This is a genomic window from Orientia tsutsugamushi str. Boryong, assembly GCF_000063545.1.
In the GTDB taxonomy this organism is placed as follows: domain Bacteria; phylum Pseudomonadota; class Alphaproteobacteria; order Rickettsiales; family Rickettsiaceae; genus Orientia; species Orientia tsutsugamushi_C.
Genome location: NC_009488.1, coordinates 1,614,803 through 1,672,473 on the forward strand (window position 1 = coordinate 1,614,803; position 57,671 = coordinate 1,672,473).

Sequence of the window (57,671 nt, forward strand, 5' to 3'; positions counted from 1 at the left end):
ATAATACGTTGCAGGACTCAATGAGTAAGTTAAGATACAACTGGAGTCTAAGCAAGTTTAAGCTACATGAAAAATTGGTAATTACAGTACGTAATAAAGAGGTAGACATTCTTAATTCAAGTATTAGATCTTTGTTAAAAGCTAATGGCACGCTACAAGGCACAGAATATAGGCGTTCAATAGCTGGAAGGAAAGAGTCCTACATGGCTGGAGATCGAATTGTATTTCAAAAAAGCGATAAGGATTTACAAATACAAAATAGTGAATTTGCAACTTTAACTTCGGTTAATAAAAATGAATTTGTAGCTAAGACAGATGCAGGACAAGATGTGAGTTTTGACCCAAGCAAAATACAATTTAAACATGGTTATGCAAGTACTGTTTATAAGGCCCAGGGAGCTTCTATAAAAGATGTATACGTTTTACATAATGGAGTAAGTAATATAAGCAGCTCATACGTAGCTATGACAAGGCATATAGAGAAATTACAGCTATATTGCAATAAGGAAGCAACTAGAAGCATTAACAGCTTAATAAATCAGCTTAGCAGACCAAATGATAAATCAGCTAGCATAACTCTGAAAACTGCTCATGATTTGGAGAAAGCACGGACAAAGACAACTGTTTTTAGTAAAATCGAAAACTGGTTTAAGTCTATAATCAATGATATCAATGATAGATCTCATGTGAATGAAGAATATTATCACTTTACTGCTAAACCAGAGCAAGAAGCTAAAGTAGAAAGAGTCCAGCAAGAGAATTGCATAAAGCAATGTACCACCAAAGATATTTCTACTCCATTGTTTATGCAAATCAAAGAACAAAGACAGTACAATTATGATGTAACCATTTTGTCTGCAGAAGGAAAAACGATATCAAGTTTTCAGGAAGCTGGCATTGATAGCAGAATGGTATATAGCTCAAATGTTAATAATTTGAAGTACTATCAACCATTTCAAGGAGAAAAGATTCTTATAGCTGCAAATAATGATAAACAGAATAAAGAATATGTAAGCACTATAAACGATGCTGCAAAAGTACTGAAAAGTAAAGGAGCAATCACTAGCATCGTAGTTCCTTCAGAAGGTGAAGATTTTAACGAAATGCTAAAAAATAAAGGAGCCACAGCTGTTAAGGAGCTTGTGATACCTGAAATCATGAAATTAGTTAATAATCAGAACGTAAAAACAGACCCTGAACAAATTGTAAAAACTGATATATCTCCAAAAATTGGAGTTAGACGGTAGTACTGAAGATAGAAATTACACACATGCCTACGTAAAAATAGTAAATAAACAAATAAAGCTCTAATTTAGTGTCAAATAGTTGAGAAATTTAGACTCCAAAGATTATTATTGAAAAATCTAATCTTACTATGTATTATTAAACTAACTTAGATTTGTAGTGATTAAGTATAGTATACATAATAATTGATGCAACTATAATAAAACTAATATACTCTTCTGTCGCACTATGGCAATAATACTGACCATGGCGTCTTAATCTTGTGTTTAATCTTATAATTGCATCAATTATTGTGTATATCTACGTCTTATTTTTATATCGCAGCTTTAACCAATAAATACTTAATCTAGAATTATACCGTCAGTATATCTTAATACTCCAATTATTGCTACTTCTTTTATTAACTATTCAAGTTAAAGTAATAGATATAAAACATCTCACAGTATAATCTATGTAATTCGCATTATGCCACGCTAAGAGAATACTGAAAGCATTTGAACTTTTGCAAGCTCTACATTTAACAGGAAAACTATCTCAATAATCACTTAGCAATAAAATTATAATTCAAACGGTAAAAATAGCAAATGTTTATACCGCAAAACAATTTAGTGACGCGAAGGTGAGGTTTTATATGACTGACAAAATCAATGATTCAAATAATTTCAATAACATTCATAATTCAAAAACAGAGATAGAAAATTCTAAGGCTAACAGCTGGAACCACAACGTGGCTGTAAAGTTGATAAATGGTGATATTGCTGATGGTATAGTGCTGCTTAGTGATCATAATAGCTTAAAGGCTAATAACACTCTGAAAGAATCAATAAACCAATTAATCAATGATTGGAAAAATAGTAAAGTTGAGCCGCATGACCGCTTGATAATTGCTGGTCATAAGGAAGCTGAAAATATTAATCAACACATCAGAAATTATATGAAGGAAAATGGTGATCTAAAAGGCCCAGAATACAGCATTTTAATTTCAGGAGCTGAATCAAAAAAATATGCTAACTACATGGCTGGAGACAGAATTATTTTTCAAACAAACGATAAGGATTTACAAATACAAAACAGTGAATTTGCAACTCTAGTATCAATTGATGAAAATAAGTTTGTAGCTAAGACAGATACAGGAAACGAGGTAAGCTTTGATTTGAATAAAATAAGCTTTAAACATGGATATGCTACGACAATTTGTAACCCACAAACGGCTTTCAAAAAAGATGTATATGTTCTTCATAATAATGGTGTAGGCATAGAAAGTTCTAACATAAGCATGATAGGGAATGCAGAGCAAGTACGGCTGTACTACAACGTGCAAGCTACGAAAAAATGTTGCTAATCTAATAGAGCAGCTTAGCACAGCTAAGACAGAGTCTATGAATTCAAAAGATGAGAATAATAATGTTCAAGCAAATGAAGTAAGGCAATATCAATCTGCTCAAAACTATAGACAAAACGATTATTATTCAAATAGCCAGGAAGAACTACAAAAATTGAGGGATGCAATAGCTTATAGAGCTGACACTATAGCTCGTGATGTTCTTGGAGATCCAAATAAGCGCCTATCTAGACATGGAAGAATACGTTGGGGAGACACTGGCAAAATACAAGTAACCACCGAGGGCAAATACGCTGGAAAATGGTATGACTTTAGTACAGGACAAAAGGGTGATTTATTATCCCTGGTTCAAAGAGAAAAAGGATACAGCTTTTTTGAGGCAAAGGAATATTTGAAAACTATAGTTGGAATGTCTAATATTAGCCAACGGTATCATAGACAGCTTAGGACTGACGATTCTCAACAATATACTCAACAACCTGAAAGTGTTAAAATCGCAAAAGTTCAAAACTTGTATGAACTATCAAGCAGAATACATGGTTATGATATAGATAAGAATCCACATGCAGAAGTAGTAAACAAGTATCTTGAAAATCGTGATATTACTTTTGACAAAAGCACTGCAAGTTCAGACTTAAAAGCAAGTATACTGTTTGATACTCAAACGAGAGAAAATTATCCAGCATTTACAGCATTTGCAAGAAATTCAAAAGGAGAAATTACCGGAGTACAGGCTGTATATCTAAATTTGGCAGGAGATAAGGCGAATATTTCAATTAACAGAAGATCTTTCGGTAAAATCAGTGGATCGTTCATAACAATAGCAAAACGAAATGCGAATGACCCTAATATAACAATTATAGCAGAAGGCGCCGAAACAGCATTGAGCTTGCAGCAATCAGGCATTAAAGGTAATATCATTGCTAGTGCAGGAATTTCGAATTTGACAAATTATTCACCATTTCCTGGTGAAAAAATCATCATTGCAGCAGATAATGATAGCAAAAATTCTATAACTAATAATACTGTAATTAAAGCTGCAAAAACGTTAGAAATGAAGGGAGCGATAACTTGTATAGTCAAACCACCAGAAAATGGTGATTTTAATAATCTTCTGCAAACTTGTGGAGACCAGTCAATTAGAGACATTATAGAACCTGAAATTACTAAACTGACTAAGGCAGTTGAAACAACCAAACTTACTCAAACAGAAAATAATAGTATAGCAAAACAAAATGATATTACGAATGTTGCAGTTCATTAAGCATATTAGTTTTACCAGTACCTGTTGTTCCAGTAATAAGAATGTGTAACCTTTCACTATTCTTTACTAATGGCAAGCCTCTAAAACAGATTTTTGAGGCCTTTTTAGCGTTTTTTAGTATTTTAGATAGGCATTGGGATACTCTACAAAATCAGCGCCTCTAATTTTGGCCTTAATAATCGTTTTTTTACCTTGAGCCTTAAAGAAAACAATTGAGATTATTACACCAATAGCAAAAACAATTAATCCTTCTAACAATGCTGAATTGATTAAGAATTCCCATAATTGCTGTATTTTAAATCCATGTTGACCTGTATAAAATTCATGTAGAAAGTCCTGAGCATTGAGGTGTATCCATTTTTTAAACCTTAAACTATAAAATACGATTCCTATTTGATCGATATCATAAAAATGTTCACCAATTGTTAGCTTAAGCTGTACATATCGCTCAATTGCAAAATAATACAAACTGCTCAGAAAAACTTTTTGATATAATCGACATATAATCCAGAATATCGATAATCCTAACCCAATTGTAAAAACATTGGCACTACCTTGCCCAAACATTCTTAACTTATGAGCAAATAACTGCGATCCCCTTGTGAAATTGCCTTGATTCTGAAAATTCATCAAGAGTATTTTTTCAAAATCTGTAGTTTTTGCTCATACTCTTTTACTCCAGTAAAATTCTCTAATTCTGTTAACTTTTTAAACATTGCTTCGTATTCTGCAATGATATTAGGATTATATTTAATAGCTAAGTTAAAATTCTCCTTAGCTTTTGAGTACTGTCCTAAACTTACTAATGAAATTCCTTTTTCAAGATAGTTTTCAGCAAAATTAGGTTTGTACTTAATAGCGATAGCAATGTCAAAATTTTCTATCGCTTTTTGGTGTTTACCTAATTTCTCAAAAATCATTCCTCTACGGTAGTAAGCCTCTGCACAATTTGGATTGTATTTAATTGCTAGATTGCAGCTTTCTATTGCTTCAGAATACCTTTTTAACATACTTAGCACATAACCTTTATTACAGTATGCTGTTGCATCATTAGGATCGTATTTAATAGCTAAATCAAAATGTTCTATTGCTTTCTGAAATTGTCCTAAAAATGCTAAAGTTAATCCTTTATTATGATATGCTTCTGAATAATTTGGTCTGTATCTAATAGCTGTATCATAGTTTTCAATAGCTTCTTGAATGTAGCCTAAATACATTAACGCTATACCTTTGTTATAATAAGCTTCTGGATTATCTGATCTGTACTTAATAGCAATATCAAAATTTTCCAGCGCATCTTCATACTTTCCTAATATAGCCAAAGAAACTCCTTTATTATTATAAGCTTCTGCAAAATGAGGTTTATACTTAATTGCAAGATTACAAAGTGTTATAGCCTCTTTATCTTTTTCTAACTTCCCATAAGATGCTCCTTTGTTATTATAAGCTTCTGCAAAATCAGGTTTGTTCTTAATAGCTAAATTATAATTTTCTATAGCTTCTTTCTGCTCTGATTTTTCTTGATATAGCTTTCTATGTAAGCTATTAGCAGGCTCATTAGCATTAATCAGTTGGTAATCAAGTAGAGTAGCTAGTTGCCACATAGTAGCAAACTTATGAGCCTTCTCCATGATTTGCTTCTGCAATCTTTGAGCTGTAATCACATTTTCGAGCGTTGGATTATCCAGCGCTATACGCTAAGCTCGATTAAATCGCTCCTTTAATTCCTCGATTCTCTGGTCATGAGGCCTACTCATCAACTTAGAATTAGCAGCAGAGTCATCAAGCTCATGACCATGTTTATCATTGTACCATAAAAATCTTGTTGGTGAAGCATCAACAGTGGATAAATGACTAATTAATATCATAAACATTAATAATCTGCTCATTTAGACTAAGTTTGTTGCATACGATGAACTTTATCTTTGATTCCTGCAATAATGTCTTTGTTCATGCTGTTTTGAGCCTTAGTGAGTATATCTCCAAATAGTTCATCCATATTGATTTTAGTGAAATCAACTTTTTGTAACTCTTCAACAGTAAGGCCTCTACACTTTGGACATTCAGGTGTACCGAAGTCTATTTTTAGCTGCTTTCTTGCTTCTTCCTGAAAAATTCTTGCAAGTTTTGACTGAAAGCAGCAATAAGTAGACTTTCTAGCTAGGCAAATACCCAATATCGGAATTCTTGAAGAACAATAGGTTCCAATGTAATAGCAGTAACCTTTTTTTCTATATAGAGCTAATTCTTGTTCCTTAGATTTGCATTGCGATAAGCCTATATCACGCCCCCAGCCAGTCATTGAAGAGCAGCAATTCAAAAAACTAAATACATCTTTTTTGCATTTTCGATGTTTACCTGAAAATACAGAAACGGGATTTGTTTTAATGTCCTTGCTCATCTGATTTAGCATCGCTAGATGAGCTACCTTAGCTATATCTCTGTTTGGTATAATAGTCGGAGTGTTGCAATTACCTCCTAAACAAAAAATTGAGTTATTACGCAATGATGAGTGTAGCATTGTTTGCTCATCAGTTGAACAGCTATAGTCATGCTGCCATAGTAAACAAATATTTGCTACTGATTTTTGGCAAGTGCTGTTTTTAATTCACAATTTTGAATTTTAAGGTGTTTGCAACCATCTTTTGGATCGCTAGTACAAGAAAAAACAATCTTTTGTTTCCAATATGAACGATTGACTCTAAACTTGTCAAAAAATACTCTATCACCACTCTCATAGTTGAGTCTATTCACCTCATAGCATTCATTACTTTCTATTAATTGTTCAAGTTCAGGCTTTACAACTTGCCAATATTCTGCTACTTCCCTTAGTTCTTGAGTCTTATCTCTGTAGTCATAGCGAAGTATACATATTTTACCTCTTTTTGATATAATATAAACTTTGTTCCAATATGCTCTATAGATACGCCAAGCCTATCAGCAACAGCACTCCTCATTCGTCTTGCAGCCATTTGGCTATCACCTGCTAACTTGTATATTTTTTCATTATTTTTATCTACGTCATGGAAATCTGCACGACCATTAAGCCAATTACTATGATTCTCTACTATTTCTTCTGTTGCAAATTCCATTTGCCGGTTTTGCCAAGAAAGCCATACATTCTCTAATCTGCACTCAACATTTAATTCTCGAATAAGTTCAATGTTAAAATTACTACCTTCATTACAACTTTGAATAATTTCAGTATTAGTTTTACTTGTCTGAGTTACGAAGTTACTGCTATCAAGGGCACTTAAAGGATCAGATTCAATTCTCATTGAATTAGCTATCATATAATTTTGATCGTTGATATTATGTTGAGTTAAGGCATTGTTTTTACTGTTTTCAGCTTGAAATAACATTGCCCCACTTTCTGTACCAAGCTGATTACGGCCATGGTAGGTTAAATCCTCATCATTGTTAGGATAATTGACATTACTACCTTGATGAAATAATTCTTGTGTATTTGAAGAATTTCCAAGATTTACATTATAGTTGCTAGCTTCATTATAACTGCTTTGCATTGAAGCTAAACAACAGCTAATATTGAGCACTATCAAAAAGTTAATATAGATAATAATCTCATTGAGTATTCTCATTCATAATTTCTAATGCTATTGCTAAAGGAATATGGCCAGTTAATTTCTTGGTTAATCCTCTTTTTTCATCATCTATTACTATCACAGGAACAACATCAATTTTATATTGTTCAAACAAGCTAGGATCTATATCGAAGCTAATACCAAGCTCCATAGTTTTATTCTTTGTTTGTGTAAATGAGTTATTAATTAACCCACGCATAATCAATTGAGCTCCAGCCTTTTGAGATTCAGCAAAATAGCTTTTTAAAGCCTCATCACTCATTGAAAATGAGACAAAAATAAAAGTTTTTTGCTGGCCCAAAAAAAAGCATTAGCATTATTAACAAATAATAAAACCATCAACATCATTACTCGTATAACCATATTCCTCTCTAACCCTTATCAAAGCAAACAACAATCTCTTTTTCGCCAAATCAAGTAACCAAAATCTTCACCATTAACTGGAAATTCTCTTCCAGCCTGCCATGTAGCTTCTGTTTGGCCTATGCTCTTGCAGGATCTGGTTTCTGGAATCGGATAAGTCATTTGTAGTCGATACTGACTTTTCTTCATAATAGGCATGGGATACTTGCCACATAAGCCTTTATAACCATAATATCCCCATAACATCAGTTGCCTATGCATTCTAGCCATAAACTTACTTACCATTAATACAGATGTTCCAACTCCACCATTATGCGCCGCAGCTGTTCCAGTAAAAGGGTAAAGCATTCCTTGACATTCAGCACACCAAAAAGCATAATCACTTGCTAATAAACCAGCGCCACAACTCATGCAATCAGCTATACATGCTTGATAAGCAGCTACATTTTGAAACAACAGCGTTTCTGGATTTAAAATCGCAGATTTAGCGTCATCACTCCATAATGGATCAAACTCTGTTAAATATGCTATATCGACTGCAGCCATTTCCAGACAAATAAAATCAAGCAAAATTTCCAGCCAATAAATCACAGGATAGACATACCAATGAATGTGATAAAAAGCACTTCCTTCAGCATCATCTTTCATGCCTTTTTGAGTAGCACTTCCAAATGACAAACCTCCAAGACTTACCATACACATTGGCGACTTTGTAACATCTACAAGGCGTACTGGCTCCCAAAATCCTACCGGAATATACCAGGTACAGGTATTGGAATCCCTGGCTTAGGACAAAGACATATAAGTCTACCAGAAGCATTAGTATCTGGCATTGAAGTGTTTGTAAAGTACAGAGATATAGTAATTTAACCTATATTATCACATAAATCATTTTTAAGTTGCAATATCACTCATTTTTGGTTTTTTAGGTGAAGTGTTAACAACAGCTACACCTTGAACTGCTTTAGATCGCTTACAGTATAGAACACAACGCCTTTTTGATTTAATTTTTGATGTTTCAACTTTCTCAACATTATCAGGGTCAAAAACTCCTTGAGCAGCCATTTTCTTTATTTCATATAAAGACTTACATTTTTGCCCTTTAGGAATTTTACAATCAAAATTACTTTCGAAAAAGAAGCTTGTTAGGCTCATACAGCCCAATAGCAATAATAAAAACTTCATTATAAATGCTCCTCTAACTTTTGTGATTGGTCGAATTTATTATGCAAATTAACTTTTTCATTGTTAGTTGATTGTGAATAAGTTAAATTATGTGGCTTCTTCTTGTGCTCACGTAAGTCAAAACCTTTTTTAAATACAACATCGATGACTCTACCTGACGCAATAAGAACGACTGGGCTCATAGAATCAGCTTGTTTTATAGCAAAATCAGCTAGCTTATCAAAAGCATTACTAGCTCCAGAGTAAGCTCCAGACTGAAGCGCATCTCCAATCTGAAACTCTTGTTGTTGATGACCTCCAGCTACTAGGTTTAAAGTTGGTAGCATATCAGGTTTAATAGCCTTAGCTTGTAGAAACTTAGCAATATTGCTAAATACTCCATTTAATGCAGCCATGCTTGCTATGTTAGACGATTTATCTACCACGATTCCTTTAATTCCAGAACGTCCATCTTCACCTATCAACCAGCCTTCCGCCTTGTTTTCAATAATATCTCCATAATGAAATTTTACTTTGAAGCAGTTTTAATATGCTTGATGCTGAGCTTAACAAGCTTTAAAGTAAAAACTAGCATTTTAAGCTAATTTTATTTTTCCTTTTGAATTATCCTTTTCAGCTTCTTCTGTAGCAGCATTAATAAGCGTTACATGGCTTGGAGTTTTTGGAGTAAAAGTTAACATTAAATCTTGAATTGTTTTGTGTTCTCCTATTACTGTTAAATAAAGCTTCTTTTCTTCTTCTCGTGGAGCAATAAACAAACATCCAGACTCATGAACTACAACTTCGGCTGCATTTTGAGGATACATAAAAATATCATTGATTTTTTCATCTTTAAGATTAATTCTTGTTGGCCCACTATCAGAAATCTCAAGCTTCAGCAAATTATCAACTTCTAACTCATATTCTACCGCATATACATCACTAAACTTGACTAAAGCAATAAACCCTATCATAAACCTCAAAATTCTAATACTCATTTTTTTATTCCATTCTCTTTAACGCCAGTTAACAACAAAAGGTAATTAGGACTTCGCTTGTAAGTCAAAAGGTAAGTCTTATCGACAGCTATATGTTTACTATCGCTAAACCAATAACGAAGCGTTCCACTAATTAATACTCCATCCTTTATCACTTCAACCTTCTTCGGAAAAAAGACTGAAGACACATTTGAGCCTTTAACAAATTGCAAGTGATCATGAAAAAATTTATTTAAAGATTCAGTATTACTAGATGCAACTTTCATGTCTGCTATTTGTCTTTCTACCTCATTTGGAGAAGTAGTAAATAAGAGTTTCGTTACATAAATTGCCCATTCCTTTAAATAGGTTTCATGGTAATTTTTTGATGAAACCATCATTTTACGATCAGGCTCCATTGCTGGAATTAATAACCACTTTTCTTCTTTGGTAATTGCAGCCATTATCGCAATTATATTAGCTGCAGCTAGCAATATAGTTACTGAAAGTAAGCATTTATTATATTTAACCAGCTCTTGTATAGCATTTTGCTTAAAGAGATGATTCATTACTTGCCAACTTTTTTGCCCAAAAGCCTTGGATATCCTAATGGAGCTGGCAATAAACCTTTAGCTACTAAAAAACTTTTTAGCAAAAAATTCTCAGATACCTTCTTAATTTTCTTAAAGCAATAACATAGAGCAATTCCTCCAACCATAAAGGCTAGGCCTAATTTAGCATGCCTGCTGTTTAGTAGTACAATTCCTGGAGCTACTCCAGCTAGCACTACTCCCCATTCGTCAATGCTCAAACCCATATACTTCAACGGCCTCGATAATGCCCAACATAATTTTTGATTTTGTATAATCACCTTCAGCCTCAATTGTAGCATGAGATTTCTCATTCTGCTACTATAATGTTTAAATTAGCTAAATATCTTCAAACACAGATTTTACCTGCAATAATTAGTGTTCATATATGCATGTGCGACATGAAATCGCACTATTCTTACCACAACGTTTATATCAGTCAGATAGTATTATAAATATTATAACTTCTAGCACATTCACTAATTATTTGTATAGCCTTAGACATATACTCTCGTACTAACTCCATACAAGCTATAGTATAAGGTATTGTTGAGTTTGGATTAATATGATTCAATGCTATACTAATTGTCCTCTGACTTTCGCCTGCATCCCCCATACAACTTGCAAACGTCCTTCTTAGATCGTGTATTCTGAAATTTTTTATGCTTGCCTTTTCACAAATTATCTTCCATGCGGTATTTGGATGCGATAAGTGTCCGCTTTCGCTAGTAGAACTTGGTAGTACCCATTTACTTGTAGATATTAATTTCCTTGCTTGCAATATTTCCATTGCCTCATCTGTTAATGGTATATTTTGCGCCTTTCCGTTCTTAGTTTTTGGTATATGCCATATTTTTCTTTCAAAATCTATATTGTCCCATTCCATCTCTAACACATTACTTTTTCTAGCTCCAGTATATAACGCTAGTAATGCAAAATCTCTTATCAATGGACTTGCTTCTCCGCATAATACTTGTAAAAATCTACCCATTTCATCGTAACTTAGACGTCTCTCTCTTGCTTGCAGTTTATGCTGCTCTATCCCTAGAGTAGGATTGTTTTCTATTAATCCCCATTTTATTGCCTTATTAAATATAGTGCGTAAGGTTGCTAGCAATGCATTTGCTGTGGCATATTTTCCCTCTTTGCTGATATCATTGAATATTGGTTCAATATCACTCATTCGAATCTTGCTTATCTTTTTTTCATATAATGCTTGTGCATAAGTATGTACTCTGTCAGCATTCTCTTTCCAGTTTATAGTATATATTTTGGCATACTCTTCAATATACTTCTTTCGAAACTATACAATGATGTAAAATGGTGTTATAAAAATCTGATTTGAAGTAATAATGAAATTAGATCAGATTAAAGAGTTAAAGGATGAAAAATTTCGTCGATTAACAGTAGTAAGGAAGGGAACATTCTCAAAGATGGTGGATATTTTGAGGAAAGCTGATGGTGTTAAGAAATCAAAAGGAGGGCGTAAAAATAAGCTCAATTTGGAGGAACAGTTATTGATGGCCTTAGAATACCTTAGAGAATACCGTACTTATTTTCATATAGGTCAGAACTATGGGATTAGTGAAAGTTCAGCATATAAAGCTGTAAAATGGGTAGAAGACACCTTAGTTAAACACCCAAACTTTGCTCTTCCAGGTCGTAAAGCTCTAATGAATAGCGATATGAATTATGAAGTAGTCTTGATTGATGCTACTGAGAGTCCAATAGAAAGACCCAAAAAAACAAAAATTCTATTATTCAGGAAAGAAGAAAAGGCATACACTAAAGACTCAAATAGTGGTAGACAAGAAAACACACCAAGTAATATGTACAGATTTTTCTAACGGTAAAAAACATGACTTTAGATTATTTAAGGAATCCAAAATTCTTATCCATCCTAAGATTAAAGCGATTACTGATATAGGATATCAAGGTATACAAAAAATTCACAATAATTCTGCATTACCAAAGAAAAAAAGCAAGAAAAATCCTTTAACTAAAAATGATAAAAAGAATAATCGTAGGTTAGCAGGAAAAAGAGTTGTCAATGAAAACGTTATTGCTATGCTAAAACGGTTCAAAATTATTGCTGACAAATATCGAAATAGACGTAAAAGATTCGGTCTTAGATTTAATTTGATCTCTTGCATTTATAATTTTGAACTACCTTAACCAGTTTCGAAAGAGGTCTAATATCGAATTTGGTAATCATTATATAATTCCACCTTTTCATATAACTTTCTTCTACACAACCTTTTCCAGCAGAAGCCTTTCAATCCACTTGATTGCATTAGATGAGGTCTTACTATCTTATCAAACCAGTCCATTACATATCTAAACCAACTACTAGAGTTACCAATCCTAAAGTAATTTATCCAGCCTTGTAATATCTGGTTGATAAGATATATTACTCTATCAATTGGTTACAATATAAACTTGCAAAATATTTCTTTTAGTATTTTTAGCAGAGAAGTTTGTGCTCTCGTTCTAGACATTTTTCTGAATTTTAATTTTAGATTGATCAGTTTTCACTAGCCTAAAATTAAAACTCAGAAAGTCAAATGTTTTACTATTAGATATAAATATTGTATTAAGCAATTAACTCCTACAATTCTTTTTTCTGAGGTTTCAGTCACTTTTCTAACTGCAATTACATTACTGTCAAAAGAATTGGCAATTAAATGTTGCAAAGCTTTCACTTTATCATATTTATTTACCTGTATTACCTTTACGATATGCCAAAGTATATAAAATATCTGCAAAAAATAATCAATTTTAGATTGAATTATTACTTATTTAATGTATAATATCTTTGTTAAAGATATTCATATAATTTAGGAACTAATAATGTATAATACTGATTTACATGATGCTGCAAAACAGGGCGATATAAACAAGGTAAAGCACCTCATTTTGGAAGAGAATAGAGATGTTAATTTTCAAGATGAGGATAAAAATACTCCTTTATATTGTGCAGCAAAGGAAGGGCATACGGATGTTGTAAAATTTCTGTTAACTCATGGAGCTGATAGTAGTTTACAATGTCAGTGCACTAATACTGCTTTGCACATAGCTACACAAAACAAGCATGTAGATGTTGTAAAGATTCTGGCAGCTCACGCAGCTCAAACAACTAATGTAGTTCACACAGATAATAATATTGATTTACCAGGTAATATGAATCAAACAGCTCTACATATGGCTGTTCGAAACAAATCCATAGATATTATAAAGATTTTGTTATTTTATGGGTCTGATGGTAATTATCCAGACGCTTTTCGTAATACTGCTTTGCACGTTGCTATGACTCAACATAATTCTGAAATTATAGATCTTTTGTTAACTAATGGATGTAGTCTCAATGTACCAAATACAGCTGGTACTACTCCTTTTAAAAAGATTTGCAATTCTTTTCTAAATCAACCTACAGAGCAAAAGCAAAAAATAATAACATCATGTATTGCTCATCTTGTTATGAGAGAACATTGTAACAAAGAAGAAAGTACAACAACACAGCCAGCATGGTTTAAATACAATAAATATCTTACAGCTGAATCAGAATGGTTTAAATCCAATAAATCTCTTATAGATAAAAACCAATCTCTAAATGAAATTTGGCAGAACTGCCAGAAAGAAATTCAAAAGATGAAAGACACAATTGTTTGCGAAAGCGAAAAAACATCTCTTTTTGATATGTTTATGGAATCGGATCTTGATAAGATAGCAAGGTCCACTAATTATAGACATATTAGGCATAAGTTTAAGAAAGAATTTTGCACGTATTCTCCTTTTATTGAAAAAGCTATCGAGAGTAGAACTTTGATGTTACAAAATGCAGTAGAATCAATAGATGATATATTTGAACCAAATCAAGATGATTCAACATCTTGGCCTCATTTACCACTAGAAATGAAATTTATGGTACTAGAGTACTGCAGTAAGGATGATTTAACAAAACTTCAACATCATGAAGAAGTTGAAATTGCAGGGGGCAATAATGTTATGCATGAAGAATCGTAGCACAAATATCAAAGCTTTCTGTAACGAAAGAAATAGTAATCGCAAACTAAAACATCTTATAGGTATTGCAAAATGTCAGTACAAAATTGCTAAAATACAGAAAATCATATTGCTTGCACTATTAAGGTTTTGAATTGCATAAATAAAATTCAAAACCTTACCTCTACAACATAATACTCTTTTTGCATAATGTTATAAACTTATCTCTTTCTTAAACTCTAATCTATTATAGTTTCAAAAGAAATTTATTATTACTTTCCCATTTTTTTTCTTATAAATTTTTGTAGCTAGATCCTAAGGTTGATATACTTACTTTATCTTTTTGATGCTTCTTGATGACGACTACTTCATTCTTCAGAATATGCTATTACTATCTTCCTTAGATTAAAAATTGTACGTTTCTTTTCTTACTTTCATTGTGCTCTTGCTTACTAAAAATCCTTCAAATTACTTTGTTAGCAGTACTAAATTCACATCTTGGTTTTTATTAACTTTGCAGAGAGTGCTTAACCATATTGGCAAATTTAGAATACTGATTAGTATAGTGTAACTTCACTGTACCAACTGGCCCATTACGGTGTTTAGCAACAATTATTTCAGCAGTATTATGACATCTATCTTGTTTAGCAATCCATTCCGTATATTCTGGCGTTCCAGGAGCTGGCTCTGATCTAGATAAGTAATATTCCTCTCTATATATGAGCATTACAATATCTGCATCCTGTTCAATGGAGCCTGATTCTCTTAGATCTGATAGCAACGGCTTTTTATCAGGCCTTTGTTCAACAGCTCTAGATAATTGTGATAATGCAATTATTGGAATATTGAGCTCTTTAGCAAGAGCTTTTAAGCTCTGAGTAATTTCAGAAATCTCCTGCACTCTATTATACTGACTTCCTCTAGAATCAATTTTTATTAGCTGTAAATAATCAATAAATAATATTGCTAAATTATGAGTGCGTTTAAGTCTACGAGCTCGTGATCTAATTGCTGATATTGAGATTGCAGGAGCATCATCTATAAAAAAATTCCACTTTTGTATTTCATTTTGTACAGTCTTTAACTTATCAACATCTTGTTCACCTATTTTACCGTTAAATAATGCAGAGCTATTAATTTCAGATTCTATAGAAAGAATTCGAGTAGAGATTTGCTGAGATGACATTTCTAAAGAAAAGAAGCCAACTGATGGTACATTATCTTTAGTATTTTTTTTGAGTAAGAAAATATTTACAAGCATTTATTGCTAAGTTAACTCCTAAAGCAGTTTTACCCATTGAGGGCCTGCCAGCTAATATTATTAGGTCAGAATTTTTAAATCCTCCAAGCTTTGAATCAAGGTCAGGTAGTCCACTACTAATACCGTTAATAGAGTTTTTATTTTTAATAGCAGATGAAATTGATGTCCATGATTCTTCAATTGAAGTTTATAATTTTATAAATCCTTGACTTAAAGTTCCTCTTGAAGCTAGATCATATAATTGAGATTCAGCAGTTTCGATCTTACTGATAGCTGTATCTGCTAAAGTAGAAGAATATGCATTCGTTGCTATTTTTTCTGCAATTTCAATTAAATAACGCCGCAGTGCGAGATCATATACTATTTTGCCGTATTCATTAACATTAACTATACTTAATGCTAAAGTTGTAAGTTTAGCTAGATAATCTACTCCACCTATTTCCTCAAATGCGAGTTCATTGCCTAGCATATTTTTGAGCGAAATTACAGTAGCACTAATTCCTTTACTAATAATGAGATTAATTGACTTATATATTTTACCATGTAATGGTTCATAAAAATGTTCCGGCAGTAAAAATTCGTTAATGTTATATAGCGCACGATTGTTAATCAGAATTGCCCCAAGTATCATTTGCTCTGCTTAAATATTATTTGGAGCAATCTTTGCAAGATCTTTTTCCATATCACTCTTTAAATTTTATTAAAATTATTCGAACTTAACTAACTCAAAAGAAAACCCTTGAGCTTTAAAAGCGTACTCAAAATCTTTCAGATAATTCCCTCTGATGTAACTATCTTCAAATTCTGTTTTTGCTTTAATGAATATTTTTTTATTAACATTATCTTCATTTACAACTTTTAATTTACTAAACCATATTTTATCAATAACTTGCTCATATTTGTAATGTTGAAGTATGTATTTTCGTACTTTGTACCAAGTTGAGTTGGAGTCCAATTGTTTACTCAGATTCAAGAGATACTCTTCTTCATTGATTTGTTTCTGTGAAACAGTTTTGAGTTGCTCAAATGGTGTAACTTGTAATTCTTGTCGTATCCATATACATCTTGTACAGCTTGTAATATCTTTGATCTATCACATTCTGTTAGTGTAATATTTTTAAGCAACTTAACAAAAAACTTAGTTCGAACTGCTGGCCCAAAACTACAAGAAGTCAAAATTTGATAAGCCATAGCTGCTTCAAAAGAACCAGCAATTTTATGCTTCAACTGGCTTTCCTTACTAAGATTTGTCCTTGTTTCAATTTGCGCAAGATATTTTTCCTTATTAAATTTTTCTACGTTATCAAGTCCACAGTTGTCACTATTTGCCTGATCAGTAGTTCGTAATTCATTTGCTAACGCTTTTGCCATATAGTTTAGAACTGATGCCTTACCGCCAAAATGATAATTCGAATATTGATCTGCTAGCTTTAATAGTAATTTGTTGATAAAGTATATGTTAAAACCTCTATCAGACTTATGTTGCAGTGTAACTACATCTTCTGGTGTTAGTTGGGTAAAAGTCTTCTAGCCTGTACCTTTTGAACCATTCTTTTTTACCATTCGAAGACTTGAGAATCTTTGTTATTAGTGATTCAATGTCTTTATTGCGATTTTTAGTTGAAGTCCGTATATCATTTTCAAAATCATCAACATTTTGAAAATTTTGTTCTTCATTTTCATTTTTGTTATTCTCTACTAACTCACCTTCAGTAGATCTAGATATTTTAGATTTTTTTTATATATCTATATATGTCCCTGAAAAAAGTTTCAGGTTGACCTGAAATTTCTTTCATGTTGGGACGAAATTTTTTTTCTGGTAAGGCTATATTTTCTTCTTTTCCTTTTTCACTATAGTGCTGAAAATTTTTCAGAATTTTTATGCAAGGAACATTACGTAACTTAACATTGTCTTTAATTATTGTCCTATTTTCAACTTCAATAAAACCTGCATCTCTTAATTCTACTAAGCATTGCCTAACTCTTCTTTGACCAACATTCAGCTTATCTTCATAAAGTAGAAAAAAAATTTTTATGCCAAACTATATATAGTCATTTACAATGAAGTTTGCGTATAAAATATCCTGTTGGTAAATCTTATGATGCTATTGTCGCTTTTTCTATGCTCAAACTTCATTATAAATGACTATACATCTTCATACTGATACTATCTGCCTTAGAAGACCAATGTTACCTATAGACAATCTTATAATTAATTAATAAAGGCTAAATAATGTCAATTAAATTTACTAAAGGCAATAAAAGCAACCTATCTGTAGCATGACTAATGAATTTTCATACTTAAGGCTTCACTATGTAGTAGTGCAATTTTGATCATGATTTGCTTTAAAAGTGATTTTTTATGTTTTTATAAGTTGCTATGTGTTCTGATAGTTACATATGTATTTATTTGTTATATTAATATAGCAAGAGATATGTAGCTTTAATTTTGGGATAGTAGTAAGCTTAAATTAATAGTTTTAGGTTGGTGGTTTCTAAAATCTATTAACATCATGTAACAATAAAAGCAAGGGAGGTCTTATATGGGACAGGTCATTAAAGCAGCAACAAGAATATTTGCAGGAGTGCATAATTTTAGTAAAGCTTTAGCATCTAACAAAAGCACATTGGCAAATAATCATCATTGGTTTAATACACAAAATTATTCTAATTCTTTTTCTACAGTTTCAACAAATAGTCATGTTGTTAATCAAGCTGAGAGTACGTCAATACAAGATTATTCAAAGCACAGTGATTCAAATAAGCAATCTCAACTCTTTAAACTATGTGAGTCAGAAAAGAATGCTCAATCATTAGCAGTTTTAATAAAATTAATGAGCAGCAGCAATGTAAATCATATAGACAATGTGGGTGAAAGTTTTGTTCACAAAATTGGAAAAAATAGTAAGCTAAATTTACTAGACAAGTATTATCTTTTCTGTCAGCTGAAAGCTAAAGGGGCAAATTTTGAGCAAGAAAATAAAGTTGGTAATACAGTTGCTAATGTTTTGCTTGAAAAATATATAGAAACTGGAGATTCTAAAATATTATCATATTTTCTGAATAATACAGAAATTTACAGTCCTAATAAGGCATTCTTGCTTTCTCTTATGCGATATATTCAAGAAGAAGGTAATCCTAAGCAGGACGAAATGAATTTATTTGTAAAAACCATCGAAAATCTACCAAAAAAAAATATTCTGCTGAGTAACGGCGAAGAAATGATGGTTTTAAAACTGTTACTGTCTTATGGATTATCATCATCTTGTACTTTACATAATCAAGATAAAATATTACATGCAGCTAAAAGTATTATAAATTATTATCCACAAGCTTTAGGAAAAGCTGCAGTTGATGAATTTATAAAATATATACAATACAGTGATACTGTTTCATCATCTGTAGCTAAGTTTGGAGTATTAGTTATACAGCATTTATCTAGTGATGAAGCTGGCAGTCAGCGTTTAATATTAGACTCCTTAGCTAAAAAATATTCATATGCAGATAAATCAAAAATATTACAGTCTGCTATAGAAGCATCAGATTCTGAAGCACTAAATATTAAAGATTTATCTAATAAAGGAAATACATTTTTGCATGTTCTTAAAAAATCTAGCCTGCAAGACTATCATAAGCTTATTGGTTGTGCTATGGCTTATGGAGCTGATGTTTTGCAAAATGATAAAGGTAAAACTATCTTACAAAAAATTGACCTAAAGAGTTATGATGATCAGCTTCTGATCCGTGAAATCATATCAAATGGTTGCTTAGATAAGTTATGTATTGCAAGTGATGCCATTGGTAAATCTCTCTTTCAAAAAGCAATTAAATTTATAGCAAAAGGAAAGTTGTTTATATTACCAGAAATTAAGAATGCAATTCTAGAGTTTAATCCAAGTCAGGCTTTATCATCTTTAGCAAAAATGTGTAATAACCGTAAAGTTGACTTAAAGACAGCACTGGAACTTATACAAGATCTTAGCACTAAAACTGATCTAAGTAATTTTGTGATGAATTGTTCGCATAGCACTTTAAAAGAAATATCTAAGTTACCATATTGGCATGCATTAATTAATTCATTAGAACAAAATGATTGTATAGCTTCATTAACGAGCGCAAATGGAAAATTATATCCTGTATTAGAAAGTAAAAAAGAAACTGAATTAAGTAGTGTGTCAGCTTTTGAGCGTAAATTTGCTCCTTCTGTACCGGAAACATTAGATATTGATCAGTATTTCTTACATGAGAAAAATTTAATTGTGAATGATAGCACTTCAGAAAATGTGGATATGTACTTACCAACTGTACAAGCAATTGGTCAGATATCATAATGTGCAATGTAAATCTATTAATGAGAGAGATTGGGTTAAACGATAAATGATATCAAAATAAATTTAGTAAATAACTTCTTAGTCTATTGTTAAACACTGTTATTCTATAATTATTTAAGTAGTGGTAGCAATGATTAAAGGTTATTTACATAAAATTCTTGATAAAGTTAATATTCTTTCTAATAAAAACACCTGCTACAAAAATTTTCAGCCTTTGGACTTACAATATGTCGCTAGTAGCAATTATACTACAGGAGCTACAGTTAGCGCTTATTTTCAAAATGTTATTGTGTATCGGTGTGTTAATTTGATAGCTAACTCTGCAAGTCATGTGCCATGGTATATAAAAAAAAAGAAACAGCTTACATATGAAAGACTTTTACATCATCCTATACTTGATTTACTACAACGCCCAAATTATAGCGTATCTGGTGCAGATTTTTTTTCTGAGTTGATTATTAATAAACTACTTACAGGTAATGCTTTTATATTGGCTACAGGTATAAAGGATATGTTACCTAAAGAACTATATTTACTCAATATTAATGATGTAGAAGTACAAGAACAAGCTGGGCAAGTGATAGGATATCGCTATCCTAGTAATAGTAACAACTTTTATCGAATTAGCAATACACATGATAAGTGTCCGATATTACATATGAAAAATTATAATCCATTGAGTAAGAAGTATGGTATGTCTTGTTTAGATCCAGCCTCTATGCCAATAACTTTATATAATCAGGTTGTGCAATGGAATTATGCTTTATTAAAAAATGGAGCTCGTCCCAGTGGAGCTCTGATATTAAAGGATAGTAATTCTTATTTAAGTGAAGAGCAATTTGAAAGATTAAGAGATCAATTATTACAAAAATATACTAGTTCATCAAATTCTGGTGCACCTCTGTTATTAGAGGGAGGACTTGATTGGAAAGAAATGAGTATTAATCCAAAAGATATGGATTTTATGGAATCTAAGAATTCTGCTGCTAGAGAAATTGCATTAGCATTTGGTGTACCTCCGCAATTATTAGGAATTAATGGTGATAATACATATAGCAATATGCAGGAGGCTAGATTAGCATTATGGGAAGAAACACTGATTCCATTACTTGACCGTATTGCTGATTCGTTAACTATGTGGTTCTCAAAATTATTTAAAGAAAATATTATTATTGATTTTGATAGAGACTGTATATCAGCTTTAACAGAAAAACGAGAAAATTTATGGTCTAAAATTTCTACAGCTAATTTTATGACAATTAATGAGAAGAGACGCATAATATCTCTTCCTCCGATAGATGGAGGAGATAAATTAATATGAGTTTTGTACATAGAGACTATGAATGAGCAATTAATTAAACTATCGCAGCTTAGCATTTACTTAGTTAATATTTTAGACAAGGAGTTGATTAACCTGCAAAATCGTGACTGTAACAATAAAATTGTTGAGCTTAAAACCATAGTTAATATCTTTTCTAAGATAGTAGATACTATTGTACAGCTACAAAAGTTTAATAAGGATAATCAAATAGAGCAATGTGATGAATTAACATCAGAGGATTTAAATATTATCAAGCGCTTTATTGATAGACATAGCAAAACTTAAAGTTGGGAGTATTTTTTAATAGCAAAATATGCATATAAAAAATTTAGGAAAATGTTATAAAAACATGAGATTTTCAAGTAAATACATACATAAAAATGGAATAGCATTATTACTGTTATAAACACAATGTCAACTGCCTTTAAAACTCTTATACCTGGAAAGGTGTATAGTAAACTTGACTATTTTAATTTATTCCAATTGTATTTATATTACTGCTCTTATATTAATTTCTTAGATCTCGTATACTATATTTATACTTTGTGACATACATTTAGCATTTATTAATTATCAAACGAGTATAAACTTTGGTTGTAATTTTAACTCAATGTACTTAAAATATTAGATTAATAAAGTTAAGTTTATAAATTAACCTTATTAACGCTGTTGGTAAAAATATCTTAACTATAATTCAACTTTAACTTATATATCAGCACCATCGTAGAAAAAATCTACATTTTTATTTAAAGCTTTGGCAATTAGCATCAACCTTCCTATAGAAATACGATTAATTCCTTTTTCGTATTTATGTAATTGTTGGTGTGTAACACCTATAGAAGCAGCTAAATTATTGCGTGATAATTTTTGTTCTAACCTTACCATATAAATTCTGTTTCCAATAAAACGATTGGCTCTGTCTATATATTCATGATGTTTAGCCATGATTTTAACTCTATCGAATAGTTAACTTAAATTTATTTTATGATAACATAGCTTAATACTGATTGCAATAATAATTTAGCTTTTTAATTAACATATTATGTGGGTTAACCTAAAATATTTGAATGAATTATAAATGCCAAATAATTAATAATTATACATATAACCTCTGATAGTAATTATGTACCAATCTAATTTATCATTTCAAATATTTATGCATCACTTAGTAAGTGCATTACTGATTTTTTTTATAACAGTATTTACCATATGTGTCGCTAAAAGTATAACTCCAGAAAAGTGTAAATATCCTCAGGCAGAGGATATATATGAAGAAGATGAAGAAGATGAAGAAGATGAAGAAGATGAAGAAGAGATTGCAGATAATGATCTATTAAATGTTGTCAGTAATATGAATTTGGACATATCTGATATGGGAGAAGCAAGAGAAGGATTAAGAAAAGATATAGCAGAAGTATCTAAGTTACTCTGTCTGCTAGAACAAAGCACTGCTTCTTCTAAAAATTTAACAATGAGGTTACAACAGTCTGATATAAGAGAAACTGAGCAAAGTAACTATACAGGATTGCTAATAACAGAAATAGAATCCATAAATAAAGAAAATAATGATCTGCAACAAACAAATAACCAACTAAAAATAAAATTACAGCAACTAGAAGTAAAGCTAGAGCAAGCGCTAGCAAGAAATACTGATTTGCGACAAATTTTACCAGAAACTCGAGCTGAAATGGATAATCTACGGGAACAAAATGAACAACTAAAGATACAGCTACAGCAGCTACAAGTTAAGTTACAAAACTTAATGTCTTTGCAAAACAAAGACAGCAACTCAGTACTAATAAATCGTGCTAAATTAAACTATATCAGTGATGTTAAGTATATTGCTTTAGCTAATATTGTTATTGTTAAAGCTTTAGCTGGGACTTTTACAGATAAATTGTCTAAAAGCAATAGGATAAAAAAACATTGTTATATTACCAGTTCTGGCTCAAATATTGATAAGTACTGGAATGTATGGGTTGAACCTTCCTTTATTAATACTTATCAACAAGAATATGGCAAAATTCAAAAATATAGCGCTATTGTTAATGGTATACTTGTTGGAGTCAATAAATATTTAAACGATAGGATTGCTATCGGTATTATTGCATCATATTTAAAGCTTGATGCAGAGTATGCTAGCAATGTATTAAGGAAAACAAAATGTAGAGTATACTCGCTATATTTAGGTAGTAGATATTATTTTCAGAAAAATCTATTTACACAGGGAATAATAGGGTTTGCTAATTATGATGGCAAAAACAAATACCAGCATATATATAAACAACCTTCTGCTAAGATTGATAATATAAGTTATTATGGCAATCTCATGATAGGGTATCATTTTACAAATCAACGACAGCTAAATTTAGAACCGTCGATTGGTATCAGTTGCATTTATTTTGATATGAAAAGTTATAAGCCATCTAACGATAAAATTCTAGAAAGTATAATTGGTGCTACTATAAAATATCCGATTGTGTATAATATCAGTAATGCTACTGAGATAGTGACTGAGCTTTCTTGGTTCATTAATTATAACATATTAGATAATTATGATTACATGTATAAAACTTATTATCAACTGGGAGCTAAAATAAATATTAACTATGATATGATAAGGTTAGCTGTTTCATATAATGCTTACTTAACAGAAAAACATATTGCTCATGCTGGAACGATACATATAGGAACTAATTTTTAGGTATCGCACTATAGCAATTAATTTTTGACTATTCAGTGTAACTACATAGTGACGCATCACAATATGAAAGAGCTAAACGCCTAGGACTAAGTAAGTCTGATATACAAAAAGCATTAAAGAGATTAAATATTACACATGAAAAAGCTATAGAACATCTGAATGCAAAAAAGAAGAGAGATTAAAATTTCACGGTGAGATAAAAAAATATAAAGACAAAGGAAAAGTTATTGTTTTTTTTACGGATGAGAGCGGTTTTATCACTAGAACTCACGTATATAGTCATTTACAATGAGGTTTGAGCATAGAAAGAAGCGATAAAAATTAATAGAATCTGTTGGTTATAAAGTTATTTTTTTGTTACATTATTCTTCAGATTTAAATCTGATAGAAAAGTTTTGGACTAATATGAAGATGTGGATTAGAAATCAAATTACTCAATTTGCTAAATCTTATGAATCTATTATCGCTTCTTTTTATGCTCGAACCTAATTATAAATGACTATAATGACTTTGCTTATGGAAATTGAAACCATAACACTACCGCTCTGCCATTACTCGCCCCTATCTTTTGGATAAAAAGCTCTACATGCTAGTTGAATTGAGTAATTTTTTTGCCTATGGCAGTTTTAAATATCTGCTTTACTATTAGATTTATATAGTCATTTACAATGAAGTTTGAGCATAGAAAAAGCAACAATAGCATCATAAGATTTACATTTTATACGCAAACTTCATTGTAAATGACTATATATATTTTTAGTGTCATATTGTTTGCATACTTACTTTTCATAGTCTCAAATATATTACTTAATATTAAACTTGGATTGTGAAAAGTAAAAAATGAAATAAGAAAAGCAATTTACGATTTTTTGAAGCGTTCTTTATTATTATGCTTAGCAAAAAGTAACTATCTTATCAATTTAAGCGATATAACTTGAAAAATAATAAAACAAATTAATCAACCTTTCATCACAAATAAAGTACATATAGTTTTACGCCTAAAACAAACTAGTAAGGTGTTTATTGAATATATAATGGCGCGTCCTAGAGGACTCAAACCTCTGACCCACAGATTAGAAATCTATTGCTCTATTCAACTGAGCTAAGGACGCATCAATAATTCTTGAAAAAATATTCTTACAACAACTAATATGTGTAAGATATTATCACAAGCTTATACTTACAGCTACTCATTAAGCTCAAATATACACTCTAACTTATCAAGAAATTATGCAGCATACTAATTAGCTTTATATAGGAGTATAGTTAACACCAATTTTCAATTCTTGATCATACATTAAAATTATATAATAAGCAATAGCTATCAGCATTGTAATCAAATTTTGACATCATTATTACTTCTGCAAAATACATATATAGCTAAACTACTATAAAACAGTTATATTATATACTTTTTAAAAAGCGTGTCTAAGTCACAATGATATTTTATTCTTCTTGCTTTGGCTTGAAACCATTTCTTCAATATAACATAACTGTTTTATACCATTTTTTATATCAAACTCGTGTTTAATTAGGCTATGCAAGAGCCTTAATTCTTAATAAAAGTTAAAGATAGTTATAGATTTGTTTATTTTATTATAGTTAACTATGTTATAGTTATGATTTTTTGTAGCATAGTGTAAATGGTTCAAGAAAAAACCTATAAGCAATGGTCATACATAAAGATTATAAATTACTTTAACTTTATTAGTAAACAAGTTCATTAAGGTAGTAACAATGAAATCAAATAAATGGGCTAGACACATGATGATGCCTCAATTGCATCATGCTGCTGAAAGTTTAAATGTAGACAAAGTGCAAGAGCTTATTAAGAATGGCGCTGATGTTAATGCAAAAGACTTTGCTGGTAATACTTGCATATGCATGCTTGCACAGCGTAAGTCAAAATCACATATTGGTTCAAAAGAACGTGAAACGATTAGTAAAATTATTGATATTCTGCGTGAGAATGGTGCTGACACTACCATAGAAAACAAGGAAGGGCTAAATGCTGTAAATTATTTGTATGTTGGTAAATGTGCTAGAAGAGCAGGCAAAAAAAAATTGCTTTCTGGTAATAAAAATGAGAATAATGAAGAGGAAATTTCTAGCAACAAAGAGGTTAAGCAGATGATGATGCCTCAATTGCATCAAGCTGCTGAATGCTTAGATATAGAAAAAGTGAAAGATCTTATAAGTAGTGGAGCAGATATCAATGCAAAAGATATTACAGGTAGCACTTGCATATGCAGGATGGCAAAACGTTATTCGAACCCATATCTTGACTCAGAAGAACGTAACGCTATTCAAAATATTATGAATATTTTGAAAGAGAATGGTGCTGACTATAACATAACAAACAATAGCGGACAATCTGCTACATCTTTTTTAGATATGAAAAGTGGTAAAAATATATGGCTTTAGCTAAAAGAAAAAATTGATTTCTAAAGTAAAATGAAGAGAAGATTTCTCTCCACATTTCAAATGAAGATAGTAATGGTATTAGCGCTATATAGTGCAAGCATCTAAGTAATAGCTAAATAATAATACAAAGTAATTAATTTAAAAGATTTAGCTCTTTTTTTGAAATAAGACTGTAAGTAATTTGACGACTTAAATACAGTATAAATGATCACGAAAAGTTTATCAAGACTTCAGTATTACATGATGCAGCTTCATATCTGATCTACTATCTTTTTCACTGCATTATTGTGATAAGAACCAAAGAATCCTTATCACACAAGCTAGAATCTTATAAAGAAATAAGTCAAAAATCTTTGCTAGAAATACTATAACAGCTTTACTTAATTTCTTTATACATTCATTTATATATAAATTATGTGTTGATAATTGTAACTGAATGGTATAGCATTTTACATAGACATATTTTTGGAGGGTGTTTATGTTTAAGTGTCAAGATAGTACTATAACTCTAATTAAAGCAGTAACGGAAGCAGTTCATAATATATCTGTTGCATTTAATAATATATATAGCAAAATTATATATAGTGAAGTTGTTACAGCAGATAGTTGTAATACTTCTCATGATAATGATTATGATTGCGCAATTATTGATAGAATTGACAATGTGAATTATGTAGTTAGACCAGGGATACCAAATAATTTTACATCAGTTTTATCACGACTCATGCATTATTTTCAGGAGCCATATAAAATTCATAGGTTTTGTTCTTCATATATAAAATTAGTTTCTGGTAGTATTGATCCTACCATTGATTATAGTAATACTACGCTTTTATATGATGCTACAAACTGCATTAATAGCAATTTTCTTCAACAAAACTTAGATGATCCTGAAGCCTATCTTAGGCTGAACAATAGCTTTTGCTTTGGAAAGCCAGTAGGAATCGTTAGCCATGTTTTTGCTGGTGGCTATAGCTATGTTAAAAAAAATCTAACCGAATTAGAAAGGCAACTATATTCAGGACCTCGAATTATGGCAATGCTGGATTGCGATGATAACACTTTAACTTCCAGGCTTATTGATACTTGTAAGGAATATATAACAATAGCAAAAGGCTGTACTGTAAAAAGTATAATAGATGCCATTAATGAAAAGTTTTATCAAGACAATTTAGTTCAATGTTATAATTATCAAAATTCAACATATACTAAATATACTAAAACAGAAGAAGCAGAAGTAGGGAATAATAGTGGTGATGAAAATACTTCGATGTTGTCATCACTACCTGCAGAATTATATTATTACATAGCATGTGGAATAGGCGCAATAGTAGTTGGTAGTATTTATATTAATCGTTATTATTTAAAAAAAAAACAAACGTGTAATGCAGAAAAACAATCTGTACAATCACAAAGTAATGTGAATAACTATAATGATACAGAACCACAAAATTCCAGTGAAGGGATATATGCAGAGATAACAGAATACGAAGATCTAAAAGTAGTTTCTGCTGGAGCTCAACAAGAGGACTCTACAGCATAACTGCTTTTTTTTAAACATATATTTAAAGTAGAGTGCTGTGCATGTGGAGTTATATAATATTAAGATATCACCTATACCATGAAGAGTTGTGTTTAAAAATAATTACCAATTAATCTACCTTGTGGAGTATCAGTTGTTGTTTTGATAATTTGATAATCCTGCATTGCATCAGATTTAAGCAATGCTTGAATCCAATTATGAGCTGGAAAATTTACTATAATTTTCTTTTGAAAATTATGATCAATATTATCAAATACTCCTTCATCAGCGTCTAGTATCCAATTCCTAGTAGTTCCAGGGCGAACAATACTAGACATTCTCTGTACTGCATCGTGAGGGCTACGTTTATGTGAGTAGACCTAACCAATCGCTCAATTAGGCCCCTCCTCAGAACCGGAGTTGCAGAATTACCGCATCCGGCTCTCAAAAATAAGATAAGCATTATGCCTTATTTGTTGTCTAGAACATTGAGACAATCTTTCCAATTTTAGGAAAATTTACTCTTTTAAGTATCTCGGTTAGTCTTTTCCAATTCATCTTACGTTTTCCTCCCATTTTATTGAACCAGTTATATATTGCACGTGTACTTTGGTTGATAAATGAACTTACTCGTCTTTTATTATCAGATATACCATGATAGTTGATCCATTCACCTAATAACTCTAATGACTTGTGATAATGTTTGTGTTTTATCTTGCTTGTTTAGCTGACTACGCAAATATTTTCTCAGTCCTTTCAGTTTCTCAGTAAAACGATCTCTCCTTGAGGTATATTTTAGTCTCCATGTTATGCCAAATCTTGATTTTCTCCAATAGCAAGTAAATCCAAGAAAATTATAACTTGCGATCTTCTTGTCTTGTTTGGCTAAATTTGCAGCATGGTCTCTACCAGATTTAATCATTTGTGATTTAGCTTCATTGATATTTAGCCCATACTTATTTAACCTTTTAGGCAAAACATCATAAAACCTTTTCGCATCTGTTTCCTTTTCAAAGACAAATACCATATCGTCGCAGTACCTCACCATTCCTGTTTGTCCCATTAAGTTTTCTTTGCTGATTTTTGCAAACCAGCTATCTATAACATAATGCAGAAAGACATTTGCCAGAATTGGTGAAACTATTGATCCTTGACGACAACCTTCTTTGTTAGTAACTATAGTACCATTTTCTATGATTGGTGTTTCAATCAGTTTCATAACTAGTCTTAGAAATTTCTTGTCAGATATTCTCTTTCTTAGAAATTCCATCAACTCACAATGCTTGATTGTATTGAAACACTTTGTTATATCAATCTCTACTATAGCCCCTTTATTGAAGTTATACGTAAGTCTATTTAACTCCCTTAAAGCGTCGTGTGCATTTAATTTAGGTCGAAATCCATATGAATACTTTAAGAATATTTGCTCAAACACAGAGTTTAGTATCTTGCTTACTGTAGACTCGATTATCTTATCTTCAAAACATGATATTACCAAATGTCTTTTGCCTCCATCTTCTTTTGGAATTTCTGTTATTCGTGCAGGTTTAGCCTGATATTTCCCATTGCAAATTCTAGTAAGAAGCGAGAGCAGATTTGCTTTCAACTTCTTACCATAATCCTCTTTGGTTATACCATCTATTCCTATCGCTTTCTTGCTATCGAGTTCCTTATATTGTTCTTCTAATATCTTTAAATCAATGATATGTCCAAGATTATTAAACTTTATGTCTTGATTTAGATTATTAAACTTTATGTCTTGATTTTTCGATGATAGCAACTTTATACGCTCAAGTTTCGTTAACCATGTATTTCTGTCTATGCTGTGTACAGCCATTGTTTCCCTCTTGCATTCTTACTTTTCTGCTAACCCTTTGCTCCACCCACATTACTAGGTTTCATCACTACTATGGCTAACTCAGCCATCCTTACACCATCTCCAAAGCCTTATGTTTCATCACTTGTACTTTGAATACTTACTTAATTACGTAAGAGTTATAAGGACTTCTCAAGTTGTGTCATTAATCTTTACAAACTCGCTGACGCCTGCGACCCCGGTGGTTGAAAATTTTTGGATTTTTACTAGTTTGACCTCCAATCTTCTTTTGCCTACTATGTGCTAGAACATATCGGCTTCCACTACATCTCACTTTCAGGGCTATCACGTTCACCATTTGGTTTCGGCTCGAATGTTTCACTGTCTACGCTTTACTACTGTCGTTACCTTCAGCAGCACAAGACTCGCTATATGGTGGATCTAGCTTCTCCTTCCATAACTGGACTTTCACCAGTAAGATTAATTCACCTTTTCTTGACGCACAGACCGAATCTTTTACGTCTATTTCGATATTTGTCAGCAATAATTTTGAACTGTTTTAGCATACCGATAACGGTTTCATTCACAACCCTTTCTCCTGCTAATCTAGGATTATTCTTTTTATCATTTTTAGTTAAAGGATTTTTCTTGCTTTTTTTCTTTGGTAATTCAGAATTATTGTGAATTTTTTGTATACCTTGATATCCTGTATCAGTAATCGCTTTAACCTTAGGATGAATAAGAATTTTGGATTCCTTAAATAATCTAAAGTCATGCTTTTTACCGTTAGAAAAATCTGTATATATTACTTAGTGTGTTTGCTTGTCTACCACTATTTGAGTTTTTAGTGTATGTCTTTTCTTCTTTTCTGAATAATAGAATTTTTGTTTTTTTTAGGTCTTTCTATAGGACTCTCAGTAGCATCAATCAAGACTACTTCATAATTCATATCGCTCTTCATTAGAGCTTTACGACCTGGAAGAGCAAAGTTTGGGTGTTTAACTAGGGTGTCTTCTACCCATTTTACAGCTTTTATAACATCAGTTTAGGATAAGAAAAAGTATGAAAGGTATAATACAAAAAGTATACAAGAGATATTATGTAATATCTTTAAATATAGTTTCAATTAATAACAGTTTATTTATTGCTCACATGTCTGTAAATGCAATTTTAGGATAAGAAACAATTAGAAATATGTAATAGACCTCTGTCGAAACTGGTTAAGGTAGTTCAAAACTATTGCTGACAAATATCGAAATAGATGTGAAAGATTCGGTCTGTGCGTCAAGAAAAGGTGAATTAATCTCACTGGTGAAAGTCCAGTTATGGAAGGAGAAGCTAGATCCACCATATAGCGAGTCTTGTGCTGCTGAAGGTAACGACAGTAGTAAAGCGTAGACAGTGAAACATTCGAGCCGAAACCAAATGGTGAACGTGATAGCCCTGAAAGTGAGATGTAGTGGAAGCCGATATGTTCTAGCACATAGTAGGCAAAAGAAGATTGGAGGTCAAACTAGTAAAAATCCAAAAATTTTCAACCACCGGGGTCGCAGGCGTCAGCGAGTTTGTAAAGATTAATGACACAACTTGAGAAGTCCTTATAACTCTTACGTAATTAAGTAAGTATTCAAAGTACAAGTGGTGAAACATAAGGCTTTGGAGATGGTGTAAGGATGGCTGAGTTAGCCATAGTAGTGATGAAATCTAGTAATGTGGGTGGAGCGAAGGGTTAACAGAAAAGTAAGAACGTAAGAGGGAAACAATCATGTACCTTTCATGTTTAAGATGATTTAACTAACTAGAAGAAATAAGTTAGATTAAGAGCTATTATGAGCTTTATAAGCTTTATAAAATCTGCTATGTAGTTTATTCTCGTTTGAGTTGATACATGAATTTAACTGTAGCTGTATTAATATTATTTGTCAATATGACAATAATATCTTGATGTTAATTGCGGAAATATAACGTAAATTTATGTCTAATATTTGGCTAGTTGAAGTGCTAATTTTTAATCCAGCAACTTGAATTTATAGTTGATAAGCTTAGAGTAACCTTCAATTGATAACGTCGCTTAAAAATATTTTTTATTTTTACAAAAGTATTTGCTATTCAATAAAAACCATACTACAGACTATAAGTTTAAGCTAATTTTAAAAATTAATAAGTTATTATTTAATTACTTCAATTTTAAATTAATGAAGGGTGATAAATATGCCAGTAAAAGTATTTAAATTTACACAAGCAGCATTAAATAAAATAAAAGTACCAACCAAAGAAGAAAAAATAATCAAGTTTAGAGATATAACACAAAGGAACTTACTGTTTATAATATCATATACTGGATTTAGAAGACTATATTTATGAATAAACATTAATGGCATGTATTATAAAAAATAAAAATAGGAGATTTTCCAGATCTAACGGTAGCAGAAGCTAGAAAAAAGATACAGCAGTTAAAAAGTGATATTGCTAAAGGAATAAATCCAATGGATGAAAGACGGAAGATAAATAAAGAAAGAAGAGAAAAAAGAGAGAAGAGGCTTAAATTAAAGAATGAACTAACATTCGGACAGGTGCATGTAAAATATACTGAATATAGTAGTCTTTATCATAAAAGTTGGAAAATAATGGCTCAAAGAGTAAAGAGATATCTAGAATCTTTATACAATACAAAGATATCTGAGATTACCAAAGAAGATATTCAGAAGCTTTTTGACGAAAAAACAGCAAAGAAACACTATGTAACAGCAAACAGTATTCTAAAACTGTTAAGCCCTATATTTAATAAGGCTATAGAGTGGGGATTATTAGAAAAGAATCCTGTATGTGGAATAAAAAGGCACAAGCAAGAATCAAGATCTAGATATGTAACAAATGAAGAAATGAGAAGACTTATGGCCGTGCTAAAAGAAAAGGGAAATAGTCAATTAACAGAATCGCAAAAGCGAGCAGAACGATCAGGAAAAATTTTTACATTTATAAGTTTATTCACTGCAGCACGTAAAAGTAATGTATCAGGAATGAGATGGGACGAGATAAGCCTTAGCGAAAAAATATGGTGTATACCAAAAACTAAGAGTAAAAATGGTAAAACTCTATATATAGGGTTAGCTGATAAATTAATAGAAGTATTGCAAACCAGAAAACTATGCTCAAAAAGTGAATGGGTATTGCCAAGTTCAGCAGACAATAGTAAACACATATCAAGTTCAACAATGCATCGAGCATGGGCTAAGATTCGAAAAAAAGCCGGAATACAGAATGTAACAATACATGATCTTAGAAGAACGTTTGCAACTTGGATGAAAAATAATGGTGAAACACTAGATACAATATCTCAAATATTAGGACATAGTAATACTAATATAACTAAAATTTATACTATACATAGTTTAGATAAGGCAACAATTGCTACAAATAAAGTTGTCGAAAATATGCTGAGTATATTCGGTACCAATGTTTGTTTGAACGAGATACTATCTGGAATAGTGCCATAATTAAGTTGCGGAGAAGAAAAATTGACAACAACTTAGCTAAGTAGTTACTCTACATTAGATTTTGTAAATTTTTGAAAATCGCAGTAGCAGAATGAGAAATCTCATTCTGCTACTATAATGTTTAAATTAGCTAAATTATCTTCAAACACAGATTTTACCTGCAATAATTAGTGTTCATATATGCATGTGCGACATGAAATCGCACTATTCTTACCACAACGTTTATATCAGTCAGATAGTATTATAAATATTATAACTTCTAGCACATTCACTAATTATTTGTATAGCCTTAGACATATACTCTCGTACTAACTCCATACAAGCTATAGTATAAGGTATTGTTGAGTTTGGATTAATATGATTCAATGCTATACTAATTGTCCTCTGACTTTCGCCTGCATCCCACATACAACTTGCAAACGTCCTTCTTAGATCGTGTATTCTGAAATTTTTTATGCTTGCCTTTTCACAAATTATCTTCCATGCGGTATTTGGATGCGATAAGTGTCCGCTTTCGCTAGTAGAACTTGGTAGTACCCATTTACTTGTAGATATTAATTTCCTTGCTTGCAATATTTCCATTGCCTCATCTGTTAATGGTATATTTTGCGCCTTTCCGTTCTTAGTTTTTGGTATATGCCATATTTTTCTTTCAAAATCTATATTGTCCCATTCCATCTCTAACACATTACTTTTTCTAGCTCCAGTATATAACGCTAGTAATGCAAAATCTCTTATCAATGGACTTGCTTCTCCGCATAATACTTGTAAAAATCTACCCATTTCATCGTAACTTAGACGTCTCTCTCTTGCTTGCAGTTTATGCTGCTCTATCCCTAGAGTAGGATTGTTTTCTATTAATCCCCATTTTATTGCCTTATTAAATATAGTGCGTAAGGTTGCTAGCAATGCATTTGCTGTGGCATATTTTCCCTCTTTGCTGATATCATTGAATATTGGTTCAATATCACTCATTCGAATCTTGCTTATCTTTTTTTCATATAATGCTTGTGCATAAGTATGTACTCTGTCAGCATTCTCTTTCCAGTTTATAGTATATATTTTGGCATACTCTTCAATATACTTATAACACAGCTCTTTGAATGTAATATCGTTAGCTTTTCTTTCTCTTTCTTTTATACGATTCTCATTTTCTTCTATCTGTTGTTGATGTTTTACTGCTCTTGGATCTATTCCGTTCGCCATTAATGTCTTTAATTCTCTTGCTATTTTTCTAGCTTCTTTAATAGATAAATATGGAAATTCCACTATCCTTATTTTTAAACTCTGGTTTTTATATTTTTGTTCTAAAATCCATGTTTTTCTTACTATTCCTCCACAGACTGTACATGAGATTTTCAGTTTAAGTCCTATTATATCTGGATCGTGGATAATTAATAATTTTTCTCCCTTAGGAATTTTAATTTTACGTAGTGCTCGATTTATAAACTTTGATGATATTGAAGTCATAATCACCCCACATAATAATATTAATGTATATATTATTATGTGGGGTGATTATGACTTCAATATCATCAAAGTTTATAAATCGAGCACTACGTAAAATTAAAATTCCAAATAAAAAAACCACGAATCTATAGTGATAAAGTTGTACAGTGGCTTCGTGGAAGAAAATCACATAGTGGAAGAGTAACACTTTATGTAGAACAAAAATTTAAAAACCAGAGTTTAAAAATAAAGATAGTAGTATTTCCAAATTTATCTATTAAAGAAGCTAGGTACTTACCTAAAATTCATGCTATTAGCCTAAGGCCATGCACTGTATACTAGCTTTTTTGCTATTGCTATAACTTTTATTCTATGCCTTTGCGTCTTTTTTCTTATCCTAACCTGATATTAATTAATATTGAAATTATAAAAAGTTTGTATATTTTTAATAAAAAACCTTAAATATTTCAAAGCTTTATAAGTTTTAGGGGTATTTTAGTATTATTGGCTATAAAATATAGTTAAGATACAGTATGTATACTGTAATGCAGGTTGTAGTAGTAGTTAAAGTGTACCTTTTATTATTAGTAATACTAACAAGTTTAATGGCATAAAATTGAATAAATTTAATAATTCACATACTCGTCCTATGTCACCACACATTACGATTTATCGTATGCAAATGAGTATGATATTATCAATTTTGCATCGCTTGAGTGGAATGGCAGTTTTTGGTGGAGCTAGCATTATTACTTGGTGGTTAATTCTATGTGTATATAGTGATTTTGATAGGATTGTTGTTGATATATTCTATAACTTATGGTTTCAAGCATTAATATATCTAACTATATTTACTACTTGCTTTCATCTATGCACAGGTATTCGACATTTAATATGGGATACTGGATATGGTTTTTCTATTAAATACATTAATATTTCAGGTTGGATAGCAGTTGCTTTATCTATAATTGTATTCTATATGTGTATTAATAATTTTTAATTTTAGTTTTCAGTGAATCAATGAATTAAAATGAAAGCACAAAATTTACAAAACAGTTTAAATACAATTAAGAGTCTAAGTACTGATAAGTATTGTGTGCAACATTGGCGGTATCAGAGACTTAGTGCTATATTAATGTTGCCATTATTAGTATGGCTAGTATTCTTTGGTAAGGCAATAGTTCAAAAATCTCCAGTAGAGCTAGTAGAGCTAGTAAAGTATCCTTACAATGTATTAATGATTATTTTATTATTGATTACAATGTTTTTCCATGCTGCAATAGGACTAAAAGTCATAATAGAAGATTATGTCAATAATCTTGCAGTAAGATATTTATTGATTGTTTTAGTACAATGTTTTACCTTTGTAACTGTAGTTGCAGGAATCATATCTATAATATTATTATGTATTAATTATTAAAATAATGTTATCTGTTTAACAAGATATGAATCTATAATAAGGTTTGATAACTATGCTGGGCATATTAGTTAGAAAAAATTCAATTTTAAAATAATAGTAACAAGTTAAGTTAATACACCAATAAAAGAAATACAGACTTTAAATAGTATATGATGTTTGCAAAATTTGATGTTAATTTAATTTTAAAATAAATTGTGAAGGCTTATAAAATTATAAATCATGAATTTGATGTTGTAGTAGTTGGAGCTGGTGGAGCAGGACTAAGGGCTATAGTTGGTATGGCTGAAGCTGGTCTCCGTGCTGCTTGTATTACCAAATTGTTTCCTACTCGTAGTCATACTGTTGCAGCTCAAGGTGGTATTAGTGCTGCACTAGGTAATATACAACCAGATAAATGGCAATGGCATGCTTATGATACTATTAAGGGATCGGATTGGCTTGGAGATCAAGATGCAATTGCTTATATGTGCAGAGAAGCCCCAGCTGCTATTATTGAATTAGAGCATTATGGAGTTCCATTTTCACGTACAGCAGATGGAAAAATTTATCAAAGACATTTTGGAGGTATGACAACTGAGTTTGGAGATGGTGCAGCTGCTATGCGAACCTGCGCAGCAGCTGATAGAACTGGTCATGCTATGTTACATACTTTATATCAGCAAGCGTTGAAACATAAAGCTAAATTTTTCATTGAGTATATAGCTCTTGATTTAATTATGGATAATGGAGCTTGTAATGGGATAGTCGCTTGGAACCTTGACGATGGTACTATTCATTGCTTTAGATCACATATAGTAGTCTTAGCAACTGGAGGGTATGGAAGAGCTTATTTTTCAGCAACATCAGCTCACAGTTGTACTGGTGATGGAAATGCTATGTGCGCTAGAGCTGGCATAGCTTTACAAGATATGGAATTTGTTCAATTTCATCCTACAGGAATTTATGGCGCAGGATGTTTAATCACTGAAGGAGCCAGAGGAGAAGGTGGGTACTTAGTTAACTCAGAAGGTGAGCGTTTCATGGAAAGATACGCCCCATCAGCCAAAGATCTTGCTTCACGAGATGTAGTTGCCAGGGCCATGACTATGGAAATCAATGCTGGCCGCGGGGTAGGTATATATAAAGATCATATATTTTTGCATTTAAATCATCTTGATAGCAAAACGATACAGCAAAGGTTACCTGGAATATCTGAAACTGCAATGATCTTTGCTGGAGTTGATGTTACAAAGCAGCCTATACCAGTAATTCCAACTGTACATTATAATATGGGTGGTATACCAACCAATTATCATGGCCAAGTAGTAACTAAAACAGAAAATGGTGATATGGAAATAGTACCTGGATTAATGGCTATTGGAGAAGCTGCTTGCGTATCAGTTCATGGGGCTAATAGACTAGGATCTAACTCTCTACTTGATCTAATAATCTTTGGTCGAGCTGCAGCCAATAAAGCAAAAGAAATTATTACTACATCAACAAAACATCAACCATTAGGCAATAACATTTTTGATGCTATTATAGAAAGATTTGACCAAACAAGGTTTTTAAATGGTAATATGCCAATTGCTGAGTTAAGATTAACTATGCAACGTGCTATGCAAAACTATGCTGGAGTATTTCGTAGCTATGATAAGTTAACAGAAGGTATGAAAATAATAAAACAAAATTTTAATTCTAGAACAGATATTAAATTAACAGATCATTCACTAATTTGGAACACTGATTTAGTTGAGGCAATTGAATTACAAAATTTATTATATCAAGCTGCAATAACTATGTTTTGTGCTGCTAATCGTCAAGAAAGCCGAGGAGCCCATGCTCGAGAAGATTATCCTAATAGAGATGATGATAATTGGCTCAAACATACATTAGCCACAATTGATGAAGAAGGAAACGTAGATATAGATTATAGAGACGTAGTATTAGATCCAAAAAATGATGAAATGATGTCTATAGTTCCTAAAAAGCGAGTATATTAACTAGTGATTAGCAAGTAATAAATGAGTCATGCAAATGGTAGAATTTAGATTACCACCAAATTCAAAAGTTAAAGTAGGTAAGCGCTATGTTGCTAAAGACAGCGTTAAGCGAGTAAAAAGAGTAAGTGTTTATCGTTATAGTCCTGATACTGGCGATAATCCTCGTATAGATATCTTTGAAATTGATATGGAAAATTGCGGACCTATGGTGCTTGATGCATTAATTAAAATTAAAAATGAGATTGATCCTACATTGACTTTTAGAAGATCGTGTCGTGAAGGCATTTGTGGCAGCTGTTCAATGAATATTAATGGTACTAATGGGTTAGCTTGTATTAAGGCTATAAATGATATTAAAGGTGATGTTATAATATATCCATTACCGCATATGAGTGTAATAAAGGACTTAGTATCTGATATGACACATTTTTATGCTCAATATCAATCGATAGAGCCTTGGTTAAAAGCAGAAACTATAGATATAACTAGCGGTGAGAGACTACAAACTCCAGAAGATAGGGATAAGTTAGATGGTCTATATGAATGTATATTATGCGCTTGTTGTTCTACAGCTTGTCCAAGTTATTGGTGGAATGCGGACAAATATCTAGGACCTGCAGTATTGTTGCAAGCATACCGTTGGATTATCGATTCTAGGGATGAATATGCATCAGAAAGGCTAGATCAACTTGAAGACTCTTTTAAGCTGTATAGATGTCATACTATTATGAATTGTACAAAAACTTGCCCAAAAGGATTAAACCCTGCAAAGGCAATTAGCGAAATTAAGAAAAAAATGTTTGAACGGCATGGAGTATAGAAAGAAATACTTATAATAGAACAGAACTACTGTGGAAATAGATTTGTGCCACAAATATATATGTTGTTGGCTGTGCACGATGCAAGATTATGTATATAATTTTTGACTATGAATGGATGTTGGACATGAGGTTTCTCAAAGAGAGGCTGCAGAGATGTAGCAAGGTTGCATTTGAATCTTAGTTACAGTTATTGCGGCATGCAGTTGGTAAAGGTCTTGTACTAAGCGCGATAAAAAATCTAAATAGGCATATCAAGCGCAACTATTTTATCATCGATTTGGGCTGTAGCAAGAGGGAATATAAAGCTTGCTGGAGTCATAGTAGCAATTGGTGTTATTTTAGGCTTTTACCTAGATTGGATTGCTGGTGATATGAAGATAAATTAGTACTCAATCAATTTATTGATAAGGTAGAAACATCAATGTTCAAAAAGCTGAGGAATAGTGCAACATTACAATTCAGACAATGAGAATACAAAAGAAAAAGATTTAGAGCTAAATGACAAAGCAAAAGCTGAATCTGTTAGGTCTAATAGCAAGTTATCAGAATTAACAAATATCATTCGTAGAAAGCCAGTAATTGCCTTAACTTTTATAAGCATAACAATAATGGTTGTTTCATATTTTTTATCTGAAAGTGGAAAAAGTAAAGAATCTATAACTTTTACTGAAAATCGTGAATCAAGAGAAGCGATTTCTGGAGTAGAACAAGCTGTAGACTTGAGAGCAAAATGGACAGATGAAATACTTAGTGAAGTCAAAACATTAAAAGATAGATTAGAAAGTGTAATAGAAAGCAGATATTTAGAAACTACAGCCTAAATTAATAATTTTAACCAAAAACTTGAGATATTGGAGAATCAGCCTAAGCAACCTCTATATAATAATGATAGTGATAAGTTCGATTCTGATCTTAATCATCATATTTCAAATTCACCACATGATAATAAAACAAAGCAAGCTCATGTAGTAGTAGTACAATCATTTGTCAATCTTAGGAGAGCTGAATCTGAGATAAAAAAAATGTTGAGAACTATGTTACTAGCGGTAGTTCTGCTAGAGCTGTATCACTCATTGGAGTTGTTGTAGGTACTGGAACAGCCTTTCATCACCATAGCCAATTGTTCTGCAGTTAGTTGATACTTCTTATTCTTTATGATGAATACAAAACTGATCAAATCAAAAAAGCAATTTTAATTGAATCTTTGTATGATAAAAATAAGTGAAATTGCAATAAAATAAAAATTATAGCAATAACACAAAAGAAAGCTAGCATATATTAAGCTAAGGCTAATAGCATGGTAGATATGTAACTAGCTTTTTTAAACTGGAGAGTATTCTTAGGCTAAAAAGCCTGTATTTACAAGGCTAGTTTTGAGATATTAAGTTTAACATAATATTTGCTAAACAAGCAAGAAGTATAGTTTGTGTTATTGATGCAAGTAATGCAGCTTTATAGAGAAGATCTTTGTTATTTTTTACCATTGATTAGTTGTTCAATTTCTTTAATTTTCTTTTCAAGGAATTCAATAGACCTCTTTCGAAACTGGTTAAGGTAGTTCAAAATTATAAATGCCAGAGATCAAATTAAATCTAAGACCGAATCTTTTACGTCTATTTCGATATTTATTCAGCAATAATTTTGAACTACCTTAACCAGTTTCGAAAGAGCCCTATTCTTTAAGGCAGTTATAACTTCTGCAAGAATTCATATGTCATGCAAAAGATATAATGCAATTATACTACTAAAAAATTGATAAAACTTTGATTGTGTTAGAATTATTCAGGTTTTGATCGTGATTTATTTTTTTGCTTTAAAAGTAATTATTTTTTGTGTTTTTGTAGACGTGCTTGCAGTATTAGTTTAGATTTATAGTATTTATTATCTAGTATAATTTATGTCAGAAGTTAGGTCCTTTCTTAAAGAATTTAGTGTATTAATGATGATAGTAGTTTTAGTCAGAGTAACAGTTTTTGATTTAAACTATATTCCTACTCCTTCTATGGCTACTAATTTATTACCTGGTGATTATATTATTGCAACCAAATATAGTTATGGATACAGTAAATATTCCATACCATTTAATTTACCAATTTTTGAAGGTAAGATTTTTGCTTCGAAACCTGAACGTGGTGATGTAATAGTGTTTCAACCACCCCATGATCCATTATCTGAGAAATATATTAAAAGGTTAATTGGATTGCCTGGTGACACTATTAAAATTATAGACGGGCAGCAAGTTTTTATTAATGATATTCCACTTAATAGAGAATATATTGGCAAATATGTAAATGAAAAAGGAGTAGAATATGACCAGTACTTTGAAACATTACCTAATAATGTTAAATATTTAACTCAATTTATAGCAAAAAAACATCGCGAAATACGGCATATTTCTGTTTTTCATGTACCAGAGAATCATTATTTTTTTCTAGGTGATAATAGAGATAACTCAGCAGATAGTAGATTTGATATAGGTTATGTACATCTTAACAACTTAGTTTCCAAAGCTAGATTTATTTGGTTCTCAGCAGCAAAAGAAATTTGGTCAGAGAGCAATAATATTTTGCATGCAGTATTAAACGTAATACCTTGGATTAAATCAATAAGGTATAATAGGTTATTGAAAAAAATATAATAAAGTACATTTTGACAAATATAATTAATATTTAATATAAATGCTAGTCAATAACATGAGAGATACTAATAATGAACGCAATAAACTATATAAAGTTGATTATACTAAACTAGATGCCTTACAGTCTGAAATTGGCTATAATTTTAATAGTATTGATTTATTAATTGAAGCATTAACTCATCCTTCTATTAATCAATATGGATATACTAAAAATTATCAAAGGTTGGAGTTCTTAGGTGATGTAATACTTAATCTTGTAATCTCAGAAACGTTATTTAAAAATTTTAGTCACTATAACGAAGGGAAATTAGCTAAAAGTAGAGCTTTTTTAGTATGCAATGAGTCAATTTGCTTAATTGCTCAGAAAATTAATTTGCATAAATATATCATAATGACTGCAAATGAGGAAAAATGCGGAGGAAGAAGTAATAAAAACAATATTGAAAATACAATGGAAGCCGTTATTGGCGCTGTTTATCTAGATGGTGGTATTCACGTTATAAAAGACATTGTAAATTCGTTATGGAAGGTATTAATCAAAGATCATGAATTATATTTAATTGCTGATCCAAAAAGCGCTTTACAAGAATGGTCTCAAAGTAAAAATTTTGGTATTCCAACTTATACACTGTCATCTAAAACTGGACAGTCTCATAGCCCTTTATTTGAAGTGATGGTTAAAGTTGGAAGATTAGAACCTCAATATGGTAAAGGTACAACAATTAAAACAGCTCAAAAAAACGCAGCCCAACTTATGTTATCCACTGTTTTAGCAAATTCAAAACTTGAAGCATAGCCTTGTATGTTGAAAATATGTGAAATTGCAATAAAATAAAAGTTATATCAATAGTACAAAAGAAAGCTAGTATACAGTATTAATCTTAAGTCTAATAGCCTGAATTTTAGATAAGTACCTAGCTTTTTTGAAAACTTAAAAAACTGACGGTATTCTTAGGCTACAAAGCATGTATTTACAAGGTTGGTTTCAAGTATATTTAACTAATTTTAACATAAAATTAGTTAAAGGATTTTTCTTGCTTTTTTTCTTTGGTAATTCAGAATTATTGTGAATTTTTTGTATACCTTGATATCCTGTATCAGTAATCACTTTAACCTTAGGCTGGATAAGAATTTTGGATTTCTTAAATAATCTAAAGTCATGTTTTTTACCGTTAGAAAATCTGTACATATTACTTGGTGGGTTTTCTTGTCTACCACTATTTGAGTTTTTAGTGTATGTCTTTTCTTCTTTCCTGAATAATAGAATTTTTATTTTTTTATGTCTTTCTATAGGAGTCTCAGTAGCATCAATCAAGACTACTTCATAATTTATATCACTCTTCATTAGAGCTTTACGACCTGGAGAGTATACAAAAAGTTTAAATTATGGTATAATTTATTAATAACCATTTAGAGATGGAAAATGATAGATTTTTATAGTGAGAGCTTAATAAATAAGCTGTTCAGAACCAACATAAGATTTAACACCCAAATTGATCTTGATAGAGTTGAAAAAGCAATATTTTATGCTAAAAAATATCATGGTCAGCAAAAGAGAGATACTGGAGAACTATACTACACACATCCATTAGAAGTAGCTCACATGGTCTCAGACCACAGCTTGAAACAGATACGATTTATTATTGCAATACTACATGATACACTTGAAGACACAAAATTAACTAAAAAAAGAATAAGTTACGAATTTGGTAAAAATTCAGCAAAAAAAATTAAATGATTTTTAAAATCTCTGTTTCAACTATAGATTATAGCAGCATTGCAATTTTAAGTTTTAGTTGAAAAATCGCGAATTAATACTCATTTAGGGTGTATTTGCGCTGTATATGTTCTGATTTTTTGTAAAATATGTATACTTGCATTGACAAAAAATATAAATTCAACTACTGTTAAATTAACGGTAGATTAAACATTAATAGTAGGTTTCATATACTTTACAGATAATAGAACATTATTTTTTGATGCTATGTATTAACTCACTTTTTGTAAAAAGTATTAGTCATATATTCTGTTGGTTGTAAAGTTATTTTTCTGCTACCTTATTTTCTAGATTTCAATCTGATAGAAAAGTTTTAGACTAATATGAAGATGTGGATTAGAAATCAAATTACTCAATTTGGTAAATTTTATGAATCTATTATCACCTTTTTCTATGCTCAAACCTCATTGTAGTAGATAATTTAATTTTAAAAGGTTTATCGAACCATAATTATTATAGTTCAATTGCTACATTTCAATTTAGAAAAGATTTTACTAGTAGTGACTTCAGATAGCTACTAAGCTTTTTTATATAGTACCAATGAAAAATTGTTAATCAAAGTAAATTATGATTTGGTTACAAAATTTTATCAAAAAAATTTCTTAACAAATTTTTTGTTTCGCTATGTGAATAATCTTTACACTTTCTCTCACTGTGCTGTCTAACATATGCATATTGTACCTACACCTTATTATAAAAAAACTCACAAATGCAAGTGATAGTAGTGATTTTGAAAAATTATTTAATGCTATTTTCTTCTGATTTTTTAGTTTGAGCAAACAATAAATCTTTTACAATTGTGCTAACAGAAACATAATCTGCCTTACCAGTAGCAAAATATGGAATTTCTGAAATATGAATAATATGCTTTGGAATATATAGCTTACTCAAGCCAGCAGTAAGTACATGTTTTGTAAATTGGTCTTGTGTAACTATACTGCTATCAGTACATAATATAACCTGCTCTCCTTTACATTCATCCTCAATATAAACTGCTGCATTCTTACTATTAATATCAATAGCACTAGCAATATCTTCAATTACTACAAGTGAAACCATTTCTCCTGCAATTTTTGCAAATCTTCTGACTCTACCTTTGATTGTAATATATCCTTCATCGTCAATTGTGACTATATCTCCAGTATCATACCACCTATCACCTAACCCATCAACTCTTGGCGGAACAATCACTCCTGGATTACTTGGCAAAATATACCCAAGCATAATATTAGGGCCTTTAAGACACAATTTTCCTCCATCACTAATTCCTTCAACTTCTAATACTTTATATTTCAGAGCAGGCATTATTCTTCCTACTGTATCAGGTTTATCATGCATTGGAGTATTGGCGCTAATTACTGGCGAAGCTTCAGTTGCACCATAACCTTCAAAAATTCTAATTCCATGTTTTTTAAACCATAATTCTCTAGTTTCATGCCTTAACTTCTCAGCTCCTGCAAATATTCTTCTTAAAGAATAAAAATCATATGGATGAGCATACTTAGCATAATTATTTAAAAAAGTGCTTGTACTAAACATAATAGTTGCCCCAACATCATAAATCATTTCAGGAATTGCTCTATAATCTAGTGGCGATGGATAAAGAAAAGTTCTTACTCCACTAAGCATCATTAGTATAGTTCCTGATAACCCAAATGTGTGAAACATTGGTAATGCATTAAAGGCTATATCTGAAGTTGATAAATCCATAACAGCTGCTACTTGATTTTTATTAGCTAATAAGTTGTTGTGTGATAATACTACTGCCTTAGGAGATTGCTCTGTTCCAGCAGTAAACAATGCTACTGCTCTCGAATTACCGTCATTATTTTTATTAATGATATTATAATAAGCTCTAGGAAAAAATCCTGCCAACCAACCTGTAATCTTAGTTGAAAGATTTAAGTTTTCTCTTAAATCTTCTAAGTATATTATCCTAAAAAATTTGTTTAACTGATAATTTAGCTCATGTAATCTAGCTTTCTCAATAAATAACCTTGAAGTGCAAATAATATTTATACCAACTGTGCGGCATGAAGAAATAATGCTTTTTATTCCTAGAGTAAAATTTATCATAGTTGGTATAAAATTATACGCCATACAAGCAAATAGAGTTACTGTAGCAGCAGCGCTATTTGGTAGCATGATTCCAATATAATTACCTGGACTAATAACCTTACTAAGCAATCTACCTAATACAAACGATCGGACTAAGCATTGTCTATAAGTTAAACTGTTATTAGCAACATCTTGCAAAATTAATTTATTTTGTCCATAACGCCTTGATGCATCAATTATAGACTGAAAGATAGTTTGATTGTAATCAGAACTCCTAAAAATCATCTCAGTCATTATATCATATAATTTGTGACTAATATATTTTCTGCGCTCAGAAAAATCGAGTTCAGGTAATGGTCTGATGCGCACAGGAGGTAATACAGTAATTTTCACTTTAGGAAATATTGTAGTTTTAGGACGATTTTCCAATTTCGAGAAAACAGTATATTGTAAACCATCAATACGAATAGGTAAAATTACAGCCTTAGATTTATCAGCAATCATACCTGGCCCCTCATATATTTTCATTAAAGAGCCGGTAATGCTAATTCTTCCTTCAGGAAATATTACAATTTTGCGATTTTTTTTCACTTCAGCTATTAAAGATTTAGTAGCACTTGCATTGCTAGTATCAATAGGATAAGCTTTAACTACTGTTAAAAAAGGTCTAACCCAAAACTTTTGAGCAACATGAGTATTAATAGCAAAAATTAATTTTCCAGGCAAATAAACAGTTAATAATGCAGAATCTAAGTAAGAAATATGGTTAGCAACAATTACTGCTCTTTTACCTGCATTAATGAAATTTTGCAGACCATGAATTTCAACTCTGTAAAACTTATCAAAAAAAAATCTAAATATAGCCCTTAATATAACAAAAGGAACAATTTTAACTGAAGGCAAAAATTGATAAATATATCCCGCAACTACAAGATTTAATAAACTAATAAATAGTATTATAAAAGGTATAGAACATTCTAGCTTAAACAATATAGAAAGAATAATTGTAGAAATAATCATAAAAATTGAATTAATAAGATTATTAGCTGCAACTACTCTTGATCTATAACTAGGAGCTGTAAAATACTGCATCACTGCATAAAGTGGAACTACATATAGTCCTCCAATTATCGAAATAGCTAACAAATCAAATAATATTCGCCAATTGTAACTTTTAGACAAAAAGAAAATTATGCTTTTAAGTTGATCTGGCTCTGAATCAACAGCGCTAAGTATTTTGCTCGTAAAAAACAGATCAATTCCAAAAATGCTAATTCCTATAGCAGCAATGAAAACGTATTCTGCAGTAATTTCATTGTCCAGCAGTTTATTACATCCAAATGAACCAATAGCAATGCCAATAGAAAACACTGCTAAAAAAAGATTTGCAACATTTTCATCAGCTCCAAGAGTATCCTTAGCTAATAATGGTATTTGTGATAAAAAAACAGCTCCAATAAACCAAAACCATGATATTCCTAATATTGACAAAAAAACATTCTTTTTACTAACTGAATATTTAACAATACTAAAAATCTCATACAATACATTATAATTTATTTTTAGTGATAAGTCATAATTACGAGACTTAGGTATAAAAAAGCTTGTAACTAACCCTCCAACTGCTATTATTCCCATCAGTAAAATAACAATTACAGGGCTAATAATATAAATTCCACCTAAAATATTTCCAAGTAATATAGCAAAAAAAGTACCAGCTTCAACATAACCGTTAGCTCCTAATAGTTCATCTTTACCAAGCTGATCAGATAACATACTATATTTTAATGGCCCAAAAAATACTGAATGCACTCCCATTAAACCTATTGCAGCTAGTAATATCATGAAATTATTAATATAAAAGCCATATATTGCTAATGTCACAATAGCAATTTCCGATGTTTTTATAATGCTAATTAAGCGAGATTTTTCAAATTTATCTGCAATCTGACCAGCAATACCTGCGAAAATAATAAATGGCAAAATGAATATTGCGTTTACCATTAGTAACATATTAGCATCTGCTAATTTATATACAATCAAAATTACTAATGCGCTTTTTAATATGTTATCATTTAAGCAACCGCAAAACTGAGTAATAAACAGAGGCATAAACCGTCTATCTTTAAATAGATACAGCTTATTATTATTCATAATCACTCCTCATATTAATTTCAGATCTTAACTTTTTAGATGAAATTAAGTCTAAACAATCAATTCATTTACAATAGGTTAAATAATGCCTATTCTTATTTCAACAGACTAAAATTATCTATTGATAATAAGCTTACAAATAAAACTTTTTAAATAAAATTATGATTTTTGATAACAAATGAACTATTATTAGTGTTAGTTAACATGCTTAATATATACAGTACCTAAATTACAAACCGTACATTCAGATGAATAGAAACTTGCTTCAGCTCGAAGAAGTATAATAATAAAGATTTTGATTGTCAAGGTTGACAAATATTAGATAGATATTATTCGTTTTATAAAATTATTAGCTGTGTTAATTCCATTCATATCAATTGAATGAGTTAAGTTATCAATAAGATAATGTTCAACTTTAACATTATAAGATTGCAAAATTTGATACGAATTTAAACTAATATCACAAGGTATAACTGTATCTTCTCTACCATGTATCAAACATATGGGAGTTGCAGTACATGTAATTAATTTAGGAGAAACCATTGCGCCTGAAAATCCAATTGTCGCTTTAAAAGGAATTTTAGCTGATAAAGTCAAATATATAGAAGTCATAGCTCCTTGAGAAAAACCAATTAAGATAGTATCTTGATTAGTAAGTCCAAGCTGCTTTTGCTTTTGATTAATTAAATCAATAATTAAAGGACTAGTTCGCTCTAACTCAATTCTTAATATTTCAGGATCTCGTTGTTTCAAACTAAACCATTGGTAGCCATATAGTGCACCATCATATTGTTCAATTCCATTTGGAGCAAAAAAGTGAGCAGCTAAAAAATATGGTTGCATAAAAGGAGCAATGCTTATTAAATCATGACCATTGGATCCTACTCCATGTAACATCACTATTAATTGTTTAGTTTCAGATTCCTTTGATGCAATTTCTAGCTGACTCATTTTTTCTGTCCTGATAAAAAATATTGACAATAATTATTAAGAAAACATTCTGAACATTTGGGAGTTTGAGCTTTGCATATATATCTACCATGTAATACTAACCAATGATGTGCTAATAATAGCCACCTATCTGGAATAACTGATAGCAATTCATTTTCAACCTTTAATGGAGTGGCTCCAGTAGCTAAACCTATCCTTTTAGCCACTCGAAAAACATGAGTATCTACTGGCATAGTTGCTACTCCAAAAGCACAACTTAGTACTACATTAGCGCTTTTTCTACCTACGCCAGGCAGTGCTTCAAGCTCCTTCATAGTATTTGGAACTTGTCCATTATACTCTTTGACAAGAATTTCAGAAAGTTTAATTATATTTTTAGCTTTATTATTATATAGTCCAATAGACTTAATATGCTTTTTTAAATTTTCTTCTCCTAGCTGCAAAAACTGTTCAGGAGTTTTATAATATTTAAATAGCTCCTTAGTAGCCTTATTAACAGCATTATCAGTAGACTGAGCTGAAAGTATAACAGCAACCAACAACGTAAAATGATTGCAATATTCTAGTTCTGTTTTTGGCTCAGGGCATCGCTCAGCAAATTTTGCAAAGATTTTTTCAATCTTATCAATTATCATATTATAATTCCTCTTAACTTTACCTTTAAAGTTTTATATAATATTTTGAAGTTAGTGATATTGTATATAATTCCTATGAATAAAGATAATATTTTTCAGTTAATAGAGCAGCAGATAAAAAGCAATGATATAGTGTTATACATGAAAGGCACTATACATGCTCCTAAATGTGGCTTTTCTGCTATTGTTGCTAATATAATACAAGAACTTACTAAAGATTTTAAAAATATTAATTGTACATACATAGATGTACTGTGCGATGATGATTTAAGGCAAGGAATAAAAGAATATACTGATTGGCCAACTATTCCACAATTATATATTCAAGAGGAATTTATTGGCGGGTGCGATATAGTTAAAGAGATGTATAGAAATGGCGAATTAAAAACACTATTATTACAAAAATTTAAAGATATCAAAGACAATTAAACCACATTAGTATATCTTTTAAACTTTCAACTAATATTTTTCTAACTTATTATTTATATTATGTTTATTCAAACTCAACAAACTCCAAATCCTAATTCACTAAAATTTTTTCCTGACCAAAAAATTAGTCCTGGTAATCCAGTACATTTTAGTACCAGAGAAGAATGTACTCATAGTATTTTAGCACGTAAGTTATTCTCAATTGAAAATGTTAAGGAAGTATTTTTTGGCGAAGATTTTATTACTGTTACAAAAGTTAGCGATGGAAGTTGGGAAGTAATTAAACCTGAAATATTAACTATGCTAATGGACCATTTTGTAGCAGGATTACCAGTCTTTGAATCTGAAGCCGAAAAAAAAAATATAGAGCAAGCTAATCTTTCAGAAATTGAGAAACAAATCATAGAAATTATTAACACTAAAGTCAGACCTGCAGTTGCAATGGATGGTGGAGACATAGAATACCATAGCTTTAAAGATGGAATAGTAAAGCTACAAATGCGTGGAGCATGTGTAGGTTGCCCAAGTTCTACTATGACATTAAAACAAGGTATTGAATCATTACTCAAATACTATATTCCAGAAGTAGTATCTGTTGAGCAAGTTTAACATTATCCAATTATTAAAAGCATGATTTCCACAAAAACATCAAAAAAATCCATTTTTAATAGAAACACAAATTAGAATTAAAATTGTAAATAATCATGATACAATCAAGATTTATCAGTTTTTAGTAGTTTATATATACATATGCGTAAGTCTTGGTTATATCTTTCTCTACTAAGGTAACTATCTTTTTAATTTGTGATATATCATGTGTTATGATAAAGTGCGATGCAAAGTTATGTATAGCTAAACCACTATAAAACAGTTATGATATTGTTTTATAGTAGTTTGGCTAACAAAACACAGATGGAATCCCAACCACTTATAAACTATTTGATTCAACAAAACTTCCTATTAAACGACATGTTAAGATTATATCCGAAGCCAAATCCGTATGATAAACAGTGGAATGAGTATTTTGAGAAAAGATTAAAACATAAAATAGACCTCTTTCGAAACTGGTTAAGGTAGTTCAAAATTATTGCTTACAAATATCGAAATAGACGTAAAAGATTCGTTCTTAGATTTATTTTGATCTTTGGCATTTATAATTTTGAACTACCTTAACCAGTTTCGAAAGAGGTCTAATGTAGTTCAAAATTATTGCTGATAAATATCGAAATAGACGTAAAAGATTCGGTTTTAGATTTAATTTGATCTCTGGCATTTATAATTTTGAACTATATTAACCAGTTTCGAAAGAGGTCTAATGGTTAGTTATTAAGCATGGATATTACAAAAACGTGTGTGCTAGAAATATTAGATCAGTAAATGGTCCTGAATTAAGATTGTATTTAATTAATGTATTAAAACTCATAACGAAACATTATCCCTTGTATACCTTGTGCATTATAACGTTTGGATTTTTCATTATCCTAAACTAATCCTTTTAGGATAATGTTATGAAAACATAAGATTTTCAAGTAAATACATACAACTAAAGAAAATAGCATTGCTTTATCATCATAACAAACATTATTCAAACAGTTATACTTTAAGCCGATTCTTATTGGCATAATACAGTTCTCTGAGCTAGTGGCAAGCGGTAACTCTTACCTGCGTTATAATCTCAAAAACAATACATTTTATACTGCTATACTGCGAAAATATAGCAAAAAAATAACTATGATCAAAATCTTTGTTTTTCATGAATGCTTATATAGTAACTTTGTTAGCAAAAAGCTTGTATATAGTTGAGTTTCATTTAATATAAGTTATAATCGTAAAAATAACCTTATATATACTATTTGATTCTAGTATCTGTGCTTATAAATTTCTGTTCTTTGAAGTACTATCCTTTGTTCTTTTATCCATAACACGTGATGCAATTGAGCTTGATCTACTTGTTTCTTCATCTGTTTGTCTTTCAGACATAACACGTGCAACAGCTGATTCTTTTTGACCTAACTTCTTTTTTCCTTCAGCGAGAATACGCTCAACTAATGTTTGAGGAGGTGTGGCACCATGTATATCTTGGCTAGTAGTTTGTGCTTCAGAATGAGAAAAAACATTACCTTCTGTTATACTAATAGTAGCAAGCTTTTGTTCATGTTCTTGGCTAAGTAATGATGTATCCTTATTTTCTGTTATTTCTTGCGTTAATAATGCTCCACTCAGTATACTGTGAAGAGATAGCCCGTATTTATCTGCTAGGTTTACTAAAATTGTGCTGCCTATTGATTCTTTTTTACCTGATATGAAGTCGGATATAGCCATAATGCTATGACCAACACCTGTAGATAATTCAGAAGCACGAAGTTCTTTTTCTTGCATGAATTGTAGTAAAAATTGCTTGATATGATGATTTACTTTCTCAGGGTTTATATAACCACTACTTATACTTGTATTTGTGCATTTTCGTTTTCTATTTAATATTTCATCTACAGGCTTTTTAAAAAAATTAGCAAGCTTTACAACAGTTTCTACACGTGGATTTGGTTTTGCACCTGCAATTAGTGCACATACTTCAGTATAAGATACTCCACTTCCTTGAGCCATATCCATTCTTGTCATGACCTTCATTTGAGTTTTTAAAAACTTTTGAAGTGGCCGTCCAATATTCCCCATAAAATTTTTCCAATGTTAATATATATTACAAGCTGATATTATATATAAATGCTACGCAAGCTGATTTTGTTATACTATATTTGCTAGCACGTTATTATTATTTTTTGTTGTATTTTTGTTATATTGATTGTAGCTATAAATTTTCACTTACATTATTAAGAGTATAATGAGTACATAAAGATTATTATATTCCACTGTTGACTAATTTACGCTACATACTACTATAAATAGTACATATTAATGACACTAAAATTAAATACATTCAAAATATGAAACATAAAGCAGTTCCTACTTATCTTCAACACTCAAAACTAATAAAAAGCGCAATTCTGCTATCTATTGCAACTGCAAGTGTCATTTTAACAATTAAAATATATGGTTGGATTACTACTAGTTCTGTAGCATTATTTGCATCTTTACTAGATTCTATGTTAGATATTTCTTCGTCATTAATAAATATGGTAGCAGTTCGTATAATGCTCTTACCTCCTGATGATAATCACCGTTTTGGTCATAATAAAGTACAAGACTTAGCTATTTTTTCTCAATCTATATTCTTTTTTTGTTCTGCTATTTTTACTTTATTTTCAGCTATTAACAAACTATTTAATTTTCATGAAGTGAGTCATCATAATGTTGGCATTAATGTTATGATTGTATCATCTGTTTGCATATTTATGCTAGTTTGTTATCAGAACTATGTGTATAAGAAAACTCAGTCTTATATTGTAGCAGTTGATAAATTGCATAATTTTGTTGATTTATTAACTAACTTATCAGTTATTATATCATTAAAAGTTAGTGTAAATTTTTGGTTTATTGATTTAGTATTTGCTATTCTGATTAGCGTATATTTACTATATGGGTGTATCAAACTGTTTAGAAAAGCGCTTAAAAATCTTCTTGATCAAGAATTTGATAAAACAGAAAAGCAAAAAATTTTGAATATTATTCGTCAAAATACACAAGTTTTAGGGGTACATGAGCTTAAGACTAGATATGCTGGTAATAAGCCATTTATACAATGTCACTTAGAGGTTGATGGAAATATGACTTTACTTCAGGCTCATGAAATTGCTGACGATATTAGTGCTAAAATTGAAGAAGAGTTTCCTGGTTGCGAAGTATTAATTCATCAAGATCCTGCTGGCTATGAACAGTGTGTAATGTATCAAGAGAAAATTTGATATATATGTGACTCTTTAATTATTTATTAGGGAAAAATATTATCATATTATAGCTATGTTTATGTTACAAGCAATAGAGCAGGCTTCACAGGCTTTTAACTTAGGTGAAGTACCTGTAGGAGTAGTTATAGTTAATCGAGCAACAAAAACTGTATTAACTAGAGCTTATAATAAAGTTGAAACTACATTAAATCCTACTTTTCATGCTGAAATTATTGCAATTAATAAAGCTTGCAGTTTGTTAAGCTGCAAATACTTACATGGTTATGATATTTATGTTAGCCTAGAACCATGCGCAATGTGCGCTGCTGCGTTATCTCATGTTAGAATTGATCGTATATTTTTTGGAGCATATGATGAAAAGTTTGGTGCTATAGAAAACGGTGTACGGCTCTTTTATAATACAACGGTATATTATAAACCAGAAATATATGGTGGTATTATGGAGTTGCAATCTAAGGAATTATTACAAAAGTTTTTTAGTAATCTCAGAGTAAAGAATGAAACAAAGTGTATAATGTAAATGTTAAAAATTGCAAAAATTGGAGTATTATAGTTTATAGTTTATAGTTTATAGTTTATTAAACATCATACATAAAAATGAATAAGCTAGATATTAGCACGATTAATATTGAACAATTAACATCAGATCATGCTAAGAAAATTGTGGATTTTTTAGCTTTGGAATTACAAAAATATGATCAAGCTTATTATAGTGACAATAATCCTTTAGTTACTGATGCACAATACGATGTTCTGAAAAATTTAAATAATAAAATTGTAGCCAAGTTTCCACATTTAGCATTAGTAAATGATCATTCTAAAAAAGTTGGATTTACACCAAGTGCGCAGTTTTCTAAGGTGGTACATCTTAAGCCAATGCTATCATTAGCAAATGGTTTTTGTGTAGAGGATATTAGCAATTTTATTACTAAGATACAAAATTTTTTAAAAATAGATCATTGCCCCAAAATTGTTTGTGAATATAAAATTGATGGATTGTCATTTAATGCTAGATATGAGTATGGGGTCTTAACCTTAGCAAGCACTAGAGGTGATGGGCAGATTGGAGAAAATATTACTGAAAACTTAAAAACAATACAATCTTTCCCTCAAACCTTGCCTATTACTGATAAAGTATTTGAAGTCAGAGGTGAAATTTATATTACTAATAATGATTTTAGAGTTTTAAATATTCAACAACAGAAACTAGGTAAAGCTTTATTTTCTAACCCACGTAATGCTGCTGCTGGTTCAATTAGACAACTTGATCCTGCTATTACAGCTCAAAGACCACTAAAATATTTTGTTTATGCATTAGGAGAAGTAACTAATCACCATTTTGCTAGTACGCAGTTTGAATTACTACAGAAACTATCTCAGCTTAAGTTTTCCGTTAATACAGATTATATATTATCAGATAATCTGCATTCAATGATAGAATTTTATAATAACGTTGCTACAGAACGCAACAATTTAGCATTTGAGATAGATGGAGTAGTGTACAAGGTGAATGATTTTGCTTTGCAGGAAAGACTTGGAGCTACTAGTACTAGTCCACGTTTTGCGATTGCGTATAAATTTCCAGCATTAATTGGTAGAACAAAGATAACTAACATTACTTTACAGGTTGGCAAAACAGGAGCTGTTACTCCTGTAGCATTGCTTATTCCTATTAATATTGCTGGAGTAACAATATCAAGAGCAACGTTGCATAATAAACAAGAAATAGAATCAAAAGATATTAGAATTGGTGATTATGTGTTTTTACATCGAGCAGGCGATGTTATTCCAAAAATTAATGGTGTTGATTTATCAGCTAGAGATGCACAATCCTCTACAAGATTTATATTTCCTGCAACATGTCCTTCTTGTAATCAGAATTTAGTTGTTAATGAAGGAGAAACAGTAGCAAGATGTGGTAACAGTTTAGCATGCCCAGCTCAAATTTATGAACGTATCTGTCACTTTGTATCAAAAGATGCATTAAATATTGATGGATTAGGTAGACAGAGAATACGGTTTTTATTAGATAATAAGTACATAGTAAATATAGTTGATATATTCTTGTTAGAAGAGAATAATAAACTTTTATCTTCAAATAAACTTGAAGATATAGCTGGTTGGGGAATAAAATCTGTAAACAAGCTATTTAAAAATATCAATCAAGCTAAAAATGTCATTCTAGACAGATTTATTTATGCGTTAGCAGTTAAACATGTTGGTAAATATAGCGCTAAATTATTAGCTAAAGAATTTAAAACAGCAAAAAATTTTATAGATCAATCACTAAAATTGGCAAATAATGTTACAGAAATATATGAAAAATTATGTAATATAGAAGGGTTAGGAGTAAAAACTGCTGACCAGTTAAAGCAATTTTTTATGGTTTCAGCTAATGTGAATTTGATAACAAAACTTGTTAATATACTAACTATACAAGATTGGCAATATCATGGTGATAATTTGTTATTATCAAATCAAACTATAGTATTTACTGGAACTTTTGCTACTGTTTCACGGTCTGAAATTAAAGTACAAGCAGAGAAATTGGGAGCAAAGGTAGGTACTCAAGTATCTAATAATACTGATTTACTGGTAGTAGGTAACAAAGCTGGAAACAAGCTACAGAAAGCTCAGCAACTAGGAATTAAAATTATTAATGAAGAAGAATGGATTAAAATGGTTAATGAATAATGAATTATGAAGCATAATGAACAAAGGTTGAAGCAATTAAGGCAAAAATTTTTAGAATTTGGTATCAGTGGATACATTATTCCTTCCAGTAATGAATATCAAAGTGAATGTGCTCCGAAATATGCTAGAAGATTGGAGTATATTACCGGATTTTCTGGATCATATGGAATAGCCATAATTACATTAAATAAAGCTATATTATTTACTGATGGTAGATATTTAATTCAAGCAAGTAACCAAGTTGATTTGGAGCAATTTCAAATTATAAATATCAAAGATATTTTGACAACAGATTGGTGTAGTATTATTTCAAGTGATACAGATATGATTATAGGTTATGATCCTTATCTTTTAAACTTACACTCAATTACCTACTTTCAGAAGTTAAAATTAAAGACTATATCACCAAATTTAATTGACTTGATCTGGAATAACCAGCCTTCTAAACCATCGACTAATGCTTGGATTTACTCAATAGACTATGCAGGACAAACAATTCAGGATAAAATTTCTAAGTTATTTATTGAGCTTAAAAATAAAAATGTTGATGGATATTTTATTACTGATTCTACATCAATATGCTGGTTGCTTAATATTAGGGCATATGATACCGAATTTACACCTTTAATGCTATCATACGCTTACCTAGATTGCAAGGATCAATCAGTGTATCTTTTTACAAATTTAGAACGTTTGAATCAATCAGTAAAGCAACACCTTAATCAAGGATATCAAACTATTAAATTATATTCAGAAACTGATATTAATGTTATATTGAAGCATATTACAAATAAAATTCTTGTTAGTGAAAGCTGTCCTATAGGCTTTTTATCACCAATTAAAAATAAGCAAATTGTTAAGCAGCAACATGATTTGTGTTCAACAATGAAAGCTTGTAAAAATCAAGTTGAAATTGCTGCCGCTAAGCAATGCCATATCAATGATGCAGTAGCAGTATGCGAATTTTTTGCTTGGTTAGATGATATAGTTACTCAACATAAGCTTGAATCAATAAATATTACTGAATATAGTTTAAGCGAAATGCTTACTAGCTTTCGTAAAAAACAGCCAAATTATATTTGTAATAGCTTTGATAGCATATGTGGCTTTAATGAAAATAGTGCTATTATACATTATCAACCAACAAATCAATCTGCAAAGTTAATCAAAGGTGATGGAATTCTATTAGTAGATTCTGGAGGACAATATCTCGGTGGTACTACTGATATTACTCGTACAATAGTAATTGGACAAGCAACTCCGTTACAAAAGGAGAGATATACTTTGATTCTAAAAGGACATATATCTTTACTAAACAGTGTTTTCCCTTGTGGAACAGTAGGAAGTAATCTAGATGTTATTGCTAGAAGAAATT

At 30.8% G+C, this 57,671-nt stretch carries 50 protein-coding genes, 1 tRNA gene and 9 pseudogenes (2 of these 60 running past the window's edge); 30 read left to right on the top strand and 30 right to left on the bottom strand.

The window, feature by feature from the left end; translation table 11 throughout:
- From OTBS_RS17715 to OTBS_RS16935, 3 genes are all read left to right on the top strand, one after another.
- A protein-coding gene (locus tag OTBS_RS17715) for an AAA family ATPase (RefSeq protein ID WP_050897545.1) crosses the window boundary here: on the top strand, positions 1–1,247 show its 3' portion. The gene continues 304 nt to the left of window position 1, outside the view; 1,247 of the gene's 1,551 nt are visible here — the last part of the coding sequence; its start codon lies off the left edge, out of view; it ends in the stop codon at positions 1,245–1,247.
- A gap of 629 nt (positions 1,248–1,876) precedes the next feature.
- A complete protein-coding gene (locus tag OTBS_RS14550; RefSeq protein WP_041621174.1) occupies positions 1,877–2,587 on the top strand; it encodes a hypothetical protein in 711 nt (236 codons plus the stop codon).
- Positions 2,532–3,851 (top strand): toprim domain-containing protein, encoded by a 1,320-nt coding sequence (locus OTBS_RS16935; protein WP_041621173.1) that lies wholly within the window; start codon positions 2,532–2,534, stop codon positions 3,849–3,851. The genes OTBS_RS14550 and OTBS_RS16935 overlap by 56 nt, the downstream gene beginning before the upstream one ends.
- Here the strand turns inward: OTBS_RS16935 and OTBS_RS14560 are convergent.
- The 13 genes and pseudogenes from OTBS_RS14560 to OTBS_RS07705 form a co-directional block, all read right to left on the bottom strand.
- Positions 3,829–3,927 carry a type IV secretion system DNA-binding domain-containing protein gene (locus tag OTBS_RS14560; RefSeq protein ID WP_157866333.1) on the bottom strand — a complete coding sequence of 33 codons (99 nt, stop codon included), beginning with the start codon at positions 3,925–3,927 and terminating at the stop codon, positions 3,829–3,831. The two genes, OTBS_RS16935 and OTBS_RS14560, sit on opposite strands and share 23 nt — an antisense overlap.
- 38 nt (positions 3,928–3,965) lie before the next feature.
- Complete coding sequence (locus OTBS_RS14565; RefSeq protein WP_232488891.1) at positions 3,966–4,481, bottom strand: TraD N-terminal domain-containing protein; 516 nt, start codon at positions 4,479–4,481, stop codon at positions 3,966–3,968.
- A complete protein-coding gene (locus OTBS_RS07650) occupies positions 4,481–5,515 on the bottom strand; it encodes a tetratricopeptide repeat protein (RefSeq protein ID WP_232488890.1) in 1,035 nt (344 codons plus the stop codon). Before OTBS_RS07650 ends, OTBS_RS14565 begins: the two co-directional genes overlap by 1 nt.
- A 33-nt stretch (positions 5,516–5,548) precedes the next feature.
- Positions 5,549–5,725, bottom strand: a complete 177-nt coding sequence (locus tag OTBS_RS18485) for a hypothetical protein (RefSeq protein ID WP_193777005.1) — start codon at positions 5,723–5,725, stop codon at positions 5,549–5,551.
- Between the two features lie 20 nt (positions 5,726–5,745).
- Positions 5,746–7,437 (bottom strand): annotated as a pseudogene (gene traN / locus OTBS_RS18490) (conjugal transfer protein TraN).
- Complete coding sequence (gene trbC, locus OTBS_RS07670; RefSeq protein WP_011944350.1) at positions 7,434–7,754, bottom strand: type-F conjugative transfer system pilin assembly protein TrbC; 321 nt, start codon at positions 7,752–7,754, stop codon at positions 7,434–7,436. Before trbC ends, traN begins: the two are co-directional and overlap by 4 nt.
- Before the next feature lie 80 nt (positions 7,755–7,834).
- Positions 7,835–8,658: pseudogene (locus OTBS_RS07675) on the bottom strand (TraU family protein); the annotation flags it as partial.
- A 52-nt stretch (positions 8,659–8,710) separates the two neighbouring features.
- On the bottom strand, positions 8,711–9,001 hold the full coding sequence (locus OTBS_RS07680; protein WP_011944249.1) for a hypothetical protein: 291 nt from the start codon (positions 8,999–9,001) through the stop codon (positions 8,711–8,713).
- Positions 9,001–9,465 (bottom strand): TrbI/VirB10 family protein, encoded by a 465-nt coding sequence (locus OTBS_RS07685; protein ID WP_011944248.1) that lies wholly within the window; start codon positions 9,463–9,465, stop codon positions 9,001–9,003. The genes OTBS_RS07680 and OTBS_RS07685 overlap by 1 nt, the downstream gene beginning before the upstream one ends.
- A 111-nt stretch (positions 9,466–9,576) precedes the next feature.
- Positions 9,577–9,978 carry a hypothetical protein gene (locus tag OTBS_RS07690; protein ID WP_011944247.1) on the bottom strand — a complete coding sequence of 134 codons (402 nt, stop codon included), beginning with the start codon at positions 9,976–9,978 and terminating at the stop codon, positions 9,577–9,579.
- On the bottom strand, positions 9,975–10,526 hold the full coding sequence (locus OTBS_RS07695) for a TraE/TraK family type IV conjugative transfer system protein (RefSeq protein WP_011944688.1): 552 nt from the start codon (positions 10,524–10,526) through the stop codon (positions 9,975–9,977). The genes OTBS_RS07690 and OTBS_RS07695 overlap by 4 nt, the downstream gene beginning before the upstream one ends.
- Entirely contained in the window at positions 10,526–10,861 is a 336-nt protein-coding gene (locus tag OTBS_RS07700) for a hypothetical protein (protein WP_011944246.1), read from the bottom strand. The genes OTBS_RS07695 and OTBS_RS07700 overlap by 1 nt, the downstream gene beginning before the upstream one ends.
- A 125-nt stretch (positions 10,862–10,986) precedes the next feature.
- Positions 10,987–11,730 carry a tyrosine-type recombinase/integrase gene (locus OTBS_RS07705; RefSeq protein WP_011944997.1) on the bottom strand — a complete coding sequence of 248 codons (744 nt, stop codon included), beginning with the start codon at positions 11,728–11,730 and terminating at the stop codon, positions 10,987–10,989.
- 169 nt (positions 11,731–11,899) lie between these two features.
- On the opposite strand from OTBS_RS07705, the gene OTBS_RS12975 reads away from it, so the two are divergent.
- Positions 11,900–12,722 (top strand): IS5 family transposase gene (locus OTBS_RS12975; protein WP_157866351.1). Its coding sequence is split into 2 segments (ribosomal slippage): positions 11,900–12,288 and positions 12,287–12,722, totalling 825 coding nucleotides; the frame shifts between segments, so codons are not numbered across the junction.
- A 17-nt stretch (positions 12,723–12,739) separates the two neighbouring features.
- Here OTBS_RS12975 and OTBS_RS18495 read toward each other — a convergent pair.
- The gene (locus tag OTBS_RS18495; RefSeq protein WP_080571804.1) at positions 12,740–12,970 is read right to left on the bottom strand and encodes a group II intron maturase-specific domain-containing protein; all 231 of its coding nucleotides are present in this window, start codon (positions 12,968–12,970) and stop codon (positions 12,740–12,742) included.
- A 129-nt stretch (positions 12,971–13,099) separates the two neighbouring features.
- Complete coding sequence (locus OTBS_RS18500) at positions 13,100–13,312, bottom strand: reverse transcriptase N-terminal domain-containing protein (protein ID WP_157866309.1); 213 nt, start codon at positions 13,310–13,312, stop codon at positions 13,100–13,102.
- An 85-nt stretch (positions 13,313–13,397) separates the two neighbouring features.
- On the opposite strand from OTBS_RS18500, the gene OTBS_RS07720 reads away from it, so the two are divergent.
- Entirely contained in the window at positions 13,398–14,570 is a 1,173-nt protein-coding gene (locus OTBS_RS07720) for an ankyrin repeat domain-containing protein (protein ID WP_011944497.1), read from the top strand.
- 487 nt (positions 14,571–15,057) lie between these two features.
- Here OTBS_RS07720 and OTBS_RS07725 read toward each other — a convergent pair.
- From OTBS_RS07725 to OTBS_RS16960, 3 genes and pseudogenes are all read right to left on the bottom strand, one after another.
- A pseudogene (locus OTBS_RS07725) lies at positions 15,058–16,441 on the bottom strand (replicative DNA helicase).
- Positions 16,442–16,516: 75 nt separating this feature from the next.
- A complete protein-coding gene (locus OTBS_RS16955; RefSeq protein WP_232488979.1) occupies positions 16,517–16,765 on the bottom strand; it encodes a DnaA N-terminal domain-containing protein in 249 nt (82 codons plus the stop codon).
- 14 nt (positions 16,766–16,779) lie between these two features.
- Positions 16,780–17,181: a hypothetical protein gene (locus OTBS_RS16960; protein WP_041621268.1), complete on the bottom strand. Its 402-nt coding sequence runs from the start codon at positions 17,179–17,181 to the stop codon at positions 16,780–16,782.
- A gap of 1,172 nt (positions 17,182–18,353) precedes the next feature.
- Here OTBS_RS16960 and OTBS_RS07735 point away from each other — a divergent pair.
- The 3 genes from OTBS_RS07735 (at position 18,354) to OTBS_RS07745 (ending at position 21,747) form a co-directional block, all read left to right on the top strand.
- Positions 18,354–20,141, top strand: a complete 1,788-nt coding sequence (locus tag OTBS_RS07735) for a hypothetical protein (protein ID WP_011944998.1) — start codon at positions 18,354–18,356, stop codon at positions 20,139–20,141.
- Between the two features lie 130 nt (positions 20,142–20,271).
- Entirely contained in the window at positions 20,272–21,462 is a 1,191-nt protein-coding gene (locus tag OTBS_RS07740; protein WP_011944999.1) for a phage portal protein, read from the top strand.
- A gap of 18 nt (positions 21,463–21,480) precedes the next feature.
- Complete coding sequence (locus OTBS_RS07745; protein ID WP_011945000.1) at positions 21,481–21,747, top strand: hypothetical protein; 267 nt, start codon at positions 21,481–21,483, stop codon at positions 21,745–21,747.
- Between the two features lie 426 nt (positions 21,748–22,173).
- Here OTBS_RS07745 and OTBS_RS07750 read toward each other — a convergent pair.
- Positions 22,174–22,407, bottom strand: a pseudogene (locus OTBS_RS07750) (helix-turn-helix domain-containing protein); the annotation flags it as partial.
- Positions 22,408–22,618: 211 nt separating this feature from the next.
- Here OTBS_RS07750 and OTBS_RS07755 point away from each other — a divergent pair.
- Together OTBS_RS07755 and OTBS_RS18000 are read left to right on the top strand one after the other, a co-directional pair.
- Positions 22,619–24,166, top strand: coding sequence for an autotransporter outer membrane beta-barrel domain-containing protein (locus tag OTBS_RS07755; protein WP_232488980.1), 1,548 nt, complete (start codon positions 22,619–22,621; stop codon positions 24,164–24,166).
- A gap of 324 nt (positions 24,167–24,490) precedes the next feature.
- A complete protein-coding gene (locus OTBS_RS18000; protein ID WP_410517969.1) occupies positions 24,491–24,655 on the top strand; it encodes a hypothetical protein in 165 nt (54 codons plus the stop codon).
- Between the two features lie 546 nt (positions 24,656–25,201).
- On the opposite strand, the gene OTBS_RS07760 is transcribed toward OTBS_RS18000, so the two are convergent.
- Positions 25,202–25,278: transfer RNA gene (locus OTBS_RS07760), tRNA-Arg, on the bottom strand.
- A gap of 625 nt (positions 25,279–25,903) precedes the next feature.
- Here OTBS_RS07760 and OTBS_RS07765 point away from each other — a divergent pair.
- Complete coding sequence (locus OTBS_RS07765) at positions 25,904–26,590, top strand: ankyrin repeat domain-containing protein (protein WP_011945003.1); 687 nt, start codon at positions 25,904–25,906, stop codon at positions 26,588–26,590.
- Positions 26,591–27,068: 478 nt separating this feature from the next.
- On the top strand, positions 27,069–28,133 hold the full coding sequence (locus tag OTBS_RS07770; RefSeq protein ID WP_041621326.1) for a hypothetical protein: 1,065 nt from the start codon (positions 27,069–27,071) through the stop codon (positions 28,131–28,133).
- A 92-nt stretch (positions 28,134–28,225) separates the two neighbouring features.
- On the opposite strand, the gene OTBS_RS07775 is transcribed toward OTBS_RS07770, so the two are convergent.
- The 3 genes and pseudogenes from OTBS_RS07775 to OTBS_RS13010 form a co-directional block, all read right to left on the bottom strand.
- A complete protein-coding gene (locus OTBS_RS07775; RefSeq protein ID WP_011945005.1) occupies positions 28,226–28,450 on the bottom strand; it encodes a hypothetical protein in 225 nt (74 codons plus the stop codon).
- A gap of 332 nt (positions 28,451–28,782) precedes the next feature.
- Positions 28,783–29,949 carry a reverse transcriptase domain-containing protein gene (locus OTBS_RS07780; RefSeq protein WP_080571853.1) on the bottom strand — a complete coding sequence of 389 codons (1,167 nt, stop codon included), beginning with the start codon at positions 29,947–29,949 and terminating at the stop codon, positions 28,783–28,785.
- A gap of 464 nt (positions 29,950–30,413) precedes the next feature.
- A pseudogene (locus OTBS_RS13010) lies at positions 30,414–30,961 on the bottom strand (transposase family protein); the annotation flags it as partial.
- 1,178 nt (positions 30,962–32,139) lie between these two features.
- Between OTBS_RS13010 and OTBS_RS16965 the strand changes: the two are divergent.
- Positions 32,140–32,292, top strand: a complete 153-nt coding sequence (locus OTBS_RS16965; protein ID WP_232488819.1) for a hypothetical protein — start codon at positions 32,140–32,142, stop codon at positions 32,290–32,292.
- Positions 32,293–32,414: 122 nt separating this feature from the next.
- Positions 32,415–33,425, top strand: coding sequence for a tyrosine-type recombinase/integrase (locus OTBS_RS16975; RefSeq protein WP_050897479.1), 1,011 nt, complete (start codon positions 32,415–32,417; stop codon positions 33,423–33,425).
- Positions 33,426–33,656: 231 nt separating this feature from the next.
- Here OTBS_RS16975 and OTBS_RS07790 read toward each other — a convergent pair whose 3' ends face one another.
- Positions 33,657–34,895 carry a tyrosine-type recombinase/integrase gene (locus OTBS_RS07790; RefSeq protein WP_080571893.1) on the bottom strand — a complete coding sequence of 413 codons (1,239 nt, stop codon included), beginning with the start codon at positions 34,893–34,895 and terminating at the stop codon, positions 33,657–33,659.
- A gap of 595 nt (positions 34,896–35,490) precedes the next feature.
- Between OTBS_RS07790 and sdhC the strand changes: the two genes are divergently transcribed.
- From sdhC to OTBS_RS10565, 6 genes are all read left to right on the top strand, one after another.
- Complete coding sequence (gene sdhC, locus OTBS_RS07795) at positions 35,491–35,874, top strand: succinate dehydrogenase, cytochrome b556 subunit (RefSeq protein ID WP_157866433.1); 384 nt, start codon at positions 35,491–35,493, stop codon at positions 35,872–35,874.
- A gap of 30 nt (positions 35,875–35,904) precedes the next feature.
- Positions 35,905–36,294 (top strand): succinate dehydrogenase, hydrophobic membrane anchor protein, encoded by a 390-nt coding sequence (gene sdhD / locus OTBS_RS07800; protein ID WP_011945008.1) that lies wholly within the window; start codon positions 35,905–35,907, stop codon positions 36,292–36,294.
- Between the two features lie 191 nt (positions 36,295–36,485).
- On the top strand, positions 36,486–38,276 hold the full coding sequence (sdhA, locus tag OTBS_RS07805; RefSeq protein WP_041621328.1) for a succinate dehydrogenase flavoprotein subunit: 1,791 nt from the start codon (positions 36,486–36,488) through the stop codon (positions 38,274–38,276).
- A 34-nt stretch (positions 38,277–38,310) separates the two neighbouring features.
- Entirely contained in the window at positions 38,311–39,096 is a 786-nt protein-coding gene (locus OTBS_RS07810; RefSeq protein WP_041621533.1) for a succinate dehydrogenase iron-sulfur subunit, read from the top strand.
- Between the two features lie 444 nt (positions 39,097–39,540).
- Positions 39,541–39,918 carry a hypothetical protein gene (locus OTBS_RS16985; protein ID WP_050897556.1) on the top strand — a complete coding sequence of 126 codons (378 nt, stop codon included), beginning with the start codon at positions 39,541–39,543 and terminating at the stop codon, positions 39,916–39,918.
- 30 nt (positions 39,919–39,948) lie between these two features.
- The gene (locus OTBS_RS10565) at positions 39,949–40,185 is read left to right on the top strand and encodes a hypothetical protein (RefSeq protein ID WP_050897557.1); all 237 of its coding nucleotides are present in this window, start codon (positions 39,949–39,951) and stop codon (positions 40,183–40,185) included.
- Positions 40,186–40,646: 461 nt separating this feature from the next.
- Here the strand turns inward: OTBS_RS10565 and OTBS_RS14590 are convergent.
- Positions 40,647–40,739, bottom strand: a pseudogene (locus tag OTBS_RS14590) (IS5/IS1182 family transposase); the annotation flags it as partial.
- A gap of 255 nt (positions 40,740–40,994) precedes the next feature.
- Here OTBS_RS14590 and lepB point away from each other — a divergent pair.
- Both lepB and rnc read left to right on the top strand, forming a co-directional pair.
- Complete coding sequence (lepB, locus tag OTBS_RS07820; protein ID WP_011945011.1) at positions 40,995–41,735, top strand: signal peptidase I; 741 nt, start codon at positions 40,995–40,997, stop codon at positions 41,733–41,735.
- A gap of 55 nt (positions 41,736–41,790) precedes the next feature.
- Positions 41,791–42,531, top strand: a complete 741-nt coding sequence (gene rnc / locus OTBS_RS07825; RefSeq protein WP_050897558.1) for a ribonuclease III — start codon at positions 41,791–41,793, stop codon at positions 42,529–42,531.
- A 222-nt stretch (positions 42,532–42,753) separates the two neighbouring features.
- Here the strand turns inward: rnc and OTBS_RS13035 are convergent.
- A pseudogene (locus tag OTBS_RS13035) lies at positions 42,754–43,098 on the bottom strand (transposase); the annotation flags it as partial.
- A gap of 60 nt (positions 43,099–43,158) precedes the next feature.
- Here OTBS_RS13035 and OTBS_RS07835 point away from each other — a divergent pair.
- Positions 43,159–43,467, top strand: a pseudogene (locus OTBS_RS07835) (HD domain-containing protein); the annotation flags it as partial.
- 783 nt (positions 43,468–44,250) lie between these two features.
- On the opposite strand, the gene OTBS_RS07840 reads toward OTBS_RS07835, so the two are convergent.
- The 3 genes from OTBS_RS07840 to nth form a co-directional block, all read right to left on the bottom strand.
- Positions 44,251–47,724, bottom strand: a complete 3,474-nt coding sequence (locus tag OTBS_RS07840; protein ID WP_011945013.1) for an acyl-[ACP]--phospholipid O-acyltransferase — start codon at positions 47,722–47,724, stop codon at positions 44,251–44,253.
- 318 nt (positions 47,725–48,042) lie between these two features.
- Positions 48,043–48,675, bottom strand: coding sequence for an alpha/beta hydrolase (locus OTBS_RS07845; RefSeq protein WP_041621329.1), 633 nt, complete (start codon positions 48,673–48,675; stop codon positions 48,043–48,045).
- Entirely contained in the window at positions 48,672–49,310 is a 639-nt protein-coding gene (gene nth, locus OTBS_RS07850; protein ID WP_011945015.1) for an endonuclease III, read from the bottom strand. Before nth ends, OTBS_RS07845 begins: the two co-directional genes overlap by 4 nt.
- A gap of 75 nt (positions 49,311–49,385) precedes the next feature.
- Between nth and grxD the strand changes: the two genes are divergently transcribed.
- From grxD to OTBS_RS14600, 3 genes and pseudogenes are all read left to right on the top strand, one after another.
- Complete coding sequence (grxD, locus tag OTBS_RS07855; RefSeq protein ID WP_041621330.1) at positions 49,386–49,739, top strand: Grx4 family monothiol glutaredoxin; 354 nt, start codon at positions 49,386–49,388, stop codon at positions 49,737–49,739.
- Positions 49,740–49,799: 60 nt separating this feature from the next.
- Complete coding sequence (locus OTBS_RS07860) at positions 49,800–50,348, top strand: NifU family protein (protein WP_011945017.1); 549 nt, start codon at positions 49,800–49,802, stop codon at positions 50,346–50,348.
- Positions 50,349–50,938: 590 nt separating this feature from the next.
- Positions 50,939–51,034: pseudogene (locus OTBS_RS14600) on the top strand (IS5/IS1182 family transposase); the annotation flags it as partial.
- Between the two features lie 577 nt (positions 51,035–51,611).
- Here the strand turns inward: OTBS_RS14600 and OTBS_RS07865 are convergent.
- Positions 51,612–52,412 (bottom strand): helix-turn-helix transcriptional regulator, encoded by an 801-nt coding sequence (locus OTBS_RS07865; protein ID WP_011945019.1) that lies wholly within the window; start codon positions 52,410–52,412, stop codon positions 51,612–51,614.
- Between the two features lie 269 nt (positions 52,413–52,681).
- Between OTBS_RS07865 and OTBS_RS07870 the strand changes: the two genes are divergently transcribed.
- The 4 genes from OTBS_RS07870 to OTBS_RS07885 form a co-directional block, all read left to right on the top strand.
- Entirely contained in the window at positions 52,682–53,599 is a 918-nt protein-coding gene (locus OTBS_RS07870) for a cation diffusion facilitator family transporter (RefSeq protein ID WP_011945020.1), read from the top strand.
- A gap of 61 nt (positions 53,600–53,660) precedes the next feature.
- Complete coding sequence (locus OTBS_RS07875; RefSeq protein WP_173361680.1) at positions 53,661–54,122, top strand: nucleoside deaminase; 462 nt, start codon at positions 53,661–53,663, stop codon at positions 54,120–54,122.
- A 77-nt stretch (positions 54,123–54,199) separates the two neighbouring features.
- A complete protein-coding gene (ligA, locus tag OTBS_RS07880; protein ID WP_011945022.1) occupies positions 54,200–56,296 on the top strand; it encodes an NAD-dependent DNA ligase LigA in 2,097 nt (698 codons plus the stop codon).
- A gap of 6 nt (positions 56,297–56,302) precedes the next feature.
- Positions 56,303–57,671, top strand: partial view of an aminopeptidase P family protein gene (locus OTBS_RS07885; RefSeq protein ID WP_011945023.1) — the 5' portion only. 404 nt of this gene lie beyond the right edge of the window; only the first 1,369 of its 1,773 coding nucleotides appear in the window; it begins with the start codon at positions 56,303–56,305; its stop codon lies beyond the right edge, outside the window.

Bases quoted from the DNA above. Each gene is read 5' to 3' on its own strand.
- OTBS_RS14550 (WP_041621174.1), top strand. From the start codon at position 1,877: ATGACTGACAAAATCAATGATTCAAATAATTTCAATAACATTCATAAT.
- OTBS_RS16935 (WP_041621173.1), top strand. From the start codon at position 2,532: ATGCAGAGCAAGTACGGCTGTACTACAACGTGCAAGCTACGAAAAAAT.
- OTBS_RS14565 (WP_232488891.1), bottom strand. From the start codon at position 4,481: ATGAATTTTCAGAATCAAGGCAATTTCACAAGGGGATCGCAGTTATTT.
- OTBS_RS18485 (WP_193777005.1), bottom strand. From the start codon at position 5,725: ATGTTTATGATATTAATTAGTCATTTATCCACTGTTGATGCTTCACCA.
- OTBS_RS07680 (WP_011944249.1), bottom strand. From the start codon at position 9,001: ATGAAGTTTTTATTATTGCTATTGGGCTGTATGAGCCTAACAAGCTTC.
- OTBS_RS07690 (WP_011944247.1), bottom strand. From the start codon at position 9,978: ATGAGTATTAGAATTTTGAGGTTTATGATAGGGTTTATTGCTTTAGTC.
- OTBS_RS07695 (WP_011944688.1), bottom strand. From the start codon at position 10,526: ATGAATCATCTCTTTAAGCAAAATGCTATACAAGAGCTGGTTAAATAT.
- OTBS_RS07700 (WP_011944246.1), bottom strand. From the start codon at position 10,861: ATGAGAAATCTCATGCTACAATTGAGGCTGAAGGTGATTATACAAAAT.
- OTBS_RS07705 (WP_011944997.1), bottom strand. From the start codon at position 11,730: ATGAGTGATATTGAACCAATATTCAATGATATCAGCAAAGAGGGAAAA.
- OTBS_RS07720 (WP_011944497.1), top strand. From the start codon at position 13,398: ATGTATAATACTGATTTACATGATGCTGCAAAACAGGGCGATATAAAC.
- OTBS_RS16960 (WP_041621268.1), bottom strand. From the start codon at position 17,181: ATGGCAAAAGCGTTAGCAAATGAATTACGAACTACTGATCAGGCAAAT.
- OTBS_RS07735 (WP_011944998.1), top strand. From the start codon at position 18,354: ATGGGACAGGTCATTAAAGCAGCAACAAGAATATTTGCAGGAGTGCAT.
- OTBS_RS07740 (WP_011944999.1), top strand. From the start codon at position 20,272: ATGATTAAAGGTTATTTACATAAAATTCTTGATAAAGTTAATATTCTT.
- OTBS_RS07745 (WP_011945000.1), top strand. From the start codon at position 21,481: ATGAATGAGCAATTAATTAAACTATCGCAGCTTAGCATTTACTTAGTT.
- OTBS_RS07755 (WP_232488980.1), top strand. From the start codon at position 22,619: ATGCATCACTTAGTAAGTGCATTACTGATTTTTTTTATAACAGTATTT.
- OTBS_RS07765 (WP_011945003.1), top strand. From the start codon at position 25,904: ATGAAATCAAATAAATGGGCTAGACACATGATGATGCCTCAATTGCAT.
- OTBS_RS07770 (WP_041621326.1), top strand. From the start codon at position 27,069: ATGTTTAAGTGTCAAGATAGTACTATAACTCTAATTAAAGCAGTAACG.
- OTBS_RS07775 (WP_011945005.1), bottom strand. From the start codon at position 28,450: ATGTCTAGTATTGTTCGCCCTGGAACTACTAGGAATTGGATACTAGAC.
- OTBS_RS07780 (WP_080571853.1), bottom strand. From the start codon at position 29,949: ATGGCTGTACACAGCATAGACAGAAATACATGGTTAACGAAACTTGAG.
- OTBS_RS16965 (WP_232488819.1), top strand. From the start codon at position 32,140: ATGCCAGTAAAAGTATTTAAATTTACACAAGCAGCATTAAATAAAATA.
- OTBS_RS16975 (WP_050897479.1), top strand. From the start codon at position 32,415: ATGGATGAAAGACGGAAGATAAATAAAGAAAGAAGAGAAAAAAGAGAG.
- OTBS_RS07790 (WP_080571893.1), bottom strand. From the start codon at position 34,895: ATGACTTCAATATCATCAAAGTTTATAAATCGAGCACTACGTAAAATT.
- sdhD (WP_011945008.1), top strand. From the start codon at position 35,905: ATGAAAGCACAAAATTTACAAAACAGTTTAAATACAATTAAGAGTCTA.
- OTBS_RS07810 (WP_041621533.1), top strand. From the start codon at position 38,311: ATGGTAGAATTTAGATTACCACCAAATTCAAAAGTTAAAGTAGGTAAG.
- lepB (WP_011945011.1), top strand. From the start codon at position 40,995: ATGTCAGAAGTTAGGTCCTTTCTTAAAGAATTTAGTGTATTAATGATG.
- rnc (WP_050897558.1), top strand. From the start codon at position 41,791: ATGAGAGATACTAATAATGAACGCAATAAACTATATAAAGTTGATTAT.
- OTBS_RS07840 (WP_011945013.1), bottom strand. From the start codon at position 47,724: ATGAATAATAATAAGCTGTATCTATTTAAAGATAGACGGTTTATGCCT.
- OTBS_RS07845 (WP_041621329.1), bottom strand. From the start codon at position 48,675: ATGAGTCAGCTAGAAATTGCATCAAAGGAATCTGAAACTAAACAATTA.
- nth (WP_011945015.1), bottom strand. From the start codon at position 49,310: ATGATAATTGATAAGATTGAAAAAATCTTTGCAAAATTTGCTGAGCGA.
- grxD (WP_041621330.1), top strand. From the start codon at position 49,386: ATGAATAAAGATAATATTTTTCAGTTAATAGAGCAGCAGATAAAAAGC.
- OTBS_RS07860 (WP_011945017.1), top strand. From the start codon at position 49,800: ATGTTTATTCAAACTCAACAAACTCCAAATCCTAATTCACTAAAATTT.
- OTBS_RS07865 (WP_011945019.1), bottom strand. From the start codon at position 52,412: ATGGGGAATATTGGACGGCCACTTCAAAAGTTTTTAAAAACTCAAATG.
- OTBS_RS07870 (WP_011945020.1), top strand. From the start codon at position 52,682: ATGAAACATAAAGCAGTTCCTACTTATCTTCAACACTCAAAACTAATA.
- OTBS_RS07875 (WP_173361680.1), top strand. From the start codon at position 53,661: ATGTTACAAGCAATAGAGCAGGCTTCACAGGCTTTTAACTTAGGTGAA.
- ligA (WP_011945022.1), top strand. From the start codon at position 54,200: ATGAATAAGCTAGATATTAGCACGATTAATATTGAACAATTAACATCA.